We start from the raw sequence: 57,671 nt of genomic DNA on the forward strand, positions 1-57,671 counted from the left end.
TACCGGATTGCAACGAATGAGAGCTTACGTTTGCTGAACAGCCGTAAAGATGAAGGAGTTGTTTCTGCGGAAGATGTACGGGAAGAGTTGATGGGCAAGTTGAAGGCTTCCGATTACATTGATTATGAGAATGAACTGGCAGTGAAGTTTCAGGAAGCCATTTTAAGTCTGCCGGAAAAGCAGCGGCTTGTCTTCAACTTGCGTTATTACGACGAACTTGAATATGAAGAGATTGCCCGTGTACTGGACAGTAAAGTGGATACGCTTAAAGTGAATTACCACTATGCGAAAGAAAAGATAAAGGAATATATATTAAACAGATAGGACGATGAAAAAGGAATTTGATTTTGACGATATTGGTAAACGGACGCCTTACCGTACCCCCGATGGATTCTTCGAGGATATGCAGCGGAAAGTAATGGAGCGTGCCGGAGTGAAACAACAGCGGAAATCTCCCATGAAGCTGATTATTTCTACGGTAGTTGCCATAGCGGCCATGTTGACAGGGCTTTTGTTTGTTCCGTCTTTCTATCGGGCGGATGATGTCAAGCCGTCTTCGTCAAATGTGTTGGCTGTTGAAAGAAACAATGCTACAGACCAGGTAGACAAATGGATTAAAGAACTGTCGGATGAGGAGTTGGAAGAGCTCGTCAGCTTCTCTGAGAACGATATATTTTTGTATTAAGTGAATCAATTAATTATTAAAACGTGAAAATTATGAAGATGAAGTTTATTTATGTAATTTGGGCTGCTCTTTTGATGGGAAGCCAGATGTCCCTTTCTGCTCAGAATAAAGACAATAAAGAAAGGAAACAGCGTCCTACACTAGAACAGATGACGCAGATGCAAACCAATCAGATGATTAGGACACTGATGCTGGATGATGCGACTGCTGCCAAGTTTACTCCGGTTTACGGGGAATATCTGAAAGAACTGCGCGAATGCCGCATGATGAATCGCAAACCGAGAGCGGAAAAGCCGCAGGGCACGGAAGTTGCTGCAAAAAAAGAAGGTCAGAAACCGGCTATGACTGATGCTGAAATAGCAACGATGCTGAAAAACCAGTTTGCTCAAAGCCGTAAGACGCTCGATGTCCGTGAGAAGTATTACAATGAATTCAGCAAGATACTGTCTCAAAAGCAGATAATGAAGATGTATCAGCAGGAGAAAAGCAATGCGAATAAGTTCAGAAAAGAGTTTGACCGTAGAAAAGGACAGCAACCCGGACAAGGACATCACCATCAGGGACAGAGACCTCGCACTCCGCGTCAAGGCTAAGAACAGAGGCTAAGTTTATTTTATCAGTTTAATCAACACAATTTGAACATAGGCAGTCATAGGTGTTTTTTCAGTTGGTTTTTAGCATATTTTCTGTATGAACCGTTAGTCGGTATGGCGAATATTTATTAAATTGCTGATGGTTATATATAAAAACAGCCGGCAAACTCTGTTTGCCGGCTGTTTTTGTCTTTCAATCTACTTTGTTCTTATTTCCTTTTATGACTGTCGATTTTTTATTCGATGCTTCTTAACCAGGCAATCTCTTCCGTCCACTTGCTTTCATCCGGAGTTTCGAGTATCAACGGTATATTGTCAAATCTCGGATCCTGCATCAACCTTTCAAAAAAAGCTTTTCCAATCAGTCCCTCACCAATACTATCATGACGGTCTACATGAGTGCCTAATGCTTTCTTTGAGTCATTCAAGTGCATGCCGCGTAGATAACTGAATCCCACTTCCTTATCGAACTCGTCGAATACTTTGTCATACTCATTCACTATATCATAACCAGCTGTGTAGGTATGGCAAGTATCGAGACAAACCCCTATCCGGCTTTTGTCATCCACCCGGTCAATGATATATTTTAGTTGCCAGAATTCGCTTCCCAGATTACTGCCTTGTCCGGCGGTATTCTCGATAACGGCTGTCACTCCTTTCGTCTTTTCCAAAGTGATGTTGATACTTTCTGCGATAAGTGACAGGCAATCTTCTGTTGATATTTTATTGAGAGAGCTGCCGGGGTGGAAATTCAGGAGTTTCAATCCGAGTTGTTCGCAACGTTGCATTTCATCCAGAAAAGCGGCACGGCTTTTTGCCAATCCTTCTTCCTCCGGGTGTCCCAAATTAATAAGGTAACTGTCATGGGGCAGGATATATTCCGTCTGGAAACCGAACTTCTCACAATTCTCTTTGAAAAGACTGATACTTTCCTTTGTTAACGGTTTGCTTACCCATTGGCGTTGGTTCTTTGTGAATAGTGCAAAAGCATTTGCTCCTATCTCATGCGCATTGACGGGGGCGAATTCTACGCCACCGGATGCGCTTACATGTGCTCCGATATACTTCATATTTTATTTCTTTTGATTCTTGTCTGCAAATATAACATTTTTATGAGAGTTGATGTTTGAATAGGATAATTGTATTTGCAATATAGTTTGTTTCGATACGGTTATGAATCGAATCATAGTCCATATATAGTTTTGATGTTGATTGGATTTTTTTCGATTGCTTGATTATATTATATATTATTTCGATTGCCTGCTATTGCTTCGTTTGACTATAGTTATGCGAAATAAAAATAGGCAATGAAACAGGTCTTGATAGCTGATCTGCGGAATAAAATAGCCTAAAAGGTTTCGAACGTTCCGGTGTGGATTTAATTAACAACAGAAAATATACTCGAGAGCAACTCTCAAAACTGTGTCGGGCAAAACTCGGAGCAGGCTCTTAATAACCCACTTTTCATTCATTAATAGAAAAGTTCTCTTTCATTAATTGTAAACTTCTTATTATCAGCATGTAAACTTGTTTTTCATTAACCGTAATCTATAAACGCAAGCTTCGTTTATAAAAACAAAGGCTTTGATTATAAAAACGAAGCTTGCAATTATATAATCAAAGCTTGCGTTTATAGTTTGTATCGAATGAAAAGAAAGTTTCCTTCCTGTCCGAAGGAACTTTATACTTAATGGGCGGGAAGTTTTCTATTAATAGCCAAGAGCGCAACTGTTAATACCCCTTCCGCCAACTACAGACGGACGCGACAAGAAGAGCCGGGGTAAGTTGAAATATCAGCTATAAAATTATGACTGAAGAGAATTTAAACAGGCTCTGAGTTATAACATTTAAACGATTATCACTATGTTCTCAGAGACTAAAATTACAGAGATTTATTGTATGGCAGATGATTTTTTGTACGTTCAGTTAACCCTAGAGGGGATGGTGAGGATTTTTGCAAGTAAAAAGAAAGGAGATTAATATGGCGAGACCAATAAAAGAAACTTGAACGATTTTATTTTCTGATTCAAGAGGATACCCTTTTCGGACACCCTCTTGAATACTGTTGGCTATATCTCAAAATCAGGTAAATAGTCCGTCAGAACTTTGCTGACCTGTTTACCTTCCACCTGGTCAGTGACAATCGTCGCACCTTCCTTTTTACCTGCATCATAATTCAAGGAAACCTTTTCAGCCTTATTGGTGACACTGATAGCGGCCTTTCCTTTATCTGTCAGATTACAAGTGATAACCCAATTGCCTACCTGTACGGTATTGCCTTTACGAATCACTTCCATGTCCGGACGGTTGTTCCCGTGAGTGTCCATAACCGTTAAGAAACGGGCGGTTTTGCAAGGAACGGTTGTTGAGGAGAAATGCCAGTGGTTGGGATATTTCAGAGCCTTTCCCTGGGCATTCGTTACATTCTTCCAGTTGGTCGGGGCGCAGAAGAAAGTATCTATGATAGCTTGTTCTGTTTTTGCCGAGCTGAATAAATGAGCCACGGAGGTACCACCGGCTTTATTCTTTCCAGTGATTTTCACTTTATCGGGCAGTTCCTGCATTTCCATCGGAAGTTCTACCGTATGCAGAAGATAACTCCATGTCACAGCTTCTTTTCCTTCCAGTTCATCATAGATAACGTACACTCCGGTAGTTCCCAATTGGATGATGTGGCGGCGGAACATGTCTACTTTGTTTTCGTCCCAACCTTTCTCAGGCGTGTATTGAGTGCCGGACAATTCACCGCGTTTCAGCCATAGGGGGGAAGTCACATCGCCATAAGCGTTGGAAGCATCGCCGACCATGTACGAAATCTTTTCTCCTTCATACCAGCGTGGAATCCATCCGTATCCTTCCGTTCCTATCTTCTGGGTCATTCCGTTGACCAGCATGCTATTATGCGCACGTGTATTACGGTACGAATACATGCAATGGTCGTCTGTGAATCCTGTACGGTGTCCGCTACTGTAGAAAATAGCTTTGCCGCCATAAAAAGTATTGAAAGCATTCTGATTGGCAAGTGCATGGGAGGTGGAACCATAAGGGCTGGAACGGAATGACAACATTGCATTCTTATCTATGTCTCCCAAAGAAGTATGCATCGTTGCAATTCCTGTTTCGTTGAATACCTTTGTCATGGGAAGTTCTGCCAATGAGTGGTCCTCTGTTGGTAAAGATTTTCTTGTCGTACAACGATACCAGGTCAAGTCGCCGGATTTTCCCAAGAATGTTTTCTTCATAATATCCGGTTCTTTCTCCAATATCGTGCGTGCATAAGCGGCTGCCCAAGGGTTGTTGCATTCGCGTGCCAATGCGTCCGCATAACCTACCCGTGTACCGTTCGGTTTCATCTTCGTTTCATGCGAATTGCCTTGTCCGGCAGATTTCGAGAATGGCGGTTGCTGGTAAATAACGTAAAGTGCGTTATTGTTATACCAAGGATCGGCAAAGAAGTCGAATCCGCTGATACGGGAGTAGAAAGCGGGGACTTCGATCAATGTACGGAGATTGACATGAAAATAAGAATCACCGTTGTGCCATCCGCCGTCGGCATTCAGTCCCGGCAGACGGGATACCCACTCGTTGTAGCAATAGTCCACCCAAGTGGAAGCCATCGGGAGTTCGCCATACGTAGCAAAGGCTGCCATATTCAGAATACGGAATGTCATTTGCCAAACGTGGTTGTCGGCAATACGGTTTTCGAGATGGTTGACGTATTCGTGATAGAACTTCTTGCCGTTGTCACGGATAGTTCTTAAAAGCAACTTCTTCTCTTCCGGTGTCAACAGATTGTACCATGCGTCATAAGCCGAAGTGCTCATGGACAGGATAGTGGAACGGTTGAAGTCTCCTGCAAAGTATTTGCTGTTCTTCCAGGAAAGAATTTCGGAAAGGCGTTTGATACCTTCTTTATAATACACGTCATCTTTAGTCAGCAGATAGGCACGTACCATCGATTCGATATTCGCTTCTTCGCGGTCTACAATCTTCCGGCTTTCACGAATCAGGGCGGAGCGATACTGCACAATATTGGTCAACTTGACAACTTGCGTCGTATCAATCTCTTCTTCCAAATGCTTCAACGGGTGGTTGAGGCATTTGTTGGCTTTCGTGATGTACGCTTGTGCTTCCGGGTTATTCTTATTCCTTTCGATAATGTTGTCCCATTCGTTGGCATCAAGCAGGATGCGCGGATGGGACCTGGGCAATTTAGCCAATACTTCTTGCAATGAAGGCGGATTGAATGTGCGTGTCTGGTCGTCTACATAAAAATGATAAACAGGCGACCATTCTTCCTTTCCGTCTTTATCTACATAAGCGTGTTGCCAATACCATATCCCTTTTCCGAATAATTTGAAAGGATTGAAGAAAGCCCACTTCCTTTCCGCAGTGATTACCTCCGACTTGAATTCCGGATCGCGTGCAATACGGATACGGTAAGTCACTTCCGGTTTGAAATCCTCTTCTTCTACACCGTCAAGTACGGCGCCGAGATGAGGAAACTTGTCCGGCCACATGAAACGTGGCGGATTGACTGCTATATGCTGTCCGTCCAGTGGGGAAGGCGTTTCGCGGACTTCGTGCATCAAAGTCTGTTGAGTCAGGCGCATGATTCCTTTTTGCGCATACCCGTTGGTGGATAGCAGAATGGTAAACAAGAACGCCATAATCAGCGTCAACATACCTAAATTCTTTCTCATAATTTAATCAGGTTTGGAGCAGATAATTGAGTAAATACAAGTGACGCAGCTCCAATACTTCCAGCTTTGTTTCCAAGAGCGGCAGCTATGATTTGAGTATTCACAGCACAGTCGGGGATGGCATAACTACGCGCTTTTTCACTTACTTTCTGAATGTAAAAGTCTCCTGCTTCGGAGAGCCCTCCACCAATCACAATCTTTTGCGGACTGAAGATATTGATAAATCCTGCAATTCCGTGTCCCAAAAAGTCACAGTGTTCTTCCAGTGATATTTTTGCAATCGGATCCCCTTGTTTATAAAGGCGGACAATCAATTCTCCGTTAATCTCTTCATCCGGGTAGGAGATGCCTGCGTCTATTATTCGTTGACTGAAGCGGCGTACCAAAGCAGAAGTGGAAGCATAGTGTTCCAGACAGCCGACAGAACCGCAAGCACACGGTTCGCCATTGGCAATGAGAGGCACGTGTCCCAGCTCCGTTCCCCGGTTGGCATAACCGTTGAACAATTTGCCGTTGATGACTACTGCACCGCCAATACCCGTTCCTACCGTCAAGAAAACAACATGAGTGGCTCCCTGACCGGCTCCGTACATCGTTTCTCCCAGTCCCATCAGATTGGCATCATTTCCCAATAAAGCCGGAAGTCCGGTTTCCGTTTCAATGCGGTCTGCCAAGTGAATGTTTTCCCAGCCGTTGATATTTTCCGCACCTCCTAAAACAATACGGTTCGTACCATCCACAATGCCCGGTGTTCCGATTCCTATACCATCAATTTGGTAGCCTTTTTCCTGTGCAAAGGCTTTCACTTCATTGATAGCACTAACCAACTGTCCGATGACAGCTTCTGCTGATACATCGGCTTTCGACGGTAACTTCCCTTGAAAGTAAAATACGCCTTCATTATCAATAAGGGCGTATTTTACAGAAGTTCCGCCAAGGTCAATTCCTATAGCGTATTCTTTCTCCATACCACGTTAATACTTGATACTTAATTCCTGATAATTAATACTTAAAAACTACACTCTTTCCGCCCAAATCGGTGAACTCCAAGCCCATTGTCCGTCACGTTGGCGAACGCGTACATAGTAGTAATCCGTATCGCGTTGAGGCTCCTTGTCTTCCATGTAGTGCTCTACTGTGAAGCAGCTTTCCGGCATTGCACGGTTGAAGAGGATTGCTTCGCTCAACCAGCCTATCATGAAGTGCGAACGTGAGCCTTCGAGCAATTCGCCCAATGTATGCTCAAACTTCTTGCCGTTGAACTCTGCGATAATCTTACCGTCTTTTGGCATTTCCACATCAAGGATTACAGCTTGCATGGCCGCAGTCGTCGTGTTCGGGTTTTTGCTGCTATACATATCCAGTTCGGTTTCCTTGTCACCGACAGATACGATGCGGTTGACATGTGTGTGGAACTCAGTCTCACCTTCTTGAGGAGAAGTGAAGGCCGCACCGCGGAAACAAGGAGTCACGCTATGGAGCTGTCCTTTGTTTAATGACAATTTGCCTTGCCAATGTACGTATTGCTCTTCACGGTTCCAACCGAAATCCACTTTAACTTTGCAACGTACCGTATCGCCTTCCGGGGCAACCGGAGTCAACGGACCGTTCATGCGAGCCAAAATCTGACCGTTCTTTACAATATCTACATAGTCGATACAGCTTTCGCCCGTTACGTTCAGATAGATGCGACGGCTGTTGCCACGAACTACATCTCCCATAAGAGCGTCGTTCAAACGGAAATCGATAAGAATCTTATCACCGGTCGCAGCGCATACGTGACGGGTACGTAGAGCTTCCCAAATGGCATCGCGGGTCAGTGACGGAGCCAAGACACCGATACGGCCGTCGCCATAGCTTCCCGGATAACCGGAATGTTGGTCGGTGGAGGCCATGATACCAAACTTATTGCCCAATTCAAGACCATATTGAATGGTTCCTTCCCATTGGCGCGGTCCCATATCGTGCAGATAAGGGTAATCGCCCTGGTCGCTTTCTGCCAGACCGTGGCGGGAGTACATTTCTACGAACGGAGTAATATCACCTTCGGTAAAGCATTTCCAGTTGTAACCGCGGTAGCCGCCCTGGTATCCCATGTGGTGCGGAGTGACGAATACCTTATGTCCTTTTGCTTTTTCTTTCCAGTCCTCGATTGAAGTACATTCTACAAGTGGTGCGTCCAAATCATAGTTCAACGCAACATGGTCTCCATGTTCCATGCTATGAGCTTCGTATCCTACAAAAGTCAGGAATTCACCTTCCTTGTTATACTCATTTGTCATTTTTGCATACTCCTCATAACCGCCTTCACGCAAACGCTTGAAAGCTCCCGTGTGGTAGTCGATTACCCATTTCAGACGAGGGTCGTCCGCGCCGGGAATATCCGGCCACATGGCATGAGGAGTAACACTCACAAAATCCAATTGTCCTTTCGCCGCTTCAAAAGCATCGCGCATGTCGCCGTGTCCGTATGTGATGTTACAGTGGTTATGTAAGTCGCCCCAATACATTTTGAGGTTGCTTGCTGATGGCATGATTTTCTTGGCATCCTTGCTTCCCGGTGCGCAAGAACCGAGCAAGCTGCCCGAAGCTGCCAGTCCGAGGAAAGACCAGCCTGTGTTTTTTAAAAACTTTCTTCTATCCATGATATAATTGTTTTTGGTTAATCTTTATCTATTCTTCATCAGTCTTCTGTCACCTTTGAAAAGCACCTTTTCCTTTTCATCGGGATCGGTGTCCTTATATTGCTTCTGGATATCCTGAAGAAGTTGCATCAGTTCTTTTTGTTTTTCAGCATATTCCGGTTTGCCGAAGACATTGTTCATTTCTCTTGGGGCAGCTTTCATGTCATACATTTCCCATTCGTCGATGTCGTTGTAGAAATGAATCAATTTGAAGTCTTGTGTACGGATACCGTAGTGGCGTTTTACAGAATGTTCGGCTGGGTATTCGTAGTAATGGTAATAAGCGGCTTTACGCCAGTCGGCGGGAGTTTTGCCTTCGCTTGTCAATATCGGTTTCAAGGATGCACCTTGGATATCAGACGGGATTTCCACTCCGGCAAAGTCGAGGAAAGTAGGGGCAAAGTCTACGTTCATGCTGATGGCGTTACTGGTACTTCCTGCTTTAATTGCTTTCGGATAACGGATAATAAGCGGCATGCGTTGACATTCTTCATACATGAAGCGTTTGTCAAACCAGCCATGTTCGCCAAGGAAGAAACCTTGGTCGGAGGTGTAGACAATGATTGTGTTGTCCAGCTCACCAATTTTTTCGAGATAATTCAGCAGTCGGCCGATATTTTCGTCTACTGCTAGAACTGTCGCCAGATAATCACGCATATATTGCTGATATTTCCAGCTGATTAATGATTTGCCTTTCAGATCACCTTTGCGGTATTCGGCAATGCGTCTGGCATATACAGAATCCCATTTATCCTGAACTTCAACAGGCATACGTTTGTATACGCTGTAAAGACGGTTGGTGGTATCTTTCAGCATTTCTTCACGAGTCAGCAATTTGAGGTCCCAGTCGTTTGTCAGTGTATGTTCGATAGACATATCCTGTTCACGGGCTGCTCTTCCGCGGCCTTCATAGTCGTCGAACAGATTAGCCGGTTCCGGGAAAGTAGTATTGTTGAATATACCCAGATGACGGGGAGCAGGCATCCAGTTGCGGTGCGGAGCTTTCTGATGATACATCATGCAGAAAGGTTTGTTCTTGTCGCGACCTTCGAGGAATTCAATGGCTTTATCAGTAATAATATCCGTGGCATATCCTTTTTCTACAATATGCTTCCCGTTTTCCCAGAAATCAGGATCGTAATAGTCACCTTGTTCGTGTTGGCCGCTAAGGATGCTCCAATGATCGAATCCTTGCGGTTCACTGATAAGATGCCATTTACCAATTATTGCAGTCTGATATCCGGCTTGTTGGAGAAGTTTGGGGAATGTCTGCTGGTCTCCGTTGAACGTACTTGCGTTATCGGTAAAACCATTCTCGTGGCTGAACTTACCGGTGAGGATGCAGGCGCGTGAAGGTCCTGAAAGAGCGTTGACAGCGTAACAGTTGTCAAAACGGATACCTTCGTTGGCAATCCGGTCCATGTTAGGAGTCTGGATTAAGTTTCCACCATAGCAAGACATGGCTTGGGTGGTATGGTCGTCCGTCATCATAAAGATGATGTTCGGGCGTTTCGTTTCTTCTTTCTTCTGATTGCCGCAGGAAGCGAGGCTTAATGCAGCCAATGGAAGGAGTAGGGTAGAGGGATAGTTTCTCATAATAAAGAGTCTTTTTGAGGAGAATGTGATACTAATAAACGAATAATAGCCGGATATGACTGTCATTCAGGGGGGATGCGTAGTGACGAAAAATCTCCTCTCTTTATAACGTAGAGAGGAGATTCTTCGCTACGCTCTGATGGACATCGGTCAATGTCTTTTTATCAGAGTTTATATTTTAGTGACTGTTTCTTTCCATTTACTTTCACTTCTACTTCCAATCCGTTTTCATCGAACGCTTTGTTCTTGAATTTAGCGGCAAATTTAGGGGCATCTGCGCTTTTCTTAACAGGATAGATGACAGTGATATAACGTACAGCTTCTTCTCCGTCTTTTCTTACGTTGAATGATACGTTCATACGTTTGTAACGTTTGCGATAAGCAGTTGAGCACCAACCCGGTTCTTTCTTTATCGACATACCGTCGGGACCGAAACATTGCAGTTTCATGTTGCTTCCATCCTCAAACTGAGTAAGGAATGTCATGTCTTCGCGGCTGTTGGCGATTTCGCCTTTCGGCATTTGGTAATGAAGATTGATAGAACCTTTGGCACTGCCTGCCATTTCGTCTACAATTACAAAATAAGTATTATCCACGAAGAATACGGAACGACGGTGTTTCAGGTTCTTGTAACCCGGGTTTTCGGTAACCAAAGTCTGGATGGCACCTTCCGGCTGCCACAGTTTGGTAACCGATTCTGTAGTATCCAAGTTCTTGTTGTTCAGCGTTACTGTGTTGTGTACACAAGTCTGACGGTGCCAGTTGCGTTGTTCCATCACTTCGCCTTCACCTGCATATACATACGAACCGGAATCCGGGAACAAGTTCTTGCCGTTGAACCAAAGTTCGAATGTACCGTTGTCCGGCTGACAGTGCCAGAATGCTTTCGGACCAGCTTTTACTACCATCTGAGTAGCATCCGTTCCCCAGGAATTGCGGAACACGAAGAAACCTGATTTCAAGAATCCTTTAGACATATAATCCGGCAATGCACCTTCTTTGCCTTCTGTTGCAAAGTACTTGATAGCCTGGTTTTTCGGGAACAGTTTGCTCCAAGCTTTGTAGTTCTTCACCATTTCTTTCTTAGTTGTCAACTTGGCGTCGCTGAAACATGGGTTTGTGTAATCCGGGAAAGAAATGTTGGCGTAGAACATAATCATACTTTCGATAGTATCCAGATAATCTTGTGGGAATTCCTTGCGGAATCCGTTTACATCCGCAATTCCTAATGCTTTGCAGAAAATGTTGATAGCAGCAAGGTGATAGTGAGGGTCGAGTTCAAACTGACCGCCGTCTTCATATACCTGTACGTGAATTTCGCGGTTCAGGATATCGATACCACTCTTTCTCCAAGCCGGAGCATCTTTGAATTCAGGAAAGAAAGCGCCTGCATAAATCATACGCTGAGCTTCAAACAACAGGTGATTACCCTTGTCGGAGTAGTTACCTAAGATATGTACGGCATGTTTGTGATAGTTCACTAGGAATTCTGTCAGGAAGTCCGGAGTGAAAGAAGGAGAAGGAAGGAACAACTGGAACTGTGAAGTCTGGTCTTGCAGACGGTTGCTCACTTCCAGTGGACGCCATGCGAAACGTACGTTTTCTATTTCGCCTTTGATTTTTCCATCACTTACCAGCTCATATTCTTTTTTGTCCATCTTTACCAACGGATTTTTTTTAATCCAGTTGATATACTGATGTGCCCATTCTTTGGCATATTTCTCGTCACCGGATACACGGTAAGCCTTACCCATCGGAGTAAACCATTTGTGACGGTGAAGCTGCCAGCGAAGTTCGTTATCCTTTACCGGCCAGTATTGCCAGTTGATGTCTTCTCCGTAATTGTAAGAAGGCTGATAACCTTTGTGAACGAAGAAAGTGTGCTTCAATGCGTCATCTGCCCACTGTTGTTCTTCTTTGCCGATAGTAACCTTTTTCAGGTTAATATCCGGAGTTTTCACGTTGGTGCGTGCACGATAGTAGTCGAGTAATGCTTTTGCGGCATCTTCGTCCTTACCTTCCTGGTGCAAGGCTTTTACTTTTTCCAATCCCGGGTAGTCCAGATTAAGAAGAGAAAAGACTTCGCTTTTCAATTCCTGGGCGCTAGCTTTACCTGCAAAACAAGCGATTGCCAGCAGAACGATATACTTTAAAGTTTTATTCATGATATAATTTACGATTTTACGATTTACTATTTACGATTGAGAACACTTTTACTTTTGTATTATTGGATCATTCTCAACTCTCCATGCTCAATTCTCAACTTTTTTAATTCCATGAATCTTTTCAATGCTTCCAAATAATAGTAGTCAGCATAGTTCAGTGGAGTGTCGATTTCAGAACCGTTAGGCAGTGAACCTACAGAGTGCATCAGAATGTATCCTTGGTTGTCGCCAACTTTTGCAAGATATGCATCGCTTGATAAACTTTTCAGAATCTTTTCCGCATAATCCAGATATTTTTGTCCGTCAGGAACCATGGTGCTTAGTTCGATCATGGCAGAAGCGGTAACAGAAGCGGCAGAAGCGTCACGTGGAGTTTCTTCCATCACAGGCGCATCATAATCCCAGTAGGGGATAGTATCGTCTGTTTTAACGCGATCCATAATCATATCAGCCACTTTGATAGCGAAATTCAGGAAAGTACTGTCGTTTGTTTCACGGTAGCAAGCTGTGTAGCCATATACAGCCCATGCTTGACCACGTGCCCATGAAGAATCGTCATTCTTGCCTTGGTGAGTTTGTTTGCGTTCAACAGTTCCATCGTTGTTGTAGCTTACTACATGCCAGCAAGTATAATCCGGACGGAAGTGATTGTTCATGGTAGTCATAGCATGCTTGATAGCAATGTCTTTGTATTTATGGTCACCTGTCGCTTTGGCTACATTAAACAGCAGATCGAGGTTCATCATATTGTCGATGATAACCGGGAAGTTCCATGTTCCGAAATCCCATGAACGGATAGCACCGATAGAATCGTTGAAACGTCCGCAAAGATTATCGGCAGTTTCTCTCATCACAGCTGCGATAGTATCATTGGGAGCAAGACGCTCTGCATTACCGTAGCTGCAATTAACCATGAATCCCAAGTCGTGTGTACCTTTATAATAGCGTACCGGATTCAGTAGGTTGGTATATTGGATGGCTTGAGTTTTCAGTATATCGTTTCCTGTCAGTTCGTATGCGTACCACAAAGAACCGGGGAAGAAACCACTTGTCCAGTCATGAACGCCACAAAGTCGGCGTTTGCCCAGTTGATCGGCAGTCGGTTGTGCACGGAGTGAATCTTTGAAAGTCAATGAGTCTCTTTCCAACTGGCGGCAAAGGAAATCCATATCATAACCTGTGCGGATGGAACGTGGCAACATTCCCGTACCACTAACCTCTTCTGCGGAAAGTTGTAATTGGGCAGAAGCTACATCCAGTCCTTTTTTTATCCAACTGTAGTCTTCCTTTGGGGTTGTCTGGCACGATGCAAGTGCGATAGTAACCGAAGCAAAGAGAACAAGTTTCTTTTTCATGTTATTCATTTTAAGTGATTGTTTTTAGAAGTTTTGTAACTGATACAAAAGTAGTGGAAAGGCTTAACTTTGTGTTGCAGGATTGTCCAAAAGGAGTTTGAACTCTGCTTTTCAAGTTTTGATTTTGTTGAAAAAGGTTTTAATATTCTCCAATATGCCTTGGTTAGGGGCATATTGGAGAGGATTAAGCCTTTTATTTTAAAGAGAAATACTTATTTACCCCAGCCTGGGTTTTGTTTAAATTGAATACATAAGTCTTTTTCTCGTTGTGGAATAGGCAATAACTCATGTTTGTTTTTTTCCGTATATTTGTACAACAGATATCTGTAGGTATCTGCTGAATCCCACCAATTAGCTAGTGCGGTATTCGTCTTTTGTATTGTTTCATAATAAATGCCCCAACGTACTAAGTCCATTCGGCGGTGTCCTTCGAAAGCTAATTCATAAGCGCGTTCTTTTCTGATGGCTTCACGGAAACTTTCTTCATTTAGGTTTGAAAGATCGCAACTACCTGTATTACTTGGGTATCCAAATCCACGACGACGAACCTCATTAATAGCTGCATACGCTTCCGTTGTAGGGCCATGTTTCCATTCATTTAAGGCTTCGGCGTAAATAAGTAGTACATCGGCATAGCGTAAGAAATACCAGTTTGCATTTGATTTGTCATTATTGATAATACCGCCAGTCTTTTGATGTTTAATAAGATCCCATTTTGCGGGGGTATAGTTTTGTTTTTCTTTTTGTCCTTGAGTAGGATCTTGATCTTTTAATTTGGCAGATTCTTCTGTATCTTTATCTTTGTTTTTCACCCATAATATGTAATCATCATCGTATTTATAATTTGCAATTGATAAGTCACGACGTTTATCATTAGCGTTTTTACTGTCTCTCCAATCAAGTACAAATGTATGCACCACCTTCATATTTCCGGCACAACTACCTCGTACACCAGCGATTGATGTAGTTTTTACTCCATTCCATTTACCGATACGTCCCACGGGGTCTCCTGAGCCTGACACAGTAGGAGAGTAAAATGAAATTTCTATTAAACTTTCGCTCGGATCCCATACACCGCTGCAAGTATTATCCCATAATTTGTCATAATCACGAAGTAATGAGTGCTTTCCTGACTCTATGAGAATGCGGGCTGTTTTAGCTGCATTTTCCCATTTTGCAGTGTTTTGTACAGGATATCCCGCCCATGTAGCATATACTTTAGCCAAGAGGCCAAGTGCTGCCCCTTTACTGAAACGATATGCTGTACTTTCACGAAGTTGATCGTCAACAGCGTATGGCAGAACTTCACTTGCATAAAGAAGATCATCTTCAATAAACTCATATACTTTATCGGGACTAGCCTGGGTATAAGTAGTAGGAGCTTGATAGGACATTTCTGTATTAGTAATCAGAGGTATATGTCCATAACGACGTACTAATTCGAAATAGAACATAGCTCTTAGCGCTTTGGCTTCAGCAATATAAAGAGTTGCTAATTTTTTATCTGTATCATTGTAATTATCAATTTTTCTACTGATACGTTCCAAAAAATCGTTTGCTCTGTAGATACCTTTGTAGAGAACTTGCCATGTTTGTTGGATTTCTACTTGAGTAGTAGGGAAAGCATTATTAGCGATGATACGATAATTGGTTATATCGGAACCTTCTCCCTGGGATATATCTGTTCCCATGTTGAACAAGAGCGACAAGTGGTATCCGTAAGCTGCGTCTTCAATAGTTGTGCGGTATACTCCCAGCAAAACATCTTTTGCTTCTTTCGCATTATTCATGTAGTTTTTCTTTTCCATTTCGCTTCTTGCCTCTTCATCTAACGAGCATGAAAATGGTAGAATGCACAGGATAGACATTGCTATGTAATATATTATCTTTTTCATATTATTTTTCTCGTAAATTAGAATTGTATATCAACACCAAATGTAAATACTTTGCTCTTAGGATACGCACCCCAGTCCAGTCCGGGAGTCATCGGGCTCTTGCTGGCTGTACTAACTTCTGGATCATATCCGCTGTAGTTGTTCAAGCAAAATAGATTTTGTCCCGTAGCATAAACACGAAGTTTGGATACGAGGAACTTGCGAGTCCATTTGTGGGGAAGTGTATATCCTAACGTCACATTCTTCAAGCGTAGGAACGAGCCATCTTCAACAAATCTTGAGTATACGTCATTAACTACATACCCATTGTAGCTGGGTACTTTGTTCGATGCGTTGGTCGGACTCCACCGATCGGCTACTTCTGCCAATTGGTTTCTACGTTGTGTATTAGTCTGGGTTGCATACAGGCGGGTTGCATTATAAATATCATTGCCATAATTGAATTGAAGCATGAAACTTAAATCAATACCTTTATAGTTGAAGGTATTAGTTATACCCCCATACCATTTAGGCAAAGCGTTACCGATAACCGTACGGTCATTGGTCGTAATTACTCCGTCACCATCCTGATCTTTGTATTTCACTGCTCCCGGAGCTAATCTGTTGCCAAGACTCGGATTACTTGTTACGCCCTCTTTCAACTGCAATGTGCTTGAACCCGGAACTGAATAAAAGTCAGAATATTGATAGATTCCATCAAACTCATATCCATAGATCAGACCAAGAGACTGACCAACAATAGCTCTATAATCGTATGAGGTAAAATTGCTGTCGAAACCAGAGCGTGCCTGCATGTAATCTACTCCGGACGCTAATGACTTTAATGTATTTCTGATGAAAGAAATGTTGAAGTTGGTTTGCCAAGTAAAATCTCTGGTTTGAATATTGGTGCTGTTCAGACTTAATTCAATACCTTTATTCTGAATCTTTCCCACATTTTGCATTTGTGAATCAAATCCGGTAATATGTGCCAGTGATTGAGACAACAACAGGTCTTTGGTGTTCTTGATAAAGAATTCGGCTGTAACATTTAAACGGTTGTCAAGAAATCCTAAATCAACTCCCAAGTTGATGGTATTTGAGCCTTCCCATTTCAGGTTTTTATTTCTAAGTTGTTTGGGATTCAATACTGTTACGCTGCTATTACCTAAACCATATTTGTTTGCTTCATACAAATCCAGTGATAAATAGTTGGGTATATTATCATTTCCTACAGTACCCCAGCCTAAACGAACCTTGAAGTTTGAAATCCAATGAATATCTTTCATGAATGCTTCTTCAGACACACGCCATGCAGCAGAAAAAGAAGGGAAAAAGCCCCATTTCTTATTTGCAGAAAACACGGTAGAACCATCAGCACGTACTGTTGCCGTAAATAAATAGCGGTTGTCAAAGTTGTAATTTCCGCGTGCATAAAATGATAATAAAGTTTTATCGTAATAAGTACTTTCAACTTTACTTGGTGTGGCACCTATCCCCATATTGTCATTTTCCATCTGGTCAAAAGGGAATCCCATCGCTTCTCCCAGCAAATATTCTGTACTTTTGTATGAGACTTCATGACCTAGCATAACATCATAATTATGCTTCTTGATTTTTTGTTTCCAAGATAAAGTATTGTAGTTAGTCCAACGTACATCGCGTTGCATGGTTGTGCGTCCGTATGGTTGCTCGCCATTACGATATGCTTCTTTAGAACCATTCTTGTAGAATATGTTGGTGCGGCTGTTTGTTGTATTATAAGTACCAGCACTTTTAAAAGTAAGTCCTTTGATAATTTGCCAGCTTACAGATGCATTACCCGACCACATTTCTGCACGTTTATTGTTAGTGACCGATTGAGTTTGCATTACAGGATTAACTTGTGCCAGACTTTCACCCGTTTCTAACATTTCCGGGTCGATAGCTGAATTCAACAACTCTTCATCGGTTAGTTTGTTTCCACCTGTTGGGCGTGCACTAAGAATCTGAGCCAACATATTGAACCGACCTGAATCGGCAGTTGTACCAACACCTTTGCGGTTAGTTAAAGCATAGTTGATAGTAGCATTGAATGACACGCTTTCGCTGATTTTCTGATCGATACGAAGTTTGGCTGTTGTTTTATCAAAGCCACTGTTATTAAAAATACCATTTTCTACATATCGTGAGAATGCTGCATTATATTGAGAGTCATTAGTGCCGCCTCTAAGAGAGATATTATGGTCTTGAGACCAAGTAGGATTGAATGTTTCTTCTTGCCAGTTTACTCCATTTACACCAATATAATCTTCTAACGAACGATATTTCATAAATTTGCCGTCATTATCGTATTCTTTGTCGGAAATGTAGCTTTTTAAAAGTTCTGTGTTGACTTCACCTTGCAACTTTACAAATTCATATGGAGACAATACGTCTAACATCTTAGAGATTTTGCGATAGCTTGCCGAGCCGTTATAACTAATTTGTGGCTTACCGCTCTTTCCTGATTTTGTTGTAATCATTACAACACCGTTTGCTGCGCGTGCACCATAAATGGCAGATGATGAAGCGTCTTTGAGCACTTCGATTGATTCAATATCTGAATTAGATAAATGATCAATATCATCTACCTGGAAGCCGTCTACAATATAAAGAGGGCTTGAATCTCCTGTCAGACTTCCTACACCACGAATGTTAATATTAAATCCAGCTCCTGGTGTACCATCTGTAGATGTGATCTGAACACCGGCAATTTGACCACCCAGTGCTCCTGCTACTGAACTTGTTTGGAATCCTTCGATATCTTTAGCAGCTACAGAAGCCACGGAACCTGTCAAATCACTGCGTTTCATTGCACCGTAACCAACTACCACAACTTCATCCAATGCTTGATTGTCAGGAACCATCTTTATATTGATAGAACCCTGACCATTGAATTTCAATTCTTGCGTCTTATATCCGATATAAGAGATGGAGATAGTAGCTCCTTTCTTTACTTTTAAAGTGAAATTGCCGTCAAAATCGGTAATTGCACCTGTGGAACCGCCTTTTACCTGTATGGTTGCTCCGATAAGAGGAGTATTTGTTTCGTCTACAATAATACCTTTAAGTGTAGATTCTTGAGCATGTACACTGACAGTGATTATCAGTGCTAAGAGGGTAACCCACCCTCTTATGCTTATTGATTTTATTAGATTGTTTATGCTATACATAATTTCTTTTTTTACGTAATTAATGTTTAGAAGTTAGGGTCAAACCAAATTGTCAATGGGAATACCCCTGGTCCTGATTGCGGATCTTTATTCTCTTTATTAATAGTCATTTGGAAACTTACTATGCCATGTGGATATTCTCCATTCAGAACCCATTTGTTCGGATTCAGTTTAAATGCCAACCCGTTGCTAGGATCTGCATATCCTAATGTATAATGTAGGGTATTAGTACCAGATATATTTGCATAATAGGACATAGCGTGTCTGGAACCGGTATTTGCTCCTTTAACACCGGACTCATCTACATATTTAACCCAAAGAGGATTCAAGAAGCTAGAGGTTTTAGAATCACCATTTGTAAATGAACCGCTTAGAGCTGTATAATTGACTGAACGTCTATAATCCATTGTGAATTTGGATACATCAAATTCAGAATCATTGCTTGTGATTTGAGGTGCAACAGAATAAGTACTGTTACTAATCGTTTTAGGATTTACATGGAATACAAACGGGTTATACAATACGTGAACACCAGAAATAACCAAATCATAATGTATGAATACAGGTACTTCCAATGAGAATTCAGAGTCTTTATCTTCGCCAACAGTAGCTGTTACAAAGAAGAAACCTGAAGTATTTACCGGGGAACCGTTTTTATCTACAGACCAAACAGCATTCTTAAATGTTATTTTACCATTTTCGTCAATTTCTAATTTGTCACAGTTTCTTCCGTTTCTAATGCTCCAACGTACGTTGTTTCCTGTAATATCGGTGCTCGGTGCATCAATTATGAATTTATTTAAAATTGTATTAGCATTGGCTGCTTTATCTACAGTGATTCTAAACTGATTTGCATTGGTTGCATCATCTACTCCTATATTGTTACCGTAACGTATGTAGGTAAACTTATTTGGATTATTCTTTACTTTCAAATTAAATGAAGCTTCTTTTGAATTTTTAGTATTCGATGCTATCACTGTGACAGTGTAATTACCTTCAGGTATGTTATGTCCTTTCTTAGCAGTCACAACTCCATTATTGTCAATAGATAACTGTTTGTTTAAGTCATCTTTCAATGAGAATATAATTGCATCACCCTCCAATCCTTCATTAGGTGTAACGGTGAATGGAGATGATTCATAGATCTCACAGATGGCTGGATATTCGAAGTTTGCCACTGGGACAATTCGGTTCACTACATTCAGGGTATATATATCCTCAAATAAAATACCATCAGGTGCGAATTGGTTGGCTACTTTGACTGAGATAACATACTTTTGTCCTATCTCAAATCCATGATGCTTATCCACAGACAGAACCCCGGTTGTAGGGTCTATTTTTATTTTGTCAGTAGATGGTTCAATGCTTTGGATTGAATAAGTAATATTTTCTAATGACCCTTTAAGAGTAGGTGTTTCGCTTGTGAAAGTAGTTTCTGGTTCTTCAGGTGATTCAACTTCAATCAATCCTTCATTTTGCTCATAAGTTAATCCTAGCGGTTTGGAGGTGATATTGACCGTTAAGGCATTTTCGAAGATACCTTCATCTTCAGAGGATGCACCTGTAGTCAGTTTTAAAGAAAGAGTGTGGATACCCGGTGCGATATCGCTTCCTCTTACAATAGTAATTTCTCCAGTTTGAGAGATTTTAAAGAATGATGATATTTCACTTTTTGCAATTTCATATTTGGTAATCGATACATGATTACCGTCAGTTTTTACTTGTGCAGTAGGAAGCTCCTCTGTGCTTTTTGCATCTGAAACGATGCTGTACTCCACTTGAATTTCATTGGGATCTACTATAATGCCATCAGGGACCGACTTCATCATATTTACTACTACAATATCCTTATATTCGTGATATGAACCACCAGCCATGCATGATATTGATATCTTATATAAACCAACAGGTGTGTCTTTTGCACTGTTGATTTCAATAGCGCCTGTTTCTTTATTGATAATAAAGTCATTACCAGTATAGGACTCACCATTTAATGTGATACCTGTAATTGTGAAGTCAGACGGTACGCTTCCTTTGTAAGAAGGCTCTGAAATTATTCCACTCATGGATGGACCTATATCGGTCATGCCTAAATAATAAAGTGCAAAACCGGTAGTGTCAGTGGTATCCTCATCTGAACAAGATGTATAAGTCATAACTAATACAACTGTCATCAAGGCACCTAAAAACTGTGAAATGTTTTTTAGTAACTTAGATTCCATATTATATGATTATTAATTTTATTTTGAAGAAAGTGTATATTTTGTACCATTTACTGCTACTTGGATGGATACCCCTTCTGGATGGAAGGTACCTGCTGTTCCGTCCTCGTTATCAGTGAATTGGGCATCGATATCCAATGCTTTACGATCTTCTTCCGTTCCGAAAGGATAAATAACGGAAATGTAGCGTGCCGCCATAGTTACATCGTCTTTTGATGCTGGCTGGTTAACTGTTATCTGGTAGCCTAAACGTAAACCGGAAATTGTTCCCATTGCATTAGATATATCTGTGGCTTGGCTTGATGACAAGCTTTTGCTTTCTTGAATTTTGGTTTCAGCAAATGTTCTGGCTAGCATATTTTTGTTGTCTGCAAAATTTGTATATGCTTGACAATATGGCTGTTCAGTTGTATGTGGCTCGAATACAGACGGAGTCTCTTCGTCATCAAGTATGTGGAAATTTAAATTGGTTTTCAGGCTTTTTGCATTTTTTCCATAGCCTTCGTCAACGATAACAAAGAATTTCTTGTCCACAAAGAATACAGTTCTACGATGAGTTGCATTATCAAAAGAAGGGTTTTCTGTTACAAGAACATCTGTATTGTTTTTTGTTTCTAATTTGAGTAATTTTCCTTCAACTTTTCCACCTTGTTCACCGCCTATGGATTTACTCATTACGGTTAGTGTGTTGTGGTTCACAGTTGCTGCGAATTTTGTGCGGTCGTTACCACTGTAAGCGTATACACCTGCATCTGGGAAGAAATTGCGCCCATTGTGATAGAGGCCGAATGTATTATTATCTGGTTGACTGTGCCATTCTTTATAATTGTGGTTTTTTAGAATCATCATAGTCGATTCTTTTTTCCATCCATTACGTAGAATGTAGTATCCTGAATCATCATAAGATTGTGTCAGGTGTGTGGGTTCTTTCCCAGACTTTCCTTCGGTTGCCATCCATAATAATTCTTGATCATTCGGATACATGGCTACATATTCTTTCAATCTGTTTAATAAGGTACTTTTTGCATATGAGCTTGAACGTGTATCATTGAAGTTGTCGAGAGAGTAGTCTGGATAAATTGTATTCATGACAACTTCCGTCGCTGCTTTTAGTTTATCGGTGAAGTTACGGGGCAATAAACTCATTTTATCATTTGCTTGCGTCAACAAATAAATAGAGCGGAAATCACTGACAGCACCGATGTGATAACTTAAATCTAATTCAAATTGTACACCGTCATTATTGAACTGTTCATCCAATTGTACGCCTACTTTCTGTAATCCTTCATTTGTCCATTGTTCTGCATTTTTGAATTCTGGCATCAATATCCCTGCTGTAGCTACGGCCTGTGCTTGAGTTAAAAGAATATTTCCTTCTTGATAATAATTTAAACGCATGCATTCAACTTCTTTTTCAAATGCAGTGAGAAAGGTAGACAACCATTCTGGAGTAAAGTTGGGTGAATGGATAAAGTATGCCATGATGTCTATTTGTGAAAGTACACGTTCGGCTACTTGTAGTCCTTTCCATTCATAATCTTTATCGTTTTCAGAACCGCCTGCTGGTGGAAATTGAGTTCCTGGTTCGTATGGATAAGTAGCCAACCAATCACCATATGTTTCAATCCATGACTGAATATATTTTTCATCTTTGCTGATACGATATGCTTTCGCTTGAGGAAGCATCCACTGGTGACGGTGACGTTGATATCTAAATTCTTGATCAGTTTCTGTGTCTTGATGAGCTGTCCAGTCTATTTTTTTTGTGTTGTTATCAAAGAAAGAATAGTAAGTTTCAACTTTGTTTTCATCAATGCTTTCATAGAAACCTCTGACATAGAAACGATATTCGAGTGCTTGGTCGGCAATACGTTGATCTTTTACCGAGATTGTGGGATTGATTAAATTGATGTTCGGATTCGTTACATTCGTTCTATTTCTATAATATTCTAATAGTGCGTGAGCTGCATAATAATGCTCGCCTGCTTCGTAGAAAGATTTAACCTTTTCCAATCCGGGGTAATCGAGATTGATAATATCAAAGAGTTTAGGCTCGACGACATCATTAGGCTTATTTTCTGGGAGTATTTCTACACCAGAACTAATTTCACCAGATAATAAATCATCGTCGTCGTCCACACATCCTGTAAAAGTGATGGCTGTGAACATACAAGTAATAAAGAAGATGTTCTTCATGCTTTTATTAGGTTTTAATTATTAAAAGTTATATTTTACTGTTTGCAAATGTAATCTGTTTATTCCTATTCATTAAGCTGTCTTGTTCAAGCTTTGTTCAAAAATGATTTTTTTGATATTAAATTTGTTGAATCATATATCATTTCTGTCTAAAAAAAACTGTTATATATCTGATATCAGGCTTTTTATATATCATAATGTAATCTAATCCAATTGTATTTGTAGCGTTGGTTTTGTACATTTTTAGGTGTTCTATTGGATGAATTTTAGTCCATAATGATTGGGGAAATCATGGTAAATTGGAGAAATAAGAAGGATAAGTGTAACTAATCGGAATGATTCGAAATATAATCTCATAATCTCTCTCTTACGTTACTTAAGAATCACAACCTACCTTGTTCCTATTTCTTAGCTGTAGGGAAACATTTTGTTTCCTGCCTTAGAAACTCCGGTTTCAAGGCTTGAAACAAAAGTTTCACCAGCTTGGAACTTTAGTTTCAAGCCTATGAAACTTAAGTTTCTTCCTGTTGAAACAAAAGTTTCAATTAGGAGAAACTACCTTGGAACTTTATTCGGTGACAGCAAAAATACCGTCACCGTGCTGTCATAGCTTGCTGTCACATTATAGCATGCTTATAATCAAATATTTAAATGCAAATAGGTGACAGGTGACAGCAGATTTTCACTTTTTAATTCTTAGGAGGGATATTGTGAGATTATATTTTGGCTCAAATCCGTCAAGAAGAAAAGTACAGTCTTATACATTGTTGTTAGCTTATCCCTTTGCCTTCTTAATATACTCCGTAGGCAAGCATCCGAAATACTTTTTAAAACTTGTAGCAAAGTAAGACGGTGTGTTGAATCCTACCATCGTACTGACTTCAGCTACTGTATAACGTCCGTCCTTTAGTAATTTTGCCGCTTCGTTGAAACGAATCTTACGTATAAAGTCGATAGTCGATTCACCTGTGATAGCTTTCAATTTGAGATGCAGATTAGAACGGCTCATATTCATTTCTCTGGCGAACTCGTCGGTAGAGAATTCAATATTATCCATATTCTTTTCTACGATGGCTACGGCACGTTTCAATAAAGCTTCATCCATGGCGTTGAACGTAATCTTTTCCGGTTCCACTTCCAGAGATTTAGAATACCGTTCAAGCATACGCCTGCGGGTACGCATCATGTTCTGTATTTTCGTAGTCAGGATAGCTAGCGAGAACGGTTTCGGGATATAATCATCCGCGCCCATTTGCAGACCTTCCATCTGATCTTTGGTTTCGCTTTTGGCAGACAGGATAATCACAGGAATATGACAGGTACGGATATTCTGCTTCACATTCTTGCATAGTTTGATACCATCCATCACAGGCATCATGACATCAGTCACAATAATGTCCACTTCATTCTCTTTCAGTTTTTCCAGGGCTTCTTCACCATTTCCGGCTTCCAGTGTATTGAAAAGTTCGGCAAGTCCGCTACTTAGATAATGGCGGATTTCATTATTGTCTTCTACGATAAGAATCGTACCACGTTTCTTGTCACCAGTTTCGATCGCTTCGTTTTCTACTTTTTCCGTATCAATGAAATACATCTCTTTCGAGTTGGTAGAATAAACTTGGTCCTCCTCATTTTTAGCGTCATTAGAAGCTAATTCGGAGGGCTTGTAGATATTTATATCCTGTGGCAGATAAACAGAGAAAGTGCTACCTTTGCCTTCTTCACTGTCTAACTCAATACGTCCGTGATGCAGTTCCACCAAACGCTGTACCAATGACAGCCCGATGCCGCTTCCTACATGCTCACTCTCTATCTGATAGAAGCGTTCGAATATTTTCCCCTGCTTGTTGATAGGGATACCAATGCCAGTATCACTAACTTGCAGTACCAGCCAATTGTTTTCCTCTTTCAACGTAACAGTAATGCTTTGCCCGCTTTCTGTATATTTGAAAGCATTTGAAAGCAGGTTGTTAACGATCAGTTCCAGATAATTCGGATCGAAAAGTTCCTCTTTCTCTTCCAGTTCGGAGTGGAGAGTATAAGTAATCTTCTTGTGGCGTGCCAGTTTATCGTAGAACAAGAAATTATCCTGTATCAGTTGATGCGCATTCTCTTGCTTTACTTTCAGCTCAAAAACTCCCAATTCGGCACGGCGATAATCCATCAATTGGTTGACAAGATGCAACAGACGATTGGCGTTGCGTTGGATATATTCCAGTTGGTTACGAGTCCAGCGGTCGCTAATCTTATTGATTATTTCTTGTAAAGGAGCTAAGATGAGAGTTAACGGCGTGCGAAGCTCGTGCGAAATATTGATGAAGAAACGCATCTTCATTTGGTTGATTTCTTCTTGATGCTCCTTGTCTCTGCGTTCAAGTTCCAGTTCCGCTGCCATGCTCTTACGCATCCAGAAGAAGCGGAAGACGAAAGTGATAAAACCGATAAAAGTGGCGAGGAAAAGCATGATTGCCCACCAGGTCTTGTACCAGACAGGGAGAACTATGATTTCCAACATCGTGGGTACAGCGTTCCATTTCCCGTCACTATTGGCGGCTTTTACCAAAAAGTGATAAGTGCCTTGTGGCAGGTTGGAGTAGGAGACAGTACGTTTATCTGTCAGATAATACCACTCTTTGTCATATCCTTCCAGTTTATAAGCGAAAGTATTATGTTGTCCCGAAATATAATTGGATACTACAAATTCAATCGTGAAAGCAGTTTGCCATGATTTCAGGGTGATACTTTCTGTCTCATTGATATTCTTAGTCAGGATACCGGTTTCATCATCCGGGCGAACTGTCTTGTTAAACAGTTGAAGTTTGGTGATAACTACCGGAGGCGTATAAGGGTTATCCAACAACAGTTCCGGGCGGAAAGTAGTGATCCCGTTGATACCTCCGAAATACATCTGACCGCTTGAAGTACGGCAGAATGAAGAAGTATTAAACTGATTACTCTGTAACCCATCGGATTCCGTAAAATTACGGAACTTCTCTGTCTCCGGATTGAAACAGGAAATACCACGGTTGGTACTTACCCAAAGACGTCCGAAAGTATCTTCCAGAATACCATATACCACATTGTTTGGCAAACCGTTAGCCGTAGTATATCGTTTGATTTTCTTTTCTTTCTCATTAAAACAGTAGAAGCCCTCACGCGTACCTACCCAAATGATACCGTTGGCGGCTTCGTAAATGCAATTGGTAAACGTCTTTGTTACCGATGATTCCGGAAGAATAGGCTCCTTTTCTATCTCGATTCCTTCCTGCTGAAAGACAGATATACCTTCCTCGCCCCCAATCCAAAGCCGTTTATGGGAATCTCTGAACAGGATGGTGATTCGTTGTGAAGTAAATGGGGCACCGTCCTTTTCCTTATCAATGGTGGTAAAACTCTTTTTTTCCGGGTTAAAACTAACCAAAGCACTTAATGTCCCCAATAAGAGGTTTCCCCCTTTGTCAGGAAGAATAGCATATACATTCTCATTCACCAACTGGCTGTTCAGCTGATTGAAACTTTCCATTTTTCCGCTGTTTCGATGGAGGACAGTCAGTCCGCCCGCATGCGTACCTATATATACAAGTGATTTTTGTTCATCTACATATACGGCTTTGATATTGTTGGAACCCATACCGATTTCTCGTTCGTTTTCCTGTAAGATATAGTGCGTAAACTGTTGTGTCTTTGTATTATACAGATTCAAACCACCATCATTCGTTCCTATCCATAAATTCTTATCCTTATCTTCCGTAATGCAGCTGACCACATTATCACTTAGAGAATTCTTATAGGGAATACGCTGGATATTCTTAAATCTGTTGCGGATAGGATGATAATAGTTCAATCCCCCGAAATAGGTTCCAAGCCACATGCCTCCTTGCGAATCCATAAAGATACTGCGAACCGAACGTTGTGACAGACTGCCGTTTTCTACCGGACTGCTACTGTAGGAAACGAAAGAATCGCTTCCTTCATGATAAATGTTTAGATCATTGAACGTTCCTATCCATAAGCGATTTTGCGAATCCAGTGCCAGCGAACGGATATAATTTGAGCTGATACTTTTAGGATTGGAAGAAGAATGATGATAAGCCTTGACCTCTTTCGTTTTCGGGTTGAGTAGAAGCAGACCGGTTCCTTCGGTAGCTATCCATATACGGGTAGGAGATTGCTGCAAAATGGCCTGAATCTGTTTTGTTTCTGTTATCGGAGTAATCTTTTCCAGTTTCTTTTGAGGAATGGAATAACTGTAAAGCCCGTCAACTGGGGTGCCGATATAGATAATATCGCCCTGTCTGTAAAGAGCAGAAGCCACTATCTTGTGCATAGCCGTACTAAAAAAATCATCAACGAATCGTGATTCTTTAATGTCGAACATGGTCAGACCTTCTTGTGTACTTATAAGCAGTTGTTCCGGTGAAATCTCAGCAATACCATTGATTTGCAGCTTCTTCCCCTTCTTCTCGTAGAAGAAATTTCTGAACTTATCCTTCTTTTCATCATAATATGACAAACCATCCCGCGTACCAATCCAGACACGTCCCTGACTGTCAGTCTTTACAATTCGCGAAATGTCATTAGCAATGCTGTTCGGATCTTCTTCATTATGTTGATAAACTGTAAATGAATACCCGTCATACTTGTTTACCCCATCATAGGTAGCGAACCACATATTGCCTCGTTGGTCCTGATCGATAGAGAATACGGTACTTTGTGACAATCCTTCGTTAATAGAAATATAAGAGAAGTTAATTTGCTCCGGAACTTCAGAAAAAACGCAATTAACCCCTATACATAGAAAGAGTAGACAAATTGTTGTTTTTTTAAGGCTGTTCATTATTAGTTCATAAGATTAATAATAGCATCAAAGATAGCAAAATCTTTTATATGGAGGTATTCAATAGAGAGAAAGTAAATATAGGGAATGAAAAAATACCACCAATTATACAGATTAGCATGGATTTTTGTATCGACAATCTTCTAATTACAATTAAATCTGTACTAATTTGTGTAATCGGTGGTGAAACTTGGAAACTGGTAGGCTATTTATTTAGCTAAATCTCCTATCTCGTCTAAATTCTTCTGAATATCTTCGTCATTCAATGTATAATTCACCAAATCACCTGCCAAATACTTATCATAAGAAGCCATATCGATCAGACCATGACCTGAAAGATTGAATAGAATCACTTTCTCTTCTCCTGTCTCCTTACATTTGTTAGCTTCGCGGATAGCCGCTGCAATAGCGTGGCTGGATTCGGGAGCCGGAATAATACCTTCAGACTGCGCAAACAGACAACCGGCTTCGAAAGTTTCCAATTGCTGTATATCTACCGCTTCCATCAGATTGTCTTTGAGCAACTGTGAAACGATGACGCCTGCACCATGATAACGAAGCCCACCAGCGTGGATATGAGCAGGAGCAAAATTATGTCCCAAAGTAAACATCGGCAGCAACGGGGTATATCCGGCTTCATCACCGAAGTCATACTGGAACTTACCACGTGTCAGTTTCGGACAAGAAGCTGGTTCGGCAGCAATGAAACGAGTCTTTTTCCCTTCCTGTATGGTGTGGCGCATGAACGGGAAAGAGATACCTCCGAAGTTGGAACCACCTCCGAAACAACCGATTACGATATCCGGATATTCGCCTGCCATTTCCATTTGTTTTTCAGCTTCCAGTCCGATAATAGTCTGGTGGAGAGTCACGTGACTAAGTACGGAACCGAGCGTATATTTACAGTTAGGAGTCATTTGTGCCAGTTCGATAGCTTCCGAAATAGCAGTTCCCAATGAACCCTGGTAATTAGGATGTTTCGTCAGAATATCCTTACCGGCACGGGTAGACATAGATGGAGAAGGAGTGACCTGTGCTCCGAAAGTTTGCATGATGCTGCGGCGGTATGGTTTTTGTTCATAACTGATCTTTACCTGATAAACAGCAGCTTCCAGACCGAAAACCTTGGCTGCATAAGAAAGAGCGGCTCCCCATTGTCCGGCACCGGTTTCAGTAGTGATGTTGGTCACTCCTTCCTTTTTGCAATAATAAGCTTGTGCCAATGCAGAGTTCAACTTATGCGAACCGATAGGGCTTACGCTTTCGTTCTTAAAATAGATATGAGCCGGAGTGCCGAGTGCTTTTTCCAAACCGTAAGCACGAACCAGCGGAGTGCTGCGGTAGTACTTGTACATTTCACGCACTTCTTCCGGTATTTCGATCCATGCATCTGTCTGATTCAGCTCCTGATGACACAGTTCTTTTGCGAAAATCGGATATAAATCTTCTGCTTTCAGCGGTTGTTTGGTTCCCGGGTGCAACGGAGGCATAGGCTTGTTCACCATATCGGCCTGAATGTTGTACCAGTAATGTGGAATTTCTTCTTCCGGTAGAATATACCGTTTTCTTTTTTCACTCATAATATTGTGGTTTTTTAGTTTTCTGTTGCCAAAAGTAGTCAAATTTTTAATATTCGGAAAATTTTGTCAACAAAGAATCGCATTTGATTGTTATTTTAATTAAGTTTGTACGACCTTGTTAAAAAAGATGATATGAAGATTTATCATAAGTTTTTATTGTATCAGAATAAACTTCTAAAACCCTATGTACGTATCTTGTTAGGGCTGGTAGAAGCGCTTACCTATCTGGCGTCTTTATCATTGATTGTCGGAGTAGTATATGAACATGGCTTTCCTTTGTCTATTGATGAAATGGCGAATTTGCAGACATTGTATAAAACTGTCTGGATTATCTTTCTGATTGATGTAACTTTACATATCTCGCTGGAATACCGGAATACTAAAAAGAAATACCGGCGATTGGCCTGGATATTGAGCGGGTTGTTATATCTCACGTTAGTGCCTGTTATATTTCATCGTCCGGAAGAGGAAGGAGCTATTTTGCATATTTGGGAATTCTTGCATGGGAAGTTTTATCATCTTCTGTTATTGTTAGTCCTTTCTTTTCTCAATCTGTCTAATGGGCTGGTACGTCTGTTAGGACGGCGTACCAATCCGTCTTTGATATTGGCAGTCAGTTTTATGGCTATTATTCTGATTGGGGCGGGGTTGTTGATGCTTCCGCGCTGTACGGTAAATGGTATCACTTGGGTAGACTCTTTGTTTACGGCTACCAGTGCCGTATGCGTTACAGGTCTGGTACCGGTAGACGTGTCCACTACATTCACCACTTCGGGATTAGTTGTCATTATCCTGCTGATTCAGATTGGAGGATTGGGAGTGATGACATTAACTAGTTTCTTCGCCATGTTCTTTATGGGGAATACCTCCATTTACAACCAGCTTGTGGTGCGTGATATGGTTAGTTCCAATTCATTAAGCTCTTTGCTGTCTACTTTATTATATATATTAGGTTTCACCTTGGTGATTGAAGGGATCGGCATGGTCTCGATTTGGTTTAGTATTCACGGAACGTTGGGAATGACTCTGGAAGGAGAGTTGGGTTTTGCTGCTTTCCATTCTATTTCAGCTTTTTGCAATGCGGGCTTTTCTACGCTTTCCGGCAATTTAGGAAATCCGATGGTGATGACTAACCACAATTGGCTGTTTATTACCGTTTCTCTATTGATCATTTTGGGTGGTATCGGTTTCCCCATCCTTGTCAATTTCAAGGATATTGTATTGTATCACCTCCGTCGTTTCTGGAAATTGATTCGTACCCGTAAACTGGATCGGCATAAAATGCAGCACCTTTATAACTTGAATACGAAAATCGTGTTAATCATGACTTTCCTGCTTTTATTGATCGGTACATTGGCTATTGCTGCTTTTGAGTGGAATGGTTCTTTTGTCGGTATGCCTGTGGCAGACAAGTGGACGCACGCTTTCTTCAATGCCGTTTGTCCGCGAACGGCAGGATTCAACAGTGTCGACTTGACATCATTGAGTGTGCAGACATTGTTGGTTTATCTATTCCTGATGTGGGTGGGCGGTGGTTCGCAATCCACGGCAGGTGGTGTGAAAGTGAATGCTTTTGCGGTCGTAGTTCTGAATCTTGTAGCCGTATTGCGTGGCACTGAACGAGTGGAAGTGTTCGGCAGAGAATTGTCTTACGATTCAATCCGGCGTTCCAATGCAACAGTAGTCATGTCATTGGGAGTCTTATTCATTTTCGTTTTTACATTGAGCATACTCGAACCGGGTGTTTCCATTATGGCATTGACTTTCGAATGTGTCTCTGCGCTTAGTACCGTGGGGGCCAGTCTGAACCTGACTCCTCATTTGTGCGACGCGAGCAAATTATTGGTGTCTTTGTTGATGTTTATTGGTCGTGTGGGGCTGATAACATTGATGCTGGGAATAGTTAAACAGAAAAAGAATACAAAATACCGTTATCCGAGTGATAACATCATAATAAACTAAAGCTATGAAGTATATTATTATTGGTTTAGGAAATTACGGCCATGTGTTGGCGGAAGAACTGTCCGCCTTGGGACACGAAATTATAGGTGCGGATATAAGCGAAAGTCGTGTAGATTCCATCAAAGATAAGGTTGCTACAGCTTTTGTCATTGATGCCACTGACGAACAATCATTATCAGTGTTGCCATTGAATAGTGTGGATATAGTTATTGTAGCGATTGGAGAGAATTTTGGTGCGTCGATACGAGTCGTTGCCCTGTTGAAGCAGAAAAAGGTTCCCCGTATTTTTGCCCGTGCTATTGATGCCGTACATAAAGCGGTGCTTGAAGCTTTTGATCTGGAAAGAATTCTGACTCCGGAAGAAGATGCTGCCCGCAGCTTGGTACAACTGCTTGACTTCGGTACTAACATGGAAGGATTCCGTATCGATCAGGATTATTATGTCGTGAAATTCACGGTTCCGAAGAAATTTGTAGGATATTTTGTGAGCGAGCTAAACCTGGATGAAGAGTTTCATTTAAAAATGATAGGATTGAAACGGGCAAATAAGGTTACCAACTGCTTGGGTATTTCTCTGACCGAGCTTCATGTGAAGAATGAATTACCGGGAAATGAGAAAGTGGAAGAAGGAGACGAATTGGTCTGCTACGGCAGGTATCGTGATTTTCAGGCTTTCTGGAAGGCTATTTAGCTAGAGTATTTATAACGTCGCTTTTATTGAACACAAGTGAGTAAGTTTCGGAGATAGTTGTATGAAGAACCCATCGGACTTCTTTTTAGTAAAGAAATCCGATAGGTTTGTTATATGCCGAAGTGTATACCTTATTTCGTCTGAATACGAATATTTCCGGCTTTCACTCCGTTTGCTTTTGCTGTAAATACAATCTCTCCGGCAGTTTCACCAGCTTGCAGGATAGCTGTCAACATACCGTTGAATGCATGCATCTTCGGAAGATGGAATTGTTCAAGGTTCGTCGGATCTCCATTGGCGGCAGCACGATATTTACCCGTTCCCTTTACCGAGAAATTTATCAGACGATTATCGGCAGGGCAGAGGTTACCGTCTTTGTCTACTACTTTTACAGTCACATAAGCCAGGTCTTTTCCATCTGCAGTCAGTTCGTTACGGTTGCTTACCAGTTCGATGTGATGAGGCTTTCCGGCAGTACGGACTACTTTTTCAGCCACCGCTTTTCCGTTTTTGTCGTAGGCTACTACTTTCACTTCACCCGGTTCGTACTTTGTGTCCATCCACATCAGACGATAGCGGTTCTTTAGCGAACTATTATTCTTGCTTTGTTTTCCATAACTTTTGCCATTGATAAACAATTCGGCAGTAGGATAATTAGTGTACACAAAAACGGGAGTCACTTCACCTTCACGTCCCGGCCAGGTCCAGTGAGGCAGGATATGCAAAGTTTCCGCTTCCTTGTTCCATACACTACGGTAAAGATAATAGCGGTCTTTAGGTAAACTGGCAAGGTCGATGATACCAAACATTGAACTGTGGTTAGGCCATGAATCCGTATCGTATGGTGACGGTTCACCCAGATAATCGAATCCGGTCCATACGAATTGTCCGATGGTCCAATGATGATCGTCAGCTAATGCAAAGTCCTCGTCCGGAATATTCGACCAAGGACAAACTTCCACATCGTATGAAGAGCATTGATGATCTTCATATTTTGCCCCTTTCTTATCCTCCACCGGGAACTTGTACACGCCGCGTGAGCTGACGGTAGAAGCCGTTTCGCTTCCCAGAATCAGATTCTGAGGGAGTTGGTCGTATGACTCCTGATAGCGTTGCGTACGGTAATTAAGTCCCGGAATGTCAATCATTGCTGCAAATCCGTTGGCAAGTACACAAGTCACCTGGTCCATTCCGCAAGTGGCAGGACGGGTAGGATCTTCACGATGGCAGATATCCTGTAGGAATTTGGCCACTTTATAACCGACAGGACTGCATTGAGTCGGTACTTCGTTGCCGATACTCCACATAACGATGCAAGGGTTATTCCGGTAATTATGGAGCATATTTATCATATCACGTTCCGCCCATTCATCGAAGTAGCGGTGATAACCATTTTTACATTTGGCGATGTCCCATTCGTCGAACGGTTCGATCATCATCATAAATCCCATTTCGTCACACAACGCAACGAGTTCGGGAGTCGGCATATTATGAGAAGTACGGATTGCGTCGCATCCCATATCTTTCAATAGCGTAAGCTGATGACGCAGTGCTGCTACATTGATAGCGGCGCCCAACGGACCTAAATCGTGGTGATTACATACCCCCTGGAATTTGCGGTGCTCCCCGTTCAGGTAGAACCCTTTGTCGGCAATATATTCAATGCTGCGGATACCGAAACGTGTGGTGTAAGTATCTACCAGTTTATCATCCGCATAAATTTTAGAGACAGCCTTGTAAAGCGACGGACTTTCCGGCGACCAGAGTTCGGGCGCGTTGATAATAAAATTTTGTTCAAAAGGCTGTCCGTGATTAATGCGGCTTGTATTCTCTTTGTGGGTAACAACTTTACCTTCCGGAGAAAGAATTTCCGTTTCTACACGGATGGCTGTTTTCTCACCGGCATTGTCTATCTTCGTTTGGAGACGTATGGCTGCAAAATCTTTGCTGACGTGAGGAGTTGTGATTTGCGTTCCCCATACAGGCACATGGATCTTGTCAGTCACAATCAGGTGTACATTGCGATACAAACCTGCTCCCGGATACCAGCGCGAAGATTGCGGACGGTTTTCCAAACGCACGGCAAGCGTATTGTTTTTACCATCTTTATTCAATAAAGAAGTCACATTGCAATGAAAAGAATTGTAGCCGAAAGGCCAGAAACAAGCTTCTTTCCCATTGATGTAGACACGCGCTTCACTCATGGCACCGTCAAAAAGTAGTGTCACTTCTTTATCGGCAGGGGCGTCAAAACTGGTACGATACCATCCGGTACCTACATAAGGAAGACCGCCGGTACGTCCTGTCTTCAAGGAAGCTTTTTTCTCAAAGTTCTGTGTCACTGCCACATTCTGAAGATCATTGTTCATGTCGAATGGACCAAAAATTGCCCAGTCGTGTGGAATAACAACCGATTCCCATTTAGTGTCATTGAACTCCGGCTGACTAGCCTCTTTAAAGTCTCCTTTACTGAATTTCCAGTTCTTTTCCAGCAGTGCCTCACTGCGTTGCGCTTGCATGGTGCAGGCGGTGCCCATCAAAAATACAGCTAATAACTGTTTGAGGTGTTTCATGTTCATTTTCTATTTTCAGGTATCAAATCTTCAAATGTAAGAAAAATATCGGTTACACTTGTAAATATCCCGCTCTTTTTGTTCCTTTGCCATCTATTTATAAACAGAAAACTTACGTATGGGAAAACTAGTTTATTGGCTTTTATTGCCGTTGGCAGTGGCGGTGAGTGCATGTGGCGGTAAAAAAGGAATAGAGAACCAGTCGCTGCTGGCAAGAATAGACAGTATAGATGCTCACGGATTGCAGCGTATGCAGACGTCTAAGAGCGAAACAAACTTTAAGTTTAAAGGAAAAGAGTATCATTCTTTTGTTTCACGTACTCCGGACGAAAGTCTGCCTCATGTGACAAACGAGATGGGAGATACTTATGTCGACAATAAAATAGTGCTGCGCCTGACACGCGGTAACGAAACGGTATTGAACAAGACGTTTACCAAGAATGATTTTTCATCCGTAGTCGATGCGAAATTTCTCTCGAAATCTATATTGGAAGGTCTTGTATACGACAAGACCACTTCTCAGGGCATTGTATATGCCGCAAGTGTTTGTTATCCGCAGACAGATTTGTATATGCCGCTTTCTATAACGATTACCGCCGATGGAAAAATGAGTATACGGAAAGTAGATATGCTTGACGAAAATTTGAACGATGAAGCGCCCAATTAAGCTTCCAGGCGGGTATTGACAGCAAAATTACACAAATGTGAAAACATTTTAGACAAACGAAAGGCAACCTCATCGGCTGCCTTTCGTATTTTTGCACATCAACAAATTTAATACCGAATAGAATGAAGAAAAACGTTTTTATTATTTGCGTGCTGGCATTAGGATGCACGGCGATGGCTGAACAAGTCGAGAAACCCAGTCCGGCTATAGAAACCCAGACTTTGGTGCCACTGACCGAGCGTGTAAATGTACAGGCAGATTCGGCATGTGTCAATCAGATTATAGATGGTTGTTGGGTAGCAGTCGGAACTAAAAAAGCGCATGCCATTCAACGTGATTTCAACCTTATGTTCAACGGAAAACCTTCTTATCGTTTTGAATTGAAAGAAGATGATAACACATTGTCCGGATATGCAGCGGGGGAAACAAAAGGGCGTGCGGAATTTTCTTATTGTTATGCAACTTCCGATGATTTCAAAGGCAAGCCAGCCGATACATATAAGAAAGCACAAATAATGAAAACTGTATATCATCATGGAAAAGGTATTTGTCCGCAAGGTGCTTCCCGCGATTATGAGTTTTCGGTATATATTCCTTCTACGTTAGGCAGTGATGTTTCCACCATTTTTGCTCAATGGCATGGAATGCCGGATCGTACTTTGGTACAGACTCCACAGGGTGAAGTGAAGAAACTGACAGCAGATGAGTTCATGGAACTGGACAAGACTACTATTTTTAAGAAAAACATGGGATACGAAAAGAAACCCAAGCTGGACAAGCAAGGTAATCCGGTGAAAGACCAACAAGGCAATCCTGTTTATCAAGCCGGAAAGGCGAACGGATGGCTGGTGGAACAAGGTGGCTATCCTCCATTGGCATTCGGATTTTCTGGCGGATGGTTCTATATTAAAGCAAACTCCGACCGTAAATGGCTGACAGATAAAGACGACCGTTGCAACGCAAATCCGGGAAAGACACCGGTTATGAAACCAGTGACATCTACATATAAAGCATCGACCATTGCTTACAAAATGCCTTTCGCCGATTTTCCGAAAGATTGTTGGATTACCTTCCGTATTCATATCGATTGGACAGTCTATGGCAAAGAGGCGGAAACAATTGTAAAGCCGGGTATGCTTGATGTACAGATGGACTATCAGGAAAAAGGGAAAAAAGTTAGTAAACATATTGTGGACAATGAGAAAATCATGGTTGGACGTAACGACGATGATGGTTATTACTTTAAGTTCGGTATTTACCGCGTAGGTAATAGCACGAAGCCGGTATGTTACAATCTGGCAAACTATTCAGAGAGGTAATTAGTTAAAAGGTAGAAAGAGAGTGGTATCCGGATGTCCTTTGGTGAGCATCCGGATATTTTTTTATAGGTTAATAATCTAAAAAATAATTAGTGATGCAAATGATGAACAAAAATGGATTTAGCCGATGTGCGGAATCTTACATCGGTCGTTTGCGGAAGGAAGGACGGTATTCTACAGCACATGTTTACAAAAATGCCATCTTTTCTTTCAGCAAATTTTGCGGCACGTCTAATGTGTCGTTCAGGCAGATCACCCGCGAGCGTTTACGATGTTACGGTCAGTATCTTTACGAGTGTGGCTTGAAGCTCAATACGATTTCTACGTACATGCGTATGCTTCGTAGTATTTACAATCGGGGAGTGGAAGCAGGCAGTGCGCCTTATATTCCGCGGCTGTTTCATGATGTGTATACGGGAGTCGATGTCTGTCAGAAGAAAGCGTTGTCCGTTTCAGAGTTGTATAAACTTCTGTATGAAGATCCCCAGTCGGAACGTTTACGTCGTACGCAAGCCATTGCTGCCCTGATGTTTCAATTTTGTGGCATGTCGTTTGCAGATTTAGCTCATCTGGAGAAATCGGCACTCGATCAGAATGTGTTGCGATACAATCGTATCAAAACCAAAACCCCGATGAGTGTGGAAGTGCTGAATACTGCAAAGGAAATAATTAATCAGCTTCGTAGCAAGGAAACTTCTCATCCTGACTGTCCGGATTATCTATTTGATATTCTTCGTGGGGATAAAAAACGGACAGATGAAAGAGGTTACCGGGAATATCAGTCCGCTCTCTGTCGATTTAATAATTCTCTGAAGGACTTGGCAAGAGCATTACATTTGCAATCTCCCGTCACTTCCTATACGCTCCGTCATAAATGGGAATATTATAAAAATATCACTGTATGTATTTGAATTACAATAATATACAAAACAATAGATTTCTTAGGTTAACAAAATAGTAACATAATCATTCAAAATTCAGCCAATCAACACAAAATCGTAAGAAGTAAGTTCCAACCTCAAATCACTCCCTATATTTGATATTTTTTGCCTCCCAAAAGAAAAATCACCGAGTGTGTTTTCCACTCAGTGCATAATCAAGCAATCAGCCGGATGAGTTTATAATAATAGGTTTAATTGAATCTTGTATATATACTACAAGGACTAAACTAAACCTGTCATATTTTACTTTTAAGATTTTCTTTTTTGGAAAGCAAGATTCTCCAACTTTAGAAAAACAGGTTTAATGAAATCTTGTATATATACTACAAGAACCGGACTAAACCTGTATTCCTTTACGCTTTGCCAAGTCGCCCGTAAGAATATGGAAGACCATTCTGCCGATATGACAAAAAAGACGGCAAAGAATGTGGTAAAAACCATATTCCAGTCACCTTCTCCTGTTATCAAAATAGAGTTTCAAGGCGGCGACCCTTCTACGGACTTTGACATGGTTAAGTATATCATTGAAGAAGCCGAGTGGCAGAATCTTTTTAAGAAAAGAGAATTGGATTTTGTCATTTGTACCAACCTTACGTTGCTCAATGAGGATATGGTGAAATATCTGAAGAAGCACAAATGTATGATTTCTACTTCTTTGGATGGTCCAAAGGATTTGCATGACATGAACCGTCCACTGCAAAATAAGGAGTTAGACCATCATGCGATTTTTGAAAGGAATCTCGCTATGATACGACAAATTTGGGGCGATAACGAATGTGTTTCTGGCGCAATGGAGACGCACATTTTTACCATCTTTACGAACGATATTTGCTTTGGTACAAATAAGACGGAATGCTTGTTGTAATTCATGTTGAGGTACTCCATTTCCTCTTTTATCAAGGAATAAATGATTGTCGACAAAATGATTTTCTTTTACTATACTCTTTCTCCAGTCAAGATATAATTTTAGCATTTTCATAACTGGAGCGTTTGCTGTAACCAGTCTACTCTTATGGAATTTCGTTTCATTGATATATAACAAATCATTATTTAGATCTATATCTTCAACTAATAGTCGTGTCGCTTCACCAGAACGCAAACCAAGACAGTAAGTCAATTTCAACATTGTTTGTATGACATACGGATATTCAATATTATATCGTTGTCGGTAACAAAGTGCAGTAGCAAAAATTTTATTCAATTCATCCGTACTATATATATACGGTGTAAAATCATGTCTGATTGTAGGACGAATTTTGGGTAACGGGATAGAATGTATAAACTTTCTGGAAAATGCCCACACGAAGAAGCGTTCAAGCTTGCAGAATTGATAATCCCAATACCGAGTATAATTATTATTTTTACGTCCTTTACAGTTTAAGACGTTCTGGCAGTCTGTTTCTTTAATCTCATCAAGTTCAACAATAGGATTTATATATCTCTCAAAGCGCAGTAAGAAATATCTTACATCTCTAATCTTTTCTCCCAGACTTTCCTTATAGGAAAGATAGAGATGAATGGCTTCTTTTATATTCATAACATGACCTCCCATTCTATTTGTGAGACTTTACGCAGATTAGTAATATCTATTTTTGAATAGATTCTGGTTGTATCTTGTAATCGATGCCCCAGGATGTCCCCGATTTCTTTTAAAGAAACACCATTGTTGATTAGATTGGAAGCACACGCATGGCGCAAAGAATGCCCACCAATGTGTTTTATGTTGATTGGTATTTTAAGTCCTTTGTATGCATCCGAAACAATCTTATAAATGCATGATCTTGTTAAAGACTTATATGGCATGAATGTAGTCATAAAAACCTCCTCAACTTTTCTTTTGTTGTCCCTTCCATTTACGATATAATCAATTAAAAGATTGTAGACATACGGTGATAATGGTAAGCTTTGCACATGCCCATTTTTTACATGATAGAAACATAGCTGTCTTTTATCCCAATCTATGTCTCTCAATTTAAGTCTTGTGACCTCACTCGTTCTTAAGCCATAAATTGAAAGTAGGGCTAATATCGCAGTATTACGTTTGCCTACTTTTGTAGAGATATCATAAAAGGACAACAATTTCTCTACAATATCCCAAGAAGGTGCAGAGGGCAATGTTGATAAACTGTACTCTTTAGGATGGCGTATTCCTTCTACACAAATATCACAGATTCCTTTGAAGTTTAAGAATTTTACGTACTCTCTGATATTTGTTGTAAGGAGAGAAAGAGTTCGTTTGCAACATCCTGCATTGTGTCTATACTGTATATATTCGTCAATCACAGAAATATTTAAATGGGCTAAGTCTGTTTTATCCTGAATAAAGAAAGAGAAATCATTTATCCTTGAATGTCTTCCTTTTAATGTAATATCAGAAAGTCCTTTCATTGATTTAGACCAATTAATATATTCAATAATTAAATCATTATCACGTGGGAGTTGCTCTTGAGAACGTTCAAGTATACCAATAAAACTTAGCCATTTTATTGAAACCGCTTTAAAGGTTTTCATCCATTTAAGACTGTTATACGCAGCTAACCTAATAATTGTCTTGTCTAAGACATGTTGGTGTATTATCTTTTTTTCACTTATTCCTAATTCATCTATAATATGGAGTTGCATTTCTGCATGTTCCCGAAGTCTATTAAATGACATTCCAAGTGACTGCATATAATTTAAATAAGACAGTCTTTCGTGATACATGGGATAGGTGATATACCTAATGCGATAATGGCATATTGTGCTAAAATGATTGAATAATAAATTATGATCACAATACCTTAGGTCGAGACGCCCTATTTCATTTAACCAATTGATGGTTGTACTGATGAAGAATTTGATTTGTTTTTGATTTCTGAAAAGAGAACTTTTTTCTAAGATCTCATCCAGAGTGATAATAGACTTATCTTTATCCTTAAGAGATAAGATATTTACAGTTTCTAGTAAAAGAGATGCAAGAATTTGCAATTCTCTTGTTTGGCATCCTTCCGATTGCTTCCTAACGAGAAAATCTTCTCTTTCCTTTAATAAAGGAACACCTCTATGCTTAAGGAGATTTGATTCACTTTTAAATAATAATTCCAGCATATTGTTTGTGGTTCCATTTGAGGTCCCATAAAAATATGCATAATTTTATGTAGTGAAAAAAATCTTATAGATTGATTTACAATATTTTATTCTATGATGCCAACATAAATATAATGCCAACATAAGGCCGCAAGAACTATCTCTTCTGCGGCAATCATGAAGCAGCTGAAGATGCTGCTGTGATTTACTCTCTGATGGGATGCTGCAAAGCGGTAGGCGTAGACTTCAATGAGTGGATGAACTACTTCCTTAACCACGTTCATGAGTATGATAATGATTACTCAAAGGACTTGGCTGAGTTGCTTCCTTACTCGTTCAAAGAGCGTGCAATCATTTAAGAATCTCCTAAAAAGTAAGAGATGTCTCTTAAAAACTGGAACTTTTTCAGAGGTAAGCATTCGGTAAACCACGTATTTTTTCCTCAAACTTCCGTCATTAACTTTACGTCCAAAAAGCAAAGTTATGATGACACGAGAAGAAGTAGCAGAGATAATGAACTACTGCAAAGAGCACAAAGTGACTTATAAGTCAAGATTAGAGGAACTCAATATCCCCATATGGCGGTTTTATGACAGCAAATCCCGTTATGCCGCCGAGCAATCATCTGGTAAAACGGCTCAAGGTGAGTTTATCGAGCTTCCGCACAGCGGATCTTTTGTTCCTGTTCCTTCATTTGCCGGTACAACCGGACGGAAACAGAAAAGCACACCGGCCACGCCAAACGGATTGAAAGAGATAGAAATACGTACCCCGGCCGGTAGTGCCATATGCATTTGCGGTGAGCTAAATGAAAAGGAACTGTTTTCAATCATCCAGGCCTGCAGCCATGTTCAACCTTAATGACAGCATGCGCTATCTGTTATATAACCGCCCGACTGATATGCGCAAAAGTTTTCATACTCTCAGCGGTGTCATCACCGACGCCATGGGTCAGGACCCCTGCAACGGCAATGTGTATATCTTCATAAACCGTGCCCGTAATCGTATAAAGCTCCTGCATTGGGAGCCGGGCGGCATGGTGCTGTACTCCAAACTTCTGGAAGCAGGAACCTTAGGAAAACCTGATTCTGCCAATGACAATGAGGTCTGTACAAATATAGAATGGCGGGAACTTGTCATGATTGTGGAGGGTATCATGGAAGACCGCGACTCCCGTCGCACGAGACTTGAAAACCTGAAGAAACTTCGAAAATAGTACCCATTTTTTACTCTGTTTGCTTTTGTATGTCATTGGATTTTAGTATATTTACATTGTGAAACAATGAGATGCAGATGCTTACGGAAGAACAGGAAAAAGCCTTATTGGAAGAATTAGAGCAGCTCCGTCATGATAAAGCGGCGCTTATCAGCAGGGTTTCCTCACTGGAACAATCCCTATACTGGCTTCGGAAAAAAGTCTTTGGCCGGATGAGCGAGAAGAATCTTCCGCTCGATCCCAACCAACTGTTCCTGTTCTCAAAAGCAGAAATGTCCTCCATGGAAATATCCCGAATGAAGGAGGAAGTCCGCAAAAGCGATGAAGAAATCACCAGAACCATAAAAGTCAGGGAGAAGCCGGCTCGCAAGCCCTTGGATACATCTTCTCTTTCGGTAGAGGTTGTTGATCTTTACCCCGAAGGGACAACTGATGCGGAAGGTCGGCTTAAGGATGATTTCATTGAAATCGGAAAGGAAGAGAGTTCACGCCTGGAACGTGTTCCGGCAAAATTATATATCCTGAAGACTGTCCGTCACAAAGTGATAAGTAAGTCCGATATGGAGAAATACCCTGAGGAAAGGCAGATTCTGATTCACCCTCTACCTCTTGTTCCGGTCAGTAAATGTATGGCAGGCGCCTCGGTCCTGACGGACATTATCATCGGTAAGTTCATGTATCATCTCCCGTTCTATCGTTTGATACAGCAGTATCGCGAATCAGGAATCAGCATAAGCGAATCTACCATGTGCGGATGGTATGAAATGGCGGTGGAGAAACTCAGGTTGCTGTACAACCTGCTCAAACAGAAGATACTCTCCAGTGAGTATATACAAGTGGACGAGAGTGTCGTTCCTGTGCTGGACAATGAGAAACATAAGGCGAAAAAGGGGTATGAGTGGTGCGTACGCGATGGTATCACGGGGGACGTCATGTTCCATTATGACCGTGGCAGCCGTTCGGGTATGGTAGCCCGTGAACTGCTGGGATGCTACCATGGCATTGTACAATGTGACGGCTATGCAGCTTACGAACAGTTTGAGCAGATGAAAGGAATCACTCTGGTCGGCTGTTGGGCACATGTCAGAAGGAAGTACGTGGATGCCCTGGAAGAAAACAGGACGCTGGCCACACAGGCGATTCATTACATCGGTAGGCTGTACAAGGTAGAGTCTGATGCCGGTGAAGCCGGACTCACAGCTGAGGAGCGTAAGGAAAAACGTATTCGTGAGGCCTATCCGCTGATACTTGAATTTGAAAAATGGTTGCAGGACACCTATCTTAGAGTGCTTCCTAAAAGCCGTATGGGTAAAGCCATCGAATATACGTACACGCTTCTTCCAAGACTTTCCAGATACGCAAACGACGGAAGAATCGAAATTGATGACAACCGTATAGAAAATGCTATAAGACCTTTGGCTTTGGGAAGAAAGAACTATCTGTTCTGCGGCAACGATGCATCCGCATACAGGGCTGCCATCGTATACTCACTGATAGCCACCTGCAAATCAGCAGAAGTAGACCCCAGAATCTGGATGGAAGATGTCCTGAGCAAAATCCCATATTATGAGAGGGATGAGAAGAATATGGAAGAACTTCTACCACGTAATTGGACAAAATCCTATCAAACTTGTTCCGAATAGATACTATTAGTTCCGAATCAGCTACGAATAGCACCGATTCGGAACTAATTCACAAAATTTGCAACGTGGTTTACCGAATGCTTACTTTCAGAGAAAAGTCGGAATTCTTAAGAGATATCTCAATATCTTTAAAGACCTCGTGAGACGGGGTTTACCAAATGCTTACGCTGAAACCAAAGGCTATATGTTGTCAATGGATTTATCTGCTATATAGAAAGTCAAAATCGACTGTGTAGAAAACTTTTCAATTCAATTTCAACCGCCAATGTAAAGTAGCACAAAGTGACCACCTATCAAGATTTGATAGATGGAATGAATTCAATAGGGTAGGAATATGTTATTAAACGAAAGCACCGAAAACTAAATTTTCCGGTGCTTTCGTTTAATAATTTTCATAGAAAACAAGATTCCCTTTTTTTCTCAATTTTACAAGATCATCTGGTGCGACAGAATTCGGAAGAAATGAATATTTGGTAAATTGTGGATTCCGATGTGGCAAAGTAATATTATTGCCATTATTCATGTACTCAAAAGGACCCGCAATTGAGATTTTTGTTTTTAAATCTTTTGAGATAAACAACAAACCTTCTGATTTTTGAAGTGTAATATTGAGGTTTTTAGTATCAAAATATATACATTGAGCAGAGATGCCACTTTTGCCATAAGAATAGGTTTCTCCTATATATGAATCTGAATGTTTGGATTTTAAGGCGGAACATATAATATCATTCCATACATCTGCTATATCTATGGAAGTGTTTTTATACAGATTTAATTGTTTATTCTGATGATGTTTGATTTTGTTTGTGTGTATAAATTGAGGTAGTACTAAGTTGCTTGCTTGAAAGACAGAATCAACATCATTGATATTATTTTGATAAGATCTATAATACTGGTCATCTCTGCTTAATAATATACAGTGCTCCAGTTTTTTATCTTCCTTGGGATGCATACATGAAACTAAAACCAAGCAATCTTCTTTTGAAATTTTAGTAGATAAACAAAGACTATTTGTTGGAAACACCAATGCCTCATGTAAGACGTGCTCATCGAAATCTAAATTCAACTCATTCCGTAAACAGTTTAATTCCTCTTGAATTTTATTGATGATTTCAACTTTTATATGATTATAATCTACACTATTTCTGTTCCATGTTCTTTTAATTCTTGCTTTTATAGCATCTTTGTCTAGTTCCTTGTCTTTTCTGCAAAAGAAAGAATATAACTTATCTTTAAAACTTGTATATTCTATTTTGCTTGATTTGGACATAAATAGTTGATATTTACGAACTTCTGTGTATTCAAATAAAACATAGTGAGAAGACCGTAAATTGACAAAAGGGCATGAACACAAATAATCTATTGACTTATTTAATAAAGGATAAGTACCTTCAATATAATCCACCAATATATTTGTGTCGAGATATATATTTACTCTATATTTTTCATCAACAATCATAATATTAATAAACTTTCATATACTGTTTTACAAAAGTTTGATTGATTCTCCCATTTTCTGGTAATTCGTCAACAGCCCTTTGAAGTAATGTGTAACAAAGTTTAAGAATGAACCTTGGAGATCCCTTCAATTGCACATCTTTTACTTCTAACATTTCTTTTATTCCCGATTCATCAAATGGATAGATGTCGTCATCTATGCTTTCTGAACGAGCTATTGATAAATAGTTCGCAATCATTTTTTTAAGTTCTGCTTCATTGAGAGGCTTAAGGTCAACAAAACTACCTTTAATTCTACCGGCTAATGGTGGAGAATAACTCTCTATAATACTAAGAGCTTTACCCGTCATTGCAAATACTGAACACCAGTTCTTTTCTCTGTCTATCAACAAACGAAGATTACGTAAATAATTGTCAACGTCTGATTTTTTCAAGCGTTCCGCTGTAATTTCTTCGAACTCGTCAATTAATATAATAAAATCTGTATATCCCAACTGTTTTTGAACAATCCCTACTATTGCTTTTAAGATGTTTACTTCTCTTTTATCTAATTCTTTGACATTTCCAGTAACAAGCATATCCCAAGATTTTGAAATTCCAATAGTCTCAGAAACAATATCATAAAAATAACTTGCAACAACCGCAGACTCTGACTCTTCTATAAAACAACGAATCATATGATCTTTTAATAATTGAATAAAAGATTTTTTTTCGGTTGCACTACGTCGTATTGTTATTGAATCTATTAGTTCCTTATAGTTCTGGATTTTTTCAATTAGAAGTAGTGAAGATGTTTCCTGTTCGGAAAAAAAAGTGTTCTCAATAGGCCTTCCTGTTGCTTCTTTCAAAATCTCTTGTTTAGCATCAATATTATTATCCAAGTATGAAATAAAAATATTCCATAGATATTTTCTAAAATTCTCGATTCCTATTTGAGATATAATACCTCCAATTAATTCTGATAATTTTTGACCAGGATTGTCGATATATATAACATATGGTCTAATATTATCTAATTTAAGATTTTGAAGAAGATATTTAATATACATCAAGGTCTGAGTTTTACCAGAGCCATATTCTCCTCGAACAATCAAACTAATATATTTATTATCTAAGTCTTTTCCATTAGTTGCACTATTATATAGTGCGTCCTTTATATACTCAAAAATGGTGTTTACCACTTCATCATTAACAGGAGACAAACTACTGACAATGTCGTCTGACTCATTGATGATTGCTATTCCCGATTTTGGGAATGGGTTATAATTCAGAAAAAACTTCTCTTTTAATATATTTTTCTGATTCTCAATTTGGCTTAATTTTCCCAGTATATCCATTGACATGCTATGATAATTTTAATAAGTGAGTAATATATGTATTTCCCATCAACGGAAATAAGAATTCTTCTTTTTTCTGAACAAAAATAGCAGATGTGCTTTGCGCTCTATACCGATGAGGCATTCTTACACATTCATCTACTAATTTGCTTTTGATGTCTTCTAAAGAAAATCTTTCTTTTGATATTAAAAGTTTTATGATATCGGGTATATATATATATTCTGCCTGATACTCATTGTCAATAAAATCAAAGATTGAATAGTTCCTTGGCATTGATTTCTTATAATATACTATATTTAAACTTTTAACTGAAGGAATAAAATGTATACCCCATGCCTTTAAAGGAAACTTTTCAATTAGTCCCAAAGTTTCTCCCCATTTTATATAAACATCCCAAAATCGCATAATTTCGGAATCTTTTTTATCTATTTCAATAATGTGCTCATAATTATCACAATCAATCATAAAGCTATTTACAAACCTTCCATAACTTGAAAATGAATAAATTGGATTTGATTCATTGTATAATATGTCTAAAGAGGGTTGCTGCTCACTAGTTATAAATAACTGATGAAATTCCCTAAACCTAAAATAATTTATATAGATGTCCTTGAATATTCTTACATCCTGCTCTGTTAGTTTATCCTCTTTGTTGTCAAATAGGTTCACATTTATAGGTTTATTTTCATCAATGGAGATTAGACCGAAATTTTTAAGAGCATTAACAATTTCCAGCATATTCCGATTTGTCCATTTCTTTCCACTCTTAGATATTATGTTATGAGAGTTGCAGACATTAAACAAGTGAGTTATAGTCCTCGTTGTATTATTGCATAGAAGATTGTATACCAATTTTAAATCTTCCAAAAAATAGACATATGAATAACTCCACTTCTTACCCTCATTATTTTCTTTTTGTGAAAAAAAAGTGTGATATTCAGATTTTGCTATGTCTATATATAGTTCCATTATCTACTTAAAATTAAAATATTTTCGGATAATTCTACACTATGCCTATTTTTTAAGTTTTTCCATTTATTGCCTCTTTCCCTTATCTTATAAATTTCATAATCTCCGAAACCAAGTGATTGGGATATTTGACCTATAATCCTAGTTGTTGGAACATATACTCCATATGGCGCAGAATCGCCCAATATAAGATAAGCTTTACTATTTGGTTTCAAAACACGATACATTTCTTTCAAAACATAATACATATCTTCAAAATAATGCATCATAAGAATATGAAAGCTTTTCTTGCCTTTACGTTCTTTGGAGTTTTTAAGAATGTTATAAAACAAATTTTTCAATTCTTGCATTAATAACTGATTTGAAGCTGCAAATTCTGATGTACAAAAAGTCTCAATATCAAAATCAGCATCCTTATAATGCGTTGTTGCTCCTGTAACAAGATTATGTCTTACCTTTTCTGTTATATCACGCCAATTGTTGGTTAACTCAAAAAAATGAGTATGGACTTTTGAAACTTCTCCATAATCTAAATTATTAAGATATGGAGGTGAAGTGATACATAAATCACAACTACTATCACTAATATAATTGTTCTTTTTACGTGAATCTGCATTATAAACCTGCGCAAGACGATTATTATGTGGCACACTCCTTAAGTCCTCAAGCATTTGCTTGGCAATACTTTGAAACTTATCTAAAGCATTGCCGCAATTCACTTGTTTTTTTGAGCGTACAATATAAGGGACTGCAATAGGATGTATTGCCGACTTATGCAATGTTTGACTTATGGCCAAGTTGAAAAAAAGTTCATATTTTTCGTTATTCAACAAACGTATTGCATCTCTTATCAAATAAAGTTCTTTAAGAGTAGCTTTATCATACAAACCTTCCAACAGTTCATGGCAGTGTAAATCTAATACATCAATATTATTATGCATTTCTACATAGTGCAGTATTTGATGCATACATTTATTGTATGTGTCAACATTAATATCCCAATTTAATTTGGCATTAATAACATCACACATTAATTTTTGACTCTCATTTCCAATTGATAAGATGCCTTTCTTCTGCGCAGCAACAAGTGTCGTTCCACAACCAGCAAATGGTTCGTATATGCAATTTGGAATAGTGTCCATATCATCTACGATAAAATCTACGAACTTGTACGAAAAGCCCGCTGTGAATTTGTACCAATTATGAATGGCACTTCTCATGTTATCTTTTGCAGATCCTATATTTGTATCAATTATCATTTATCGCTGTCTATGGTATACAACAAACCCAATTTACGTGGCAAAGATACAACTTTTCCTTCAATAAAATATGCAGAGGATGCAAAAATGAATAAATTAAAGGGTTAAAAAAATACTTTATTGCTCTACCCTTTTCAGATATATTTTCCTACCTTTGCAGTCAGAAAAACGTTCTTTTGAATTACTGCAAAACGAGGTGAAACACAGAATTTTGCTGGTTTCCAAATCGATACCTATTAAGCTGCAGAAGTTTGCAAGTGCTTGAATTTTAGCAAGAAAGAAAACCCACCATGTCTTGCCAGATGACTACTTCCAAACACAGCTTAGGTCGCTTTAAGGAAATTATAGACGAATACATTCGACTGGGATTCAACAATATATTTCTACGTTCGCTCAATCCATATGGATTTGCGAAACAATATAAAGATAAGATAGCCTACCCCGTAGAGGATTTCATTGCCAATTATAAAGAGGGATTGGATTACATCATAGAATTGAATAAACAGGGAACCTTCTTCGTAGAGGGTTTTGCCGCATTATTGTTAAAGCGAATGCTGACACCCTTTGCTACCGGTTTTGTAGATTTACAGTCACCGGCAGGAGTAGGAATTGCTGGTGCAATCTATGATTACGACGGCAATGTATATGTATCTGATGAAGCACGTATGATGGCACGTTTCAAGAATTACTATTTCAGATTAGGCAATGTAAATGAAAATAGCTATCAGGAAATGTTTAATGGTGAGTTGCTTCATCATATCATTGCTTCCGCTTGCAATGAATGTCTGCCTGTTTGTACAGAATGTGTATTTCAACCATATTGTGGTGCAGACCCTGTCCGTAATATGTCAGAACAGGGCGATATGATAGGCTTTAGACCGACAAACGAAATGTGCAGGAAAACAAAAGCCATCATACACTACTTGTTTGAGTTGTTGCAAAAGCATGACCCTGAGATAAACAGAATATTTTGGTCTTGGTTAAATTGATTGCGCTATGAAACAGATTCAAGGAACTTCCTATAACATAGGAGGTGACATCGTTGGACGTATCACCTTTGGTAAGGTAAATTTGTTCAGTCGTTCCAACGACATATTGGTTTGTAAAGACGCAAGCAAACCATCATTCGGCTATTTAGCTACTATCACAGAAGCGGAAACTTTTTCTTCTAAAGGTAAACCGTATTGTGTGGTAAACTGTGTTGATGAATTTCAAGAAGGCGATGTAGTTGTTATCAACAAGCAAGGAGAAGTCATTTTCGTGTACGAGATAAATTCCAATCATAATGCACTGATGGCAACGGAGCGCTGTAACCATCGCTGCATCATGTGTCCACAACCACCTATCCTGCAAGAGAAAGACAAAACTCCATTCAACCTGAAACTTATTTCCTTGTTTAATAAGAGCACACAAGAGATTGGTATTACGGGAGGAGAACCAACTCTCATAGGAGACAATCTCTTTACGTTGATAAACCACATTAAAAAAGAATTACCCAAGACTGCAATCAGCATTTTGTCTAACGGAGTAAAGTTTGCAGACAAGGGATATGCCATGAAACTGCAGGGCAGACGCATTATATTTTGTCTATCAATTAGTCAACTATTATCTATATTTCATTTTTATTATTTGTCTTATTATTAATCTATTAATATTTTGTATATTAATTATTTATTTGTATTTTTGTTGTATTGAATTTAAACAAAAATAAACCCTAAAATGAGCTTAATTAGTCTTTGTAAACAACTTGAAGATCCTCGTATTGACCGAAAAAAAGAACACTCTTTGGAAGTCATCGTTTATATAGCCTTGTGTGCTGTAATCTGTGGAAGTGAAAGCTGGAATGAAATAGAACGGTTCGGTATTTGTAAGTTTGACTTCTTTAAACGTCGTTTTCCTGATTTAGTAAAGATCCCAAGTCATGACACTTTCAATCGTTTTTTCAGTTTACTCAAACCCGGTTATTTTGAATTGGTCTTTCGTGATTGGGTATCTGAGCTTTGTGGTAAGTATGAAGGGGTTGTTGCTATAGACGGTAAAATGCTTCGTGGAGCAAGTAAGTGCAGCAAAGACAATCCCTTTGGCAAAAAAGGATTCAAGCTTCATATGGTTAGTGCCTGGGCTGTTTCCAATGGAATCAGTATGGGTCAGGTAAAAGTAGATGATAAAAGCAATGAAATCACCGCTATTCCTTCTCTTATAAAATCTCTGGATTTGCAGGATTGCATAGTGACAATTGATGCTATTGCATGCCAAACAGATATTGCCGAAGTAATAATAGAAAATAATGCAGACTATATTCTGGCATTAAAGGCCAATCAAAAAAACAGGTTAATGGATGTGGAACGCTGGCTAGACGAGATGGATGGTGTTGATATTGATCGGCCGGTATACCGTTCACACTATGGAAAATATGTCACAGAGGAGGTTTCTCATGGGAGAATTGAGACTCGTGAATGTCTGGTTTATAGCCCGGGAAAGATTATGGAATCAATGCTGAAAGATAAATTTGAGGGGGTCAAGTCCATCGTAAGAATTAGTACCGAAAGACTGGAGGTAGCCACTAAAAAACTTTCCGTAGAAAAAAGATATTACATTACTTCACTAGGGCTAAAACCGAAAGAAATTTCAGAGGCTATAAGATCGCATTGGGATATAGAAAACAGGCTACATTGGCAGTTAGACGTATCGTTTAGAGAAGACGCAGGAAGGAAAGTAGGTAATGCTGCGCAAAATTTTTCTTTAATTAATAAGATGGCCCTTTATATCATCAAACAAGATGAAACAAAGGGCAGTGTAGCAGCCAAAAGAAAAAACGCAGGATGGAATGATGAATATTTGTTCAAACTATTAAATAAGATAAAAATATAATGCGTTTGCCCTGCATGAAACTGGCTAAGTGCAGACATCAAGATTTGCAAATAGATATACCGTTATTCTCAGACATTGCGGAAGAACACAATCGTATTGTTGGTGCAAATACCTTTTATAAGACGGTGCAAGGATTGTACAATCTTGCGCTATTCCATCAACGTATTGGAATCCGAATAGTTGTCCATAAACAAACATACAAACGGCTTCCCCAGTTTGCTGATTTCATCTATCATAACTTTCCTTTTGTTGCCCAAGTAGCTTTTATGCAAATGGAAACGACAGGACTAGCAAAGGAAAATTTTGAAGAATTGTGGATAGACCCTTATGACTATAATAGAGAATTGCGTGAAGCGGTTCTTTTACTTGCCGATAGAGGTATGAAGCCATATATCTACAATGCGCAACTATGCGTATTGCCTGATGAAATTCGCTGCTATGCCCAGCAATCTATTTCGGATTGGAAAGATATATACATCCCCGAATGTGAGGGATGCGTATTAAAAGGGCAATGTGCTGGATTTTTTGAATCAAATCGTCAGGCACATAGTGCGCATATTAAGAAAATAGAGCATATATCATCCGATATATCGTGTTAGGTAACAAAATGTTTAACTTTTAAAAAGGAGGTATCAATGAAGAAACTCTTGTTCTTTGCAGTCTCTGCAATTCTTGCAGGTGCAAGTTACTGTTCCTCTGTTAGTGAAAAGATTGTTGCTAAGGTAACTAATAGCGACACTCAAATCGAACAACAGCAGGAACAGTCATTGGTGTTGGAACAGTCCTCTGCCGAGTTTAAACTACTCGCCAGCCACAGTTCTCACAGTAGCCATAGCTCGCATAGTTCACACAGTTCTCATCGCTCTCATAGTTCGCACTATTCGAGCAGATAAGTATTGATTTTTCAAGGGACGTACTAAGTTATATTAATACGTCCTTTGATTATGTACAGACAACTTTTATTCTTAATCTACCAAAAGGTATTTGTTCTCAGATTTTTAACACTATTTTTAGTATTAAAAACAAATAGGAATAAAATTTATGTAGACTTATTTCTTCATTAGACTTCTATAGATTTGTTTTTGTATATGCGCGCGATGTGTGCGCGTTGCAAGGAAAATCTCCGTAAACTCTATTATTTCAAAGAAATTCATATTCACAGATAGACTGTATTTTCAATTGTGTTTCTTCTCTAAACTTTTCTTTTTCATTATTTCTTTGGACATTTCGTTTAGGATGTATATTCGGTCCATATTTCATACAAATAATGGGAATTATATTATCATTCGAATAAAATGTACTTAAATCTTTTCCTTCCTGTTTTAAAGATGCCTTTAGATAAAGAAAAAAATCTTTTATTTGTTTCATCGCATGGCTAAAATTCTTCCATAATGTTTTATCTTTGGTCAATGGTTCAACATCCATCTTGAACTCGACTAAGAGTAATTTATTGTTATCAAAAATCATACAATCACATCGTCCCCTCGGAACACCATCTCCCACATAATCCTCTAAACCGTGTTTGATGATTCCCCCATCAATACAGATATGAATGATTTCATTCCTCCCACCATTTGTTATTTTCAACGACTTATCTTGATTTACATCTGTGTCGATAAGAAAAGTTCGCTTTGACAAACTACAATCATAGGCATATAAAGGTGTACCACAAAGGCGGTCTATTGTATAAGGATTGGACGTATAAATTGTCTGAATTATATTGCAAAAGTTATTTCTCATATCTTAAATCATAGAGTATAAAAAATCGAACTCATTATTAATGTTTTCCGTTTCCTCATCAATAAAATTATCCCCGATGAGTTGGGTCACATCATCAAGAATAGATTTACAATATACATCGGAATTAGCTTTTAATGCGTATGCTTGGAATTTTTCAGGGTCAATATTCATACATTCCTTAGCCGCTGTTTTCAAATTCTCTGTTGAAAAGAATTTCTCAATTTCTTTTTTCTTATCTGATTGTGCCCTGATAACTTTTGTATAATACAGCATATTATTGAATGTCGCTTGTACATAAGGACTATGTGTAGTAATAATAAGCTGGCTATTGGTTTTATTGGCAACCAAAATTAATAATTCTATCAGCAATTTCTGTGCTTTAGGAAAAAGATGTGTTTCTGGTTCCTCTATGATACGTGACGCTTTCTGTTTTTCATTCAGTATATAGATGACATCTTGAATGATACGTATAACCTCTTGCTGTCCAGAAGAAGACATACTTAACGGGACGAATTCTCTTTCATTATAGAAAATTTTCTCCATGCCATTCTCATTCTTATAATCTCCATGTAAAATTTGCGATATAATAGTGTGTATTAATTGCCTAAACGGAGTATTCTCAACATTTTCTTTTGCCCCATTAAAATAGTCTGCGAGAAATTTAGAATAACTAACAAATTCCTTAATCAAATTTATGTCTACTGTATTTGTTTCTTTATTGCTATATAATGCAGACTTAAGTTCTCCAAAAAACAATAGCTGAAACTGTTCCGGGTACGAAACCGTAATATTCCTTCCTGCAGGTAAAAACAACGTCTCCCTATCATCAAAGAATGTTTTATTCACTTCTACGGTCATCTTCTTTATTAAAGCATTCTTAGCCTTTTCTTGCAAAATGAAATTCATTTTATTTTCATTACTGGAATCTATTTGCTTTTGTAAGGCAATGGTCTTCTTGCTTATAAAATCCCAATAGTCATTATCAAACTGTATTTGCAGTGATTTCTTTTTAAAAAGAGTTAATTTATACCCTTTCTCGGTTGAGAAAATATACTGAATACAAAAATCGTCATCCAGCCTAGAAGTATACCCGAAATATACGGCAAATTTATTTTGAATATTAGATATTAACTTCTTCTGTAATTCGACTAATGAACGCTTGTTTGTCTCATATAGCAAATTGAAATAATCCTGTTTTAAGGATTTGAAAAAATAGATTAATTTGGCAATCGTACTTTTTCCGCTCGCTTGTTCTCCTATCAGAAATAGAAAATCCTTAACTTCTATTTCTGCATGACTTATTTGCCTGAAATTCTTTATTATAATCTTTTGCATATATTACATATTGTATATAAGGAATACAAAGTTACGAACACTTTTGGGAAATACTTAATCTTTTGGTGAAAAAACACTTAAATATTATTTCTTTGATTTTTCGGAGACAAACTCATGGAAATATCTTTTTTAATTTACAAATTAAAAATTTTATATAAATTTGTATTATTGGTGTCCACTAAAAAATCGGAATAGTTCTTTGAAATGATTGATATTTAATTTGTTACAAGGGATTTTCCAGTCAACGGATTTGAAATTACTTTTGCGGTCATAATCAGACTGTTATGAATAAAGACAAATACGTTTTCGCTCAATTAGCCGAGTTCATAGATAGAAATCACTTTAATTATCTTGTTCGCAAATATTTGGTAGACAAGTATATAAAGTCCTTCTCCTGTTGGAATCAACTGCTTGTAATGATGTTCGGACAACTTGCAAAATGTGAGAGTCTGCGTGACTTAACCGTAGCCCTTGAAGCTCATTGGCGGAAGTTGTATCACTTAGGTATGGGTAAGTCCGTAACTCGAAGTAATCTGGCCAAGGCAAATGAACAACGTGACTATAGAATCTTCGAAGATTTTGCCTATCATATGGTAACAGAGGCTCGTTCCAAAAGCACCGGGAAGACATTCGGCTTTGATGGTCATGCCTATGCTTTTGACTCAACCACGATAGACCTCTGTCTTGAAATTTTCGGATGGGCAAAGTTCCGTAAGCACAAAGGCGGAATCAAGGTTCACACACTCTATGATATTGAAGCACAGGCACCAGCATTCTTTCATATAACAACGGCATCAACCAATGACATTAAAGCAATGCCCGAAATACCATACGAAAAAGGTGCTTATTATATCTTTGACCGAGGCTATAACGACTTCGCCAATTTGTTCAATATTGAACAGATAGAAGCAGCCTTTGTGGTTCGCGCCAAAAAGAACTTGAAGTTCAAACAAATCTTCTGGAAACGGAAACTTCCGAAGAACGTTCTATCAGACTCAACCATTGAGTTTACCGTTTATAAAAGTTCTAAAGATTATCCGATTCTGCTTCGAAGAGTTATCTATTATGATGAAGGACAAGACCGGGAGTTTGTATTCCTGACAAACGATTTTGAACTTCCCGTACTCATTATAACTGAACTTTATCGCAACCGATGGAGTGTGGAATTGTTTTCAAATGGCTCAAGCAGCACCTCAAAATAAAGAAGTTCTGGGGTACAAGCGAGAATGCTGTAAGAATACAAATCTATTGTTCTATAATTACTTACTGCTTGGTGGTGATTATAAAGCACGATATGAAACTCGAACGCTCGGTTTATGAAATACTACAAATAATAGGAATCTCGCTTACCGACAAGACGTATCTGAGAGACCTCTTCGACAAATCAAATATCAACAATGTCAATGAACGACTCGATTCAAGTGAACCAAGTTTATTTAATTTTTAATCGCCCACTTTTTTAGTGGACAGTAGTGAATTTGTATAGGATTAAACAACGAGTCAAAACAAAGTGGAAGATAGGAAACAAACTGCACCGAAAAAGAAGAAAAAGCTTGTGTTGGCACTCCAAATAAGTTAATAATCAATAAAAGTGTTAAATCTTCACCCTTTAGAATGTACCCTTAAAGGTTGCGACCATATTTCTGATTTATTACTTGCAAATTATTGAGTAATAACTGGTTGCAAATACTCATCTTGAAAGGCACCATCGGTTTCTCACCCATGAAATCCTCCAAAGCTGAATATACATAGAATCTTTCCGCTTTCTTTTCCCCTGCACGCAGCGCATTGCGATATCCCCATTTGCGTTCCTCCTTTGTTATCGCACGTTGCCCCACTACCAGAAAGGCCGCAGCCGCTCTCTTTTTCCATGTGCTTATCCTGCTCATCAGGTAAAAGAACACCAATAGGACAATCCATATAATCAGTTTTTCCATTCTCTATCTTCTTTGTTATTGATACGCTTTATAGGCACGTTATGCCTTTTCTTTTGGAAGGTTATAATTTGTTCTTATTATGATGCACTTCCATTTGCAAAGATACGCAGAAACAGCATATTCCAATCCACCTTTTTAACTTATCTCATTTGGTTTTTCTTCTTATATATCATCTGTTTACATACACTCCTGTTATAAAAGGTTTCACCGCAATCCTTTTTCCCAAAGACAGCCAAAGTCTTTTTTGACAGGAAAAGTAACCTTCTGATAACTTTTTCCTTGTTTAACAGCCTTTTCCTTCTTCTATCTAACCGATAGGCTACTGAAACTGCCGGCAATATCGTTTCTCCACTTTTTATAGTCAGCCTTACGTTATCTATATCCCAATGAGTATTGCTTTATATCAACAATGCCTATGTGATTGCTGATTTTCACGGTTTCCTCATTTCATAATGAAGTTTCCATTCTGATTTGCTCCTTTACCTCATGGATAGAGCCACGTGCGGTTATTAGCATACTTCAGCTTCCTTTCCGACTATTACTGCTATTTTCTTCGCCCTCCCTTCGTCAATCTCTTTTTGATGGCGAAGTCACAATATTTTTCAGATGCAAAGATATAATGCAGCGATGCCGAAGCATCTACGGGTCACTCCGTTCTGACCAATGACATACACGAAAATCTTCCGACATTTTTCTACTGCGTGAAAAATATAGCGTATTTGCGTGCTATCCCTGGTGCCGCCCTATACCTGCAATATCCGATAGCATCATAAAAATTAATTGTTTAACTTCTAAAAAATAGAATTATGAAGAAAGTAGTAGAAAATTCATTCGCAGTAACAGGTTTCGTTGGTAAGGATGCAGAAATCCGTCAGTTTACAACAGCAAGCGTAGCACGCTTCCCACTGGCAGTAAGCCGCAAGGAGCAAAACGGAGAAGAATATGTGTCATCTTTCATTTACGTGGAAGCCTGGCGTAAAAATGACAGCACTTCTTTTGAGT

The 57,671-nt window shown here is 39.5% G+C and carries 40 protein-coding genes and 3 pseudogenes (2 of these 43 cut by a window edge); 20 read left to right on the top strand and 23 right to left on the bottom strand.

The genetic code is table 11. From position 1 onward, the window contains the following. The 3 genes in view from A4V03_RS04765 to A4V03_RS04775 are tightly spaced (at most 32 nt apart) and all read left to right on the top strand, a layout consistent with a single transcriptional unit that may run on beyond the window. A protein-coding gene (locus A4V03_RS04765; protein WP_065538140.1) for an RNA polymerase sigma factor crosses the window boundary here: on the top strand, positions 1-324 show its 3' portion. It extends 216 nt beyond the left edge of the window; the window shows 324 of its 540 coding nt (coding positions 217-540); its start codon lies beyond the left edge, outside the window; its stop codon occupies positions 322-324. 4 nt (positions 325-328) lie between these two features. Next, positions 329-685 (top strand): hypothetical protein, encoded by a 357-nt coding sequence (locus A4V03_RS04770; RefSeq protein WP_024988653.1) that lies wholly within the window; start codon positions 329-331, stop codon positions 683-685. 32 nt (positions 686-717) lie between these two features. After that, complete coding sequence (locus tag A4V03_RS04775) at positions 718-1,278, top strand: hypothetical protein (RefSeq protein WP_065540288.1); 561 nt, start codon at positions 718-720, stop codon at positions 1,276-1,278. A gap of 236 nt (positions 1,279-1,514) precedes the next feature. On the opposite strand, the gene nfo is transcribed toward A4V03_RS04775, so the two are convergent. The 13 genes from nfo to A4V03_RS04840 form a co-directional block, all read right to left on the bottom strand. Next, positions 1,515-2,348 (bottom strand): deoxyribonuclease IV, encoded by an 834-nt coding sequence (gene nfo, locus A4V03_RS04780; protein ID WP_065538141.1) that lies wholly within the window; start codon positions 2,346-2,348, stop codon positions 1,515-1,517. A gap of 999 nt (positions 2,349-3,347) precedes the next feature. Then, entirely contained in the window at positions 3,348-5,963 is a 2,616-nt protein-coding gene (locus tag A4V03_RS04785) for a DUF4962 domain-containing protein (RefSeq protein ID WP_065540289.1), read from the bottom strand. A gap of 14 nt (positions 5,964-5,977) precedes the next feature. Then, positions 5,978-6,949, bottom strand: a complete 972-nt coding sequence (locus tag A4V03_RS04790; RefSeq protein ID WP_065538142.1) for an ROK family protein — start codon at positions 6,947-6,949, stop codon at positions 5,978-5,980. A 48-nt stretch (positions 6,950-6,997) separates the two neighbouring features. Then, complete coding sequence (locus A4V03_RS04795; protein ID WP_065538143.1) at positions 6,998-8,626, bottom strand: PHP domain-containing protein; 1,629 nt, start codon at positions 8,624-8,626, stop codon at positions 6,998-7,000. Positions 8,627-8,650: 24 nt separating this feature from the next. Beyond that, entirely contained in the window at positions 8,651-10,261 is a 1,611-nt protein-coding gene (locus tag A4V03_RS04800; protein ID WP_065538144.1) for a sulfatase family protein, read from the bottom strand. 164 nt (positions 10,262-10,425) lie between these two features. Beyond that, positions 10,426-12,426 (bottom strand): heparin-sulfate lyase HepC, encoded by a 2,001-nt coding sequence (gene hepC / locus A4V03_RS04805; protein ID WP_065538145.1) that lies wholly within the window; start codon positions 12,424-12,426, stop codon positions 10,426-10,428. A gap of 59 nt (positions 12,427-12,485) precedes the next feature. After that, the gene (locus A4V03_RS04810; RefSeq protein WP_065538146.1) at positions 12,486-13,790 is read right to left on the bottom strand and encodes a DUF4995 domain-containing protein; all 1,305 of its coding nucleotides are present in this window, start codon (positions 13,788-13,790) and stop codon (positions 12,486-12,488) included. A 203-nt stretch (positions 13,791-13,993) separates the two neighbouring features. Continuing rightward, complete coding sequence (locus A4V03_RS04815; protein WP_055235959.1) at positions 13,994-15,676, bottom strand: RagB/SusD family nutrient uptake outer membrane protein; 1,683 nt, start codon at positions 15,674-15,676, stop codon at positions 13,994-13,996. Between the two features lie 17 nt (positions 15,677-15,693). After that, positions 15,694-18,849 carry a SusC/RagA family TonB-linked outer membrane protein gene (locus A4V03_RS04820; RefSeq protein ID WP_065538147.1) on the bottom strand — a complete coding sequence of 1,052 codons (3,156 nt, stop codon included), beginning with the start codon at positions 18,847-18,849 and terminating at the stop codon, positions 15,694-15,696. Between the two features lie 26 nt (positions 18,850-18,875). Then, positions 18,876-21,071, bottom strand: a complete 2,196-nt coding sequence (locus tag A4V03_RS04825; RefSeq protein WP_065538148.1) for a surface glycan-binding family protein — start codon at positions 21,069-21,071, stop codon at positions 18,876-18,878. Between the two features lie 18 nt (positions 21,072-21,089). Beyond that, complete coding sequence (gene hepC / locus A4V03_RS04830; RefSeq protein ID WP_065538149.1) at positions 21,090-23,267, bottom strand: heparin-sulfate lyase HepC; 2,178 nt, start codon at positions 23,265-23,267, stop codon at positions 21,090-21,092. Positions 23,268-24,042: 775 nt separating this feature from the next. Next, on the bottom strand, positions 24,043-28,104 hold the full coding sequence (locus A4V03_RS04835) for a hybrid sensor histidine kinase/response regulator transcription factor (RefSeq protein WP_065538150.1): 4,062 nt from the start codon (positions 28,102-28,104) through the stop codon (positions 24,043-24,045). A gap of 209 nt (positions 28,105-28,313) precedes the next feature. Beyond that, positions 28,314-29,684: a TrpB-like pyridoxal phosphate-dependent enzyme gene (locus A4V03_RS04840; RefSeq protein WP_065540290.1), complete on the bottom strand. Its 1,371-nt coding sequence runs from the start codon at positions 29,682-29,684 to the stop codon at positions 28,314-28,316. A gap of 132 nt (positions 29,685-29,816) precedes the next feature. Here A4V03_RS04840 and A4V03_RS04845 point away from each other — a divergent pair, with 132 nt between their 5' ends. Together A4V03_RS04845 and A4V03_RS04850 are read left to right on the top strand one after the other, a co-directional pair. Beyond that, positions 29,817-31,646: a TrkH family potassium uptake protein gene (locus A4V03_RS04845; RefSeq protein ID WP_065540291.1), complete on the top strand. Its 1,830-nt coding sequence runs from the start codon at positions 29,817-29,819 to the stop codon at positions 31,644-31,646. A gap of 4 nt (positions 31,647-31,650) precedes the next feature. After that, the gene (locus A4V03_RS04850) at positions 31,651-32,337 is read left to right on the top strand and encodes a potassium channel family protein (RefSeq protein WP_065538151.1); all 687 of its coding nucleotides are present in this window, start codon (positions 31,651-31,653) and stop codon (positions 32,335-32,337) included. Positions 32,338-32,468: 131 nt separating this feature from the next. Here the strand turns inward: A4V03_RS04850 and galB are convergent, their stop codons facing one another. Further along, positions 32,469-34,916, bottom strand: coding sequence for a beta-galactosidase GalB (gene galB / locus A4V03_RS04855; protein WP_089280691.1), 2,448 nt, complete (start codon positions 34,914-34,916; stop codon positions 32,469-32,471). 112 nt (positions 34,917-35,028) lie between these two features. On the opposite strand from galB, the gene A4V03_RS04860 reads away from it, so the two are divergent. From A4V03_RS04860 to A4V03_RS04875, 4 genes are all read left to right on the top strand, one after another. Then, complete coding sequence (locus tag A4V03_RS04860) at positions 35,029-35,577, top strand: DUF4738 domain-containing protein (protein ID WP_065538152.1); 549 nt, start codon at positions 35,029-35,031, stop codon at positions 35,575-35,577. Positions 35,578-35,699: 122 nt separating this feature from the next. Next, entirely contained in the window at positions 35,700-36,896 is a 1,197-nt protein-coding gene (locus tag A4V03_RS04865) for a heparin lyase I family protein (protein ID WP_065538153.1), read from the top strand. 95 nt (positions 36,897-36,991) lie between these two features. Then, positions 36,992-37,807, top strand: a complete 816-nt coding sequence (locus A4V03_RS04870; RefSeq protein ID WP_283106146.1) for a tyrosine-type recombinase/integrase — start codon at positions 36,992-36,994, stop codon at positions 37,805-37,807. A 334-nt stretch (positions 37,808-38,141) separates the two neighbouring features. After that, complete coding sequence (locus A4V03_RS04875) at positions 38,142-38,702, top strand: radical SAM protein (RefSeq protein ID WP_236588666.1); 561 nt, start codon at positions 38,142-38,144, stop codon at positions 38,700-38,702. On the opposite strand, the pseudogene A4V03_RS21640 reads toward A4V03_RS04875, so the two are convergent. Together A4V03_RS21640 and A4V03_RS04885 are read right to left on the bottom strand one after the other, a co-directional pair. Then, positions 38,670-39,389 (bottom strand): annotated as a pseudogene (locus A4V03_RS21640) (tyrosine-type recombinase/integrase); the annotation flags it as partial. The gene A4V03_RS04875 and the pseudogene A4V03_RS21640 overlap by 33 nt on opposite strands. Then, positions 39,371-40,924 carry a tyrosine-type recombinase/integrase gene (locus tag A4V03_RS04885; RefSeq protein WP_065538155.1) on the bottom strand — a complete coding sequence of 518 codons (1,554 nt, stop codon included), beginning with the start codon at positions 40,922-40,924 and terminating at the stop codon, positions 39,371-39,373. The pseudogene A4V03_RS21640 and the gene A4V03_RS04885, both read right to left, overlap by 19 nt. 125 nt (positions 40,925-41,049) lie before the next feature. Here A4V03_RS04885 and A4V03_RS04890 point away from each other — a divergent pair. The 4 genes and pseudogenes from A4V03_RS04890 to tnpC all read left to right on the top strand — a co-directional run. After that, positions 41,050-41,262, top strand: a pseudogene (locus tag A4V03_RS04890) (IS66 family transposase); the annotation flags it as partial. A gap of 124 nt (positions 41,263-41,386) precedes the next feature. After that, positions 41,387-41,764 (top strand): hypothetical protein, encoded by a 378-nt coding sequence (locus A4V03_RS04895; RefSeq protein ID WP_236588665.1) that lies wholly within the window; start codon positions 41,387-41,389, stop codon positions 41,762-41,764. 7 nt (positions 41,765-41,771) lie between these two features. Continuing rightward, complete coding sequence (gene tnpB, locus A4V03_RS04900; protein ID WP_236588664.1) at positions 41,772-42,119, top strand: IS66 family insertion sequence element accessory protein TnpB; 348 nt, start codon at positions 41,772-41,774, stop codon at positions 42,117-42,119. Positions 42,120-42,196: 77 nt separating this feature from the next. Continuing rightward, positions 42,197-43,762: an IS66 family transposase gene (gene tnpC / locus A4V03_RS04905; protein ID WP_158213959.1), complete on the top strand. Its 1,566-nt coding sequence runs from the start codon at positions 42,197-42,199 to the stop codon at positions 43,760-43,762. 382 nt (positions 43,763-44,144) lie between these two features. Here the strand turns inward: tnpC and A4V03_RS04910 are convergent, their stop codons facing one another. Genes A4V03_RS04910 through A4V03_RS04925 form a run of 4 tightly spaced genes read right to left on the bottom strand, consistent with a single transcriptional unit; the run spans position 44,145 to position 48,669 of the window. Further along, complete coding sequence (locus tag A4V03_RS04910; protein WP_065538158.1) at positions 44,145-45,221, bottom strand: hypothetical protein; 1,077 nt, start codon at positions 45,219-45,221, stop codon at positions 44,145-44,147. A 4-nt stretch (positions 45,222-45,225) separates the two neighbouring features. Further along, positions 45,226-46,563: a hypothetical protein gene (locus tag A4V03_RS04915; protein ID WP_065538159.1), complete on the bottom strand. Its 1,338-nt coding sequence runs from the start codon at positions 46,561-46,563 to the stop codon at positions 45,226-45,228. 1 nt (position 46,564) lies between these two features. Continuing rightward, positions 46,565-47,527, bottom strand: coding sequence for a hypothetical protein (locus A4V03_RS04920; RefSeq protein WP_065538160.1), 963 nt, complete (start codon positions 47,525-47,527; stop codon positions 46,565-46,567). Beyond that, positions 47,527-48,669, bottom strand: a complete 1,143-nt coding sequence (locus tag A4V03_RS04925; RefSeq protein ID WP_236588663.1) for a class I SAM-dependent methyltransferase — start codon at positions 48,667-48,669, stop codon at positions 47,527-47,529. The genes A4V03_RS04920 and A4V03_RS04925 overlap by 1 nt, the downstream gene beginning before the upstream one ends. Before the next feature lie 419 nt (positions 48,670-49,088). Here A4V03_RS04925 and A4V03_RS04930 point away from each other — a divergent pair, with 419 nt between their 5' ends. The 5 genes from A4V03_RS04930 (at position 49,089) to hxsA2 (ending at position 52,550) form a co-directional block, all read left to right on the top strand. Further along, positions 49,089-49,775 (top strand): SPASM domain-containing protein, encoded by a 687-nt coding sequence (locus A4V03_RS04930; RefSeq protein WP_240504330.1) that lies wholly within the window; start codon positions 49,089-49,091, stop codon positions 49,773-49,775. 7 nt (positions 49,776-49,782) lie between these two features. After that, a complete protein-coding gene (locus tag A4V03_RS04935) occupies positions 49,783-50,430 on the top strand; it encodes a 4Fe-4S cluster-binding domain-containing protein (protein ID WP_236588661.1) in 648 nt (215 codons plus the stop codon). 75 nt (positions 50,431-50,505) lie between these two features. Further along, a complete protein-coding gene (locus tag A4V03_RS04940; protein WP_065538162.1) occupies positions 50,506-51,657 on the top strand; it encodes an ISAs1 family transposase in 1,152 nt (383 codons plus the stop codon). Between the two features lie 14 nt (positions 51,658-51,671). Beyond that, positions 51,672-52,256 (top strand): hypothetical protein, encoded by a 585-nt coding sequence (locus A4V03_RS04945; RefSeq protein ID WP_236588660.1) that lies wholly within the window; start codon positions 51,672-51,674, stop codon positions 52,254-52,256. A gap of 36 nt (positions 52,257-52,292) precedes the next feature. After that, the gene (hxsA2, locus tag A4V03_RS04950) at positions 52,293-52,550 is read left to right on the top strand and encodes a His-Xaa-Ser repeat protein HxsA2 (protein WP_016272192.1); all 258 of its coding nucleotides are present in this window, start codon (positions 52,293-52,295) and stop codon (positions 52,548-52,550) included. A 247-nt stretch (positions 52,551-52,797) separates the two neighbouring features. Here the strand turns inward: hxsA2 and A4V03_RS04955 are convergent, their stop codons facing one another. Together A4V03_RS04955 and A4V03_RS04960 are read right to left on the bottom strand one after the other, a co-directional pair. Further along, positions 52,798-53,397 (bottom strand): hypothetical protein, encoded by a 600-nt coding sequence (locus tag A4V03_RS04955; protein WP_157447988.1) that lies wholly within the window; start codon positions 53,395-53,397, stop codon positions 52,798-52,800. Between the two features lie 3 nt (positions 53,398-53,400). Continuing rightward, complete coding sequence (locus A4V03_RS04960) at positions 53,401-54,732, bottom strand: AAA family ATPase (protein WP_065538164.1); 1,332 nt, start codon at positions 54,730-54,732, stop codon at positions 53,401-53,403. Positions 54,733-55,016: 284 nt separating this feature from the next. Between A4V03_RS04960 and A4V03_RS04965 the strand changes: the two are divergent. Continuing rightward, positions 55,017-56,179 (top strand): annotated as a pseudogene (locus tag A4V03_RS04965) (IS4 family transposase). Positions 56,180-56,354: 175 nt separating this feature from the next. Here A4V03_RS04965 and A4V03_RS04970 read toward each other — a convergent pair. After that, positions 56,355-56,669, bottom strand: a complete 315-nt coding sequence (locus A4V03_RS04970) for a hypothetical protein (protein ID WP_065538165.1) — start codon at positions 56,667-56,669, stop codon at positions 56,355-56,357. Positions 56,670-57,475: 806 nt separating this feature from the next. Between A4V03_RS04970 and A4V03_RS04975 the strand changes: the two genes are divergently transcribed. After that, positions 57,476-57,671, top strand: partial view of a single-stranded DNA-binding protein gene (locus tag A4V03_RS04975; protein ID WP_065538166.1) — the 5' portion only. 185 nt of this gene lie beyond the right edge of the window; 196 of the gene's 381 nt are visible here — the first part of the coding sequence; its start codon is at positions 57,476-57,478; its stop codon lies beyond the right edge, outside the window.

The sequence above is a fragment of the Bacteroides caecimuris genome (assembly GCF_001688725.2).
Classification (GTDB): Bacteria; Bacteroidota; Bacteroidia; order Bacteroidales; family Bacteroidaceae; genus Bacteroides; species Bacteroides caecimuris.

Excerpts from the sequence above, each read along its gene's own strand:
- A4V03_RS04885 (WP_065538155.1), bottom strand. The coding sequence starts at position 40,924 with ATGCTGGAATTATTATTTAAAAGTGAATCAAATCTCCTTAAGCATAGA.
- A4V03_RS04860 (WP_065538152.1), top strand. The coding sequence starts at position 35,029 with ATGGGAAAACTAGTTTATTGGCTTTTATTGCCGTTGGCAGTGGCGGTG.
- A4V03_RS04790 (WP_065538142.1), bottom strand. The coding sequence starts at position 6,949 with ATGGAGAAAGAATACGCTATAGGAATTGACCTTGGCGGAACTTCTGTA.
- hepC (WP_065538145.1), bottom strand. The coding sequence starts at position 12,426 with ATGAATAAAACTTTAAAGTATATCGTTCTGCTGGCAATCGCTTGTTTT.
- A4V03_RS04845 (WP_065540291.1), top strand. The coding sequence starts at position 29,817 with ATGAAGATTTATCATAAGTTTTTATTGTATCAGAATAAACTTCTAAAA.
- A4V03_RS04810 (WP_065538146.1), bottom strand. The coding sequence starts at position 13,790 with ATGAATAACATGAAAAAGAAACTTGTTCTCTTTGCTTCGGTTACTATC.
- A4V03_RS04915 (WP_065538159.1), bottom strand. The coding sequence starts at position 46,563 with ATGTCAATGGATATACTGGGAAAATTAAGCCAAATTGAGAATCAGAAA.
- A4V03_RS04960 (WP_065538164.1), bottom strand. The coding sequence starts at position 54,732 with ATGCAAAAGATTATAATAAAGAATTTCAGGCAAATAAGTCATGCAGAA.
- A4V03_RS04895 (WP_236588665.1), top strand. The coding sequence starts at position 41,387 with ATGATGACACGAGAAGAAGTAGCAGAGATAATGAACTACTGCAAAGAG.
- A4V03_RS04825 (WP_065538148.1), bottom strand. The coding sequence starts at position 21,071 with ATGGAATCTAAGTTACTAAAAAACATTTCACAGTTTTTAGGTGCCTTG.
- A4V03_RS04770 (WP_024988653.1), top strand. The coding sequence starts at position 329 with ATGAAAAAGGAATTTGATTTTGACGATATTGGTAAACGGACGCCTTAC.
- A4V03_RS04775 (WP_065540288.1), top strand. The coding sequence starts at position 718 with ATGAAGATGAAGTTTATTTATGTAATTTGGGCTGCTCTTTTGATGGGA.
- A4V03_RS04970 (WP_065538165.1), bottom strand. The coding sequence starts at position 56,669 with ATGGAAAAACTGATTATATGGATTGTCCTATTGGTGTTCTTTTACCTG.
- A4V03_RS04800 (WP_065538144.1), bottom strand. The coding sequence starts at position 10,261 with ATGAGAAACTATCCCTCTACCCTACTCCTTCCATTGGCTGCATTAAGC.
- tnpC (WP_158213959.1), top strand. The coding sequence starts at position 42,197 with ATGCTTACGGAAGAACAGGAAAAAGCCTTATTGGAAGAATTAGAGCAG.
- A4V03_RS04870 (WP_283106146.1), top strand. The coding sequence starts at position 36,992 with ATGCAAATGATGAACAAAAATGGATTTAGCCGATGTGCGGAATCTTAC.
- A4V03_RS04795 (WP_065538143.1), bottom strand. The coding sequence starts at position 8,626 with ATGGATAGAAGAAAGTTTTTAAAAAACACAGGCTGGTCTTTCCTCGGA.
- A4V03_RS04820 (WP_065538147.1), bottom strand. The coding sequence starts at position 18,849 with ATGTATAGCATAAACAATCTAATAAAATCAATAAGCATAAGAGGGTGG.
- A4V03_RS04835 (WP_065538150.1), bottom strand. The coding sequence starts at position 28,104 with ATGAACAGCCTTAAAAAAACAACAATTTGTCTACTCTTTCTATGTATA.
- A4V03_RS04955 (WP_157447988.1), bottom strand. The coding sequence starts at position 53,397 with ATGAGAAATAACTTTTGCAATATAATTCAGACAATTTATACGTCCAAT.
- A4V03_RS04815 (WP_055235959.1), bottom strand. The coding sequence starts at position 15,676 with ATGAAAAAGATAATATATTACATAGCAATGTCTATCCTGTGCATTCTA.
- A4V03_RS04910 (WP_065538158.1), bottom strand. The coding sequence starts at position 45,221 with ATGATTGTTGATGAAAAATATAGAGTAAATATATATCTCGACACAAAT.
- A4V03_RS04875 (WP_236588666.1), top strand. The coding sequence starts at position 38,142 with ATGAAATCTTGTATATATACTACAAGAACCGGACTAAACCTGTATTCC.
- A4V03_RS04785 (WP_065540289.1), bottom strand. The coding sequence starts at position 5,963 with ATGTTGACGCTGATTATGGCGTTCTTGTTTACCATTCTGCTATCCACC.
- A4V03_RS04935 (WP_236588661.1), top strand. The coding sequence starts at position 49,783 with ATGAAACAGATTCAAGGAACTTCCTATAACATAGGAGGTGACATCGTT.
- A4V03_RS04940 (WP_065538162.1), top strand. The coding sequence starts at position 50,506 with ATGAGCTTAATTAGTCTTTGTAAACAACTTGAAGATCCTCGTATTGAC.
- A4V03_RS04930 (WP_240504330.1), top strand. The coding sequence starts at position 49,089 with ATGACTACTTCCAAACACAGCTTAGGTCGCTTTAAGGAAATTATAGAC.
- A4V03_RS04945 (WP_236588660.1), top strand. The coding sequence starts at position 51,672 with ATGAAACTGGCTAAGTGCAGACATCAAGATTTGCAAATAGATATACCG.
- hxsA2 (WP_016272192.1), top strand. The coding sequence starts at position 52,293 with ATGAAGAAACTCTTGTTCTTTGCAGTCTCTGCAATTCTTGCAGGTGCA.
- hepC (WP_065538149.1), bottom strand. The coding sequence starts at position 23,267 with ATGAAGAACATCTTCTTTATTACTTGTATGTTCACAGCCATCACTTTT.
- tnpB (WP_236588664.1), top strand. The coding sequence starts at position 41,772 with ATGCGCTATCTGTTATATAACCGCCCGACTGATATGCGCAAAAGTTTT.
- A4V03_RS04865 (WP_065538153.1), top strand. The coding sequence starts at position 35,700 with ATGAAGAAAAACGTTTTTATTATTTGCGTGCTGGCATTAGGATGCACG.
- A4V03_RS04850 (WP_065538151.1), top strand. The coding sequence starts at position 31,651 with ATGAAGTATATTATTATTGGTTTAGGAAATTACGGCCATGTGTTGGCG.
- A4V03_RS04925 (WP_236588663.1), bottom strand. The coding sequence starts at position 48,669 with ATGGACACTATTCCAAATTGCATATACGAACCATTTGCTGGTTGTGGA.
- nfo (WP_065538141.1), bottom strand. The coding sequence starts at position 2,348 with ATGAAGTATATCGGAGCACATGTAAGCGCATCCGGTGGCGTAGAATTC.
- A4V03_RS04920 (WP_065538160.1), bottom strand. The coding sequence starts at position 47,527 with ATGGAACTATATATAGACATAGCAAAATCTGAATATCACACTTTTTTT.
- A4V03_RS04840 (WP_065540290.1), bottom strand. The coding sequence starts at position 29,684 with ATGAGTGAAAAAAGAAAACGGTATATTCTACCGGAAGAAGAAATTCCA.
- galB (WP_089280691.1), bottom strand. The coding sequence starts at position 34,916 with ATGAACATGAAACACCTCAAACAGTTATTAGCTGTATTTTTGATGGGC.